The organism is Vibrio sp. Vb1166, from assembly GCF_033338695.1.
GTDB lineage: Bacteria > Pseudomonadota > Gammaproteobacteria > Enterobacterales > Vibrionaceae > Vibrio > Vibrio alginolyticus.
Genome location: NZ_JAWOTE010000025.1, coordinates 1 through 57,103, shown reverse-complemented (window position 1 = coordinate 57,103; position 57,103 = coordinate 1). Strand labels below are relative to the sequence as shown.

The following is a 57,103-nucleotide window of genomic DNA, read 5'->3' as shown; positions in this document are numbered from 1 at the left end:
TTAAAATACAAAACGCCCGATGAAGTACATCGAGCGTTTTAGTTAAAAAGTGTCAACCCATATCAGGACGGGTCATTGATGTATTTACCCTTGTTGGGTGTGCTGGCACTTACGGTTGGCACATTGCAATTTCACACCACTGGCGAGTTTCTTCTCCACCAACAAAGTAAAACCACATTCTTCGCATCGCCCCTTGACCGGAGCAAGGTTCACAGCAAATTTGCATTTAGGGTAGTTATCACACGCGTAGAATGTTTTGCCAAATCGGGTTTTACGCTCAACCAAATGTCCTTTGCCACATTCAGGGCAAGCGTGTTGCTCTTGTGACTGCGCCTCTGGCTCTGGTTGATTAATCGACTCAATATGATGACAAGCCGGGTAATGGCTACAACCAACGAACATACCGTAGCGCCCTTGGCGGAGAACCAACTCATTGCCACACTCAGGACAAGGCACACCCAACTCTTTCACGATGTGACCATCATTGCTGTGTAGCGGTTTAATGTAATCACAGCTTGGGTAATGGTTACAGCCGAGAAATGGGCCATGTTTTCCGTGCTTGAGAGTCAGCTCACCACCACATTTTGGACACGGCTCGTGCTCCAAAGCGTGTTCATGGGCAGAGAAAAGGGTGTTGTCGATTTTACTACTCATACTTACCGTTTCGTGAAAAACACACAAAAAGACAAGCTCGCGTTTATTCTGGCTAAACTCGAACTTGCCCAGATGGTTAGTGAAGAATCCCTTGTTCCTTGGTGTACAACAGCTCTTCCATTAGCGTGTAAGCGTTTTCGTTGCCAGGCACATTAAACAGCACCATCAGAATGATCCATTTGAGGTCTTCAAGCTCAAACTCACTCGTTTCTAATCCCATCACTCGGTCAATCACCATTTCGCGAGTTTCTGTGGTTAACACATTGATTTGCTCGAGAAACAATAGAAATCCTCGGCATTCCAAATCTAAACGCTGCATCTCTTTCGCTGTGTAGATACGAGTTGATGACGAAGCCATGCAAGTCGAGATTGCAGAAGAGGTGTCACTTTGCTGCAATGCGGCAAGCTCTTCTAACCAGACAAGGGCTTTGTAGATATCTTTTTGTTGGAAGCCTGCACGGAGCAATTCTTCTTCCAACTCGTCTTGTTCGACCTGTAACTCTGCATCGCTATGGATGTAGGTTTCGAATAGATACATCAGTATATCCATCATCATAGCTAGCCCCTCCCCTTTCGAATATAGCCACCTGAAACCGCAACGACATGCCCAGAGAGTTCTAACTCTAAGAGCTGCATCATGACTTCTTGGACAGGTATATTGGTCCTGTTTGCAAGAATATCAACCGGTGTAGCTTCACTTCCTACGTTAGCTAACAGCTGAGGAAATGGCAATTCTTCTTCATCATTTAACGTAGAAAATAAATCGGTACTCTGATTAATAGACCAATCAAGCAAGGACTGTATTTCATCTAAGACATCTTTCGTCTTTTCTACGAGGCAAGCGCCATGACGTATCAACTGGTTTCCACCGCAGGCATTGGGGGCATTGATTGACGCTGGCAGCGCAAATACTTCTCGACCTTGCTCAAGCGCGTAACGAGCTGTAATTAACGAGCCGCTCTTTTTCGCCGCCTCGACGACCAGTACACCAAGCGATAATCCACTAATAATACGATTACGACGCGGGAAGTTTTCTGGGCGCGGCTTGGCATTAGGCCGAAACTCAGACACCAAAGCCCCGTGTTCAATAACACGTTGCGCTAAACTACGATGACGTGCTGGATAAATATTTGCTAAACCAGATCCTAGCACCGCAATCGTCTTACCACCCGCTTGCAACGCACCATCATGCGCATGACCATCAATGCCTAAAGCGAGACCACTGGTGACAATAAAATCGTGCTGAACAAACTCTGCAGCAAACTGACGTGCATGCTGTAATCCATCAATACTCGCATTTCGACTGCCAACCATCGCGATTTGTGGCTGAGAGAGACAAGTAGGGTTTCCTTGAACAAAAAGTAGAGGTGGCGGTGCAACGATTTGTTTGAGTTGAGGTGGATAACGCGGGTCAGTCAGTGTCAGGATATGATGATTTGTAGAAGCCTCAAGCCAGCTTAAACAAGCATCGACTTCTTTATCTGTTGAAGCCCAAGCTTGAATTTGCTTAGTTGTTAACCCAAGTTGTTGTAGCTGTTCAGGAGAGAAGTTTACGATGTTACGTGGCGTGTCTCTTGCCAGTAGCTTGTTCATTTTGACGCCGCCAATGCCTGGTAAACAACTCAGTTTTAACCAGGCAGCGAGATCATCGTTATTTCGTCGATTCATCGATGGTTAATTCGTCCGCCAACGGTGACACCACCGAAATATCTTGGTTAATGGGTTTCGTACTGTTAGTGATCAGTGCCAAGCTAAAGTACTCATAAGGACGAATGACCAGCAACTCACCAACTTTGCTTTGAGGCAAAGTGATTTTCTTATCAAGCACGCCAAACTCTTTCTTGAACTCATCGCCGTCTTTGTAAACTGGGTGCGCGTCTTCTTTTAAATCAAACACACTGCCTTGCTTCAGATTGTCTGACGTGCCTTTATCAATCACCACGACTTGGTTAGTTGAACTAAAGCGAATACCTTCGATATTACCTAGCAACTTTGCAGAACTGCCTTGTGGCGACGGCAGCGGATAGAACGTAGTCGTGAAGTCAGTATTCTCAACCGATTGATTTGGCAACGCGATATCGTTACGTAGGATTTCTTGCATTTGCGATGTAAGCTTCAAACCTGAATAATCACTCGAAGCTTCAACGAGCTCGCCTTTGGCAATCAAACGCAGCGCGGTAATCTCTTCGGACACATCGTCACGCGAAAAGGTAGCTACTGGTCGGTAAATAGCCCAACCTGTCGCGGTCTGATTGCCATTGATATACAGCACATCTTCTGCAGTCAGATACTTACTGCCTTTGCTGCTACCCATCACTTTTGCTGCTCTGTTCAACGAATCTTTATCTAGCAACCGATCCGATTTAAGGTAAGGCATCACCAAACCTTCCGCGACCGTTGGTACGGCTTTCTTTTCTGTGATGCGAGCTTTCGGGCTCAGCTTCTTAACCGGTTTTAGGCTCAACACGGGCTGACCGTTAATCCACACCAAAGACAGCTTGTCACCGGGATAAATTAAATGAGGGTTATCGATTTCCGGGTTTACTTGCCATAAACGAGGCCACAACCACGGGCTATCTAAGTACATGGCCGAAATATCCCATAGCGTATCGCCCTTCACAACTACATATGTTTGTGGCGCATCATCTTTAACAGTCAGTGGGTTCGCATCCACATTTGCTACAGCGTTGAAAGAGAAAAGTAACGGCAACGTAACACTGGCAACGTTGCGGAAAATTCGATTCATGACCCTCGTCCTTGGTCTATTAAGCAGGAACCAGAATGGAAATTGGTGCAAGGATGCTGTCATTTAGGCTATAAAATGTCTAGAATTGAGCCAACAAGGTTTGTGCTGTTTCGGCACAGTTCAATATTTCGAGTGAATATGTCTGTATTACAAGTATTAACATTCCCGGATGATCGCCTGCGCACAGTCGCAAAGCCTGTTGAAGCGGTGACACCTGAGATTCAAAAAATCGTCGATGACATGATTGAAACCATGTACGACGAAGAAGGTATTGGCCTTGCTGCAACGCAGGTTGATATCCACAAACGTATCGTAGTGATTGATATTTCAGAAACTCGCGATGAGCCGATGGTGCTAATCAACCCTGAGATTCTGGAAAAGCGTGGCGAAGATGGCATCGAAGAAGGCTGTCTGTCGGTACCAGGTGCACGCGCACTTGTGCCTCGCGCTGCAGAAGTTACCGTTAAAGCACTGGATCGTGATGGCAAAGAGTTCACCTTTGAAGCCGACGACCTGCTAGCGATTTGTGTTCAACACGAGCTTGATCACCTACAAGGTAAGCTGTTCGTGGATTACCTATCGCCACTGAAACGCAAACGCATTCAGGACAAGCTAGCAAAAATCAAACGCTTTAACGAGAAGCAGCAAAACGCTTAATCTCGAACCATACCAATTAGAAGGAAGTCTACCTTGAGTCAGTCTTTACGAATTGTCTTTGCAGGTACTCCGGATTTCGCCGCCCGTCACTTGGCGGCGTTGTTGTCTTCGGAGCATGAAGTCATCGCGGTTTACACAAACCCAGATCGTCCAGCGGGTCGTGGCAAAAAAATGGCTGCGCCACCGGTAAAACAACTGGCGCTAGAACACAATATCCCGGTTTACCAACCTGAAAGCTTTAAGTCCGACGAAGCCAAACAAGAACTTGCCGATCTGAACGCCGACCTCATGGTTGTCGTGGCGTACGGTATGCTGCTGCCACAAGCGGTTCTTGATACCCCTAAACTGGGTTGTATCAACGTACATGGTTCTATCCTACCTCGTTGGCGTGGTGCGGCTCCAATCCAACGCTCTATTTGGGCGGGCGATGCAGAAACTGGCGTGACCATCATGCAGATGGACATCGGTCTCGACACTGGTGATATGCTGAAGATTGCAACTCTGCCAATCGAAGCGACAGATACCAGCGCTTCAATGTACGAAAAATTGGCTGAGCTTGGCCCAGAAGCCCTGATTGACTGCCTAGCAGACATTGCTGCGGGTAAAGCAGTGCCAGTGAAGCAAGACGATGAGCTCGCGAACTACGCGAAAAAGCTCAGCAAAGAAGAAGCACGCATCAACTGGAACGACGATGCGGCGCACATTGAGCGCTGCGTTCGTGCATTTAACCCATGGCCAATGAGCCACTTTGAGGCGGCAGAAAACAGCATCAAAGTATGGCAAAGCCGTGTGGCAGAGCAAACCAGTGACAAGCCAGCCGGCACCATCGTACAAGCAGATAAAACCGGTATTTATGTTGCGACAGGCAACGGCGTACTGGTGCTAGAGCAACTGCAAGTTCCTGGCAAAAAAGCCATGTCAGTTCAGGATATTCTGAATTCGCGTGCGGCTTGGTTTGAAGTTGGCACTCTGCTGGTTTAAGCCATACTAGGGGTTATTATCCCCAATTATACGAACTTTTAGAGGGCAGAGATGCCCTCCTTTACTTTAAGGTACTCATCATGAATGTTCGCGCTGCGGCTGCTAACGTCCTGTATCTTGTCGTCGACAAGGGCCACTCACTTTCAAGCGCTCTTCCAGCGGCTCAACAAACGGTACGACCTCGTGACCACGCTCTGTTACAAGAGATCTGTTACGGTGCGCTACGTTACCTACCTCGCCTAGAAATGATCGCAAACCAATTGATGGATAAGCCGCTAAAAGGCAAACAACGTGTATTCCATCACCTAATTCTGGTTGGTATTTACCAACTGAGCTTCATGCGCATTCCTGCGCACGCAGCTGTCGGTGAAACGGTTGAAGGCACTAAAGAGCTGAAAGGTCCTCGTCTGCGTGGTTTGATTAACGCTGTATTGCGTAACTACCAGCGCAACCAAGAAGAACTCGACCAAATGGCCGTCAGCAACAACGCTGGCAAGTACGGTCACCCAAGCTGGTTACTAAAACTGCTGCAAGAGGCCTACCCACAGCAATGGGAAAGCATAGTTGAAGCGAACAACCAAAAAGCACCAATGTGGCTCCGTGTAAATCACCAACACCACACTCGAAATGAATACCTTGCGCTGCTCAAAAATGAAAACATTGATAGCACGCCACACACAGAAGCAATGGACGCCATAAAATTGGCCGCGCCATGTGACGTGATGAAGCTACCTGGTTTTGAAAAAGGTTGGGTTTCGGTCCAAGATGCGGCGGCGCAGCTCTCGATCAACTACCTAAAACCACAAGACGGCGAACTGATTTTAGATTGCTGTGCAGCGCCAGGTGGCAAGACGGCGCACATTCTAGAGCGCACGTCAGGCAGTGAAGTGGTCGCGATTGACTGCGACGACACACGCTTGAAACGTGTGCATGAAAACCTGAAGCGTCTCAACCTTCAGGCAAAAGTGGTTTGCGGTGATGCGCGTAATCCACAAGAATGGTGGCAAGGCGAGCAATTTGATCGCATTTTGCTGGATGCCCCATGTTCTGCGACTGGCGTGATTCGTCGTCACCCAGACATCAAATGGCTACGTCGTGCAGACGACATCGCCGCATTAGCAGAGCTGCAAAGTGAAATTTTTGATGCCATGTGGACGCAACTGAAGCCCGGCGGCACAATGGTTTACGCGACTTGTTCAATCACACCGCAAGAAAACGTGGAGCAAGTAAAAGCGTTTTTAGCACGTACCGCGGATGCGCAACTGCTGGATTCTGATCCCGACCAGCCTGGTCGTCAAATTCTACCAGGCGAAGAAGATATGGATGGTTTCTACTACGCAGTGCTAACTAAAACACACGCGTAACAGCATGCTAAATAGGGCGATTGAAGCGATTTCAATCGCCTTTTTCAGATACGAGAAAAGAGTATGAAGATCATTATTCTTGGTGCAGGTCAGGTTGGCGGCACACTGGCAGAAAACCTAGTGGGTGAAAACAACGACATCACCATCGTCGACAATAATGCCGACCGACTGCGTGAATTGCAGGACAAATACGACCTACGTGTGGTCAATGGCCATGCGAGCCATCCAGACGTGCTACACGAAGCTGGCGCGCAAGACGCCGATATGCTCGTCGCAGTAACCAACACTGATGAAACCAACATGGCCGCCTGTCAGGTCGCGTTCACTCTATTCAATACCCCAAACCGCGTTGCGCGTATTCGCTCTCCAGAATACTTGGCAGAAAAAGAAGCCCTGTTTAAATCTGGCGCCATTCCTGTTGATCACCTTATCGCACCAGAAGAACTCGTCACGAGCTACATCGAACGTCTGATCCAATACCCAGGCGCGCTGCAAGTGGTGAGCTTTGCTGAACAGAAAGTCAGCCTAGTGGCGGTGAAAGCCTACTATGGTGGCCCGCTGGTGGGTAATGCGTTGTCTGCTTTGCGTGAGCACATGCCGCACATTGATACCCGTGTGGCGGCGATTTTCCGTCAAGGCCGTCCGATTCGCCCACAAGGTACCACCATCATTGAAGCCGACGATGAAGTGTTCTTCGTCGCCGCAAGCAACCACATTCGCTCAGTGATGAGTGAGCTTCAGCGCCTAGAAAAACCGTACCGCCGCATCATGATTGTTGGCGGGGGTAACATCGGCGCAAGCTTGGCAAAACGCCTAGAGCAAACTTACAGCGTGAAGCTGATTGAGCGTAACTACCAGCGTGCAGAAAAGCTCTCTGAGCAACTAGAAAACACCATCGTGTTCTGCGGTGATGCGGCAGACCAAGAGCTTCTCTCGGAAGAGAACATCGACCAAGTCGACGTCTTCATCGCGCTGACCAACGAAGATGAAACCAACATCATGTCTGCAATGTTGGCAAAACGCATGGGCGCCAAAAAAGTGATGGTGCTGATCCAACGTGGCGCTTATGTAGACCTGGTACAAGGCGGCGTAATTGATGTAGCAATCTCACCTCAGCAAGCCACTATTTCAGCCTTGCTAACGCACGTTCGTCGCGCTGATATCGTAAACGTGTCCTCACTTCGCCGCGGTGCTGCGGAAGCGATTGAAGCCGTCGCTCACGGTGATGAAAGTACATCTAAAGTGGTTGGACGTGCAATTGGAGATATAAAACTTCCACCTGGGACCACCATTGGTGCTATCGTTCGTGGCGAAGAAGTTCTTATTGCCCACGACCGTACGGTCATCGAGCAGGATGACCATGTGGTGATGTTCCTGGTCAACAAAAAATACGTATCAGACGTCGAAGCGCTATTCCAGCCGAGTCCATTCTTCCTCTAGGATTTTCCTATGGTCAACTTACGTCCCGTACTGTTTGTTATCGGGCTAGTTTTATCCAAACTGGCCCTGTTTATGTACGTGCCGACTTTGGTCGCTTTCTTTACCGGTACGGGGGGATTCCTCGATTTCGCCCAAGCCGTTGTGATCACGCACCTTGCCGCCTTCATCTGCCTAACGATAGGTCGAACCGCCAAGTTCAAACTCAGCGTACGCGATATGTTCCTCATCACCAGTTTGGTTTGGACCATCGCGAGTGCGTTTGCCGCCTTGCCATTTGTGTTTATCAACCACATCAGCTTCACCGACGCCTACTTCGAAACGATGTCGGGTATCACCACGACGGGCTCAACGGTGCTCAGTGGCCTAGACAACATGGCGCCGAGCATCTTGCTATGGCGCTCTATTTTACAGTGGCTTGGTGGCATTGGTTTTATCGTGATGGCGGTAGCAGTGTTACCTATGCTGAATGTCGGTGGTATGAAGCTATTCCAAACCGAATCATCAGATTGGTCGGATAAAAGTAGTCCAAGAGCGAAAACGGTCGCCAAAAACATCGTAGCGGTTTATTTAATGCTAACGGGCTTATGTATTTTGGGCTACTTGGTCACTGGCATGAACCTGTTCGAAGCAATCAACCATGCCTTTACTACGCTATCGACGGGTGGATACTCTACATCTGATGGGTCAATGAACCACTTCTCTAATGGCGCACACTGGGTGGCCACTACCTTTATGTTCTTAGGTGGTTTGCCGTTTTTGCTCTTTATCGCCGCGTTACGTAAACGCCGTATTGATGTGTTGGTTAACGACGCTCAAGTTAGAGGATTTGCGTACCTGTTCGTATTCTCAAGCTTAGTGATTTCAGCTTGGTTAGTGATTCGAGATGGGTACACCATTTTGGATGCCCTGCGAGTGTCGATGTTTAATATTGTCTCTGTCGTCACCACAACTGGCTTTGGCTTAGAAGACTTCACCGCATGGGGCGCATTACCCACCACTCTTTTCGCATTCTTAATGATGGCGGGGGCATGCTCAGGATCAACGTCTGGCGGGATCAAAATCTTCCGCTTCCAAATTGCAATGACGCTGCTAAACAAACAAATGATGAAGTTGATTCACCCTTCAGGGGTGTTTGTACAGCGTTATAACCAGCGACCGGTGAATGATGATATTGTTCGCTCAGTGGTGGCATTTGGCTTGATGTTTTTTATCACTATTATCTTTATCGCGGGTTGTTTAAGTGCACTAGGCCTCGACCCTGTGACCAGTATTTCTGGCTCAATCACCGCCGTTGCCAATGTTGGCCCTGGTATGGGCAGTGTGATTGGCCCAACAGGCAACTTCGCGCCTCTGCCCGATACTGCCAAATGGCTCTTAAGCTTTGGGATGTTAATGGGCCGCTTGGAAATTCTGACTATTCTTGTACTGTTCTTTCCTGCGTTTTGGCGCCGCTAAGCAGACTCTAATTAAAAGGTATAACAATGAAAACATGGATTACTCTGGCGACCCTACTTGCCGCCTCATCCACATACGCCGCCGAGGTCATCACTTTAGCTGATGGTCGAGAAGTGAAGTTGAACGATGACTTTACCTGGGAATACGTCATGAAAAAACCGGCGCAGCAAGCGACGGAGACACAAACAACAGCAAGCGTAGTTGAAACAATCGCAGCTCCTGCGATTGCGACAATTCCAGTGGTAACGAAAACCGTTGGCACGACCGTGGTGGTAAACGCCAAAAAGCCAACCATGCAGCTATCAGATTCAGGTGTGGATGTATTGATTGGTTCAGCAAGCTATCAAAGCGGTGAGCTTATTTTACCTACATCAATCACTAACCAAAGCTCTCAATCTGTCATTCAAGTGGAAGTTGAGGTGCAAGTGTTTGATATGTCTGGTCAGCAACTGGCAAAAGAAAACGTGACGGTTTGGCAATCCATCAAGCGCATGGCGGATACCTACCTGCGACCACAGCAAGCGGAACAAGGTAAGAGCATTAAATTGGCTGTACCGCAATCACAGCAATACCAGTTTTCTGCCAAAGTGCTAGAGGTAAAAACTCGCTAATACGTGTTTAATATTCTTTGTTGAGCCTATCGGCTAGATAGGCTCAACAAAGTAATAAATCGCAAAGAAATGGCACACGCAGCCAGCCAAAACAAAGCCGTGCCAAATCGCATGGTTAAAGGGAATGCGCTTCGCGACGTAGAAAATTACCCCTAGTGAATACACAATTCCACCAGCAGCAAGCAGTGTAAGTCCGCCGACATCCAAGTTAATAGCTAATTGATAAATCACAATCAACGATAACCATCCCATCACCAAGTACGTCATCAAAGAAAGCTTTTTAAATCGATAGACGAACGCAACTTTCATGATGATGCCGATCAACGCAATGCTCCAAATAACGATCATCAACCCAAATGCTAGAGGTGTTCTTAAGCTGACTAACAAGAAAGGGGTATAGCTGCCTGCTATCAAAAGATAAATAGCACAGTGGTCGAAGGTTTTTAGCCAACGTTTCGCTTTGGGATAAGGGATCGCATGATAGAGCGTCGAGGCCAAAAATAGCACGATAATACTCGCACCATAAATCGCCATACTGGTAAGCGTTAAAGTGTCAGCTTGATGGTCTATGGCTTTAACTAACAGCAGTATCAAGCCAACAATACCAAAAATCATCCCTATACCGTGGGTGATGGTATTGGCCAGTTCTTCACGTTGACTGTATTGAGGTTTCTGCAGCTCGGACATCAATGCGCCTATACTAGAGTTTGAAATTTGCTCTAGTATGGCACATTAGGCTTACACGTGTAAGCTTAAATTAAGACTCATGAACGGCAGTAGTTTGATCGAGATAATTGAGTACCAGTTCGCCAACTTGATCTGGCTTAGTCGTGGCAGGGATGGTCAGCTCTCGCTTGAGTTTGCCACTACCCAGTAAGCTCGCGAGCATGCCACCTTGCCCCTTGCGTGTGCGGTCAACTTCAAACCATAACTTGAGTTCTTGCTCACTTCGGTGGGCAACAAATTCTAATTCGCGCCACACGCCGTGGTAAGGTCCGTCGGTTGGCACCAGTTCAAACTCTTGCACAAATGGTAGATCGAATCCTTTCACTTCCTCGCATTCCACCTGGCGAATTCGTAAACCTTGCGCTTCAAATGCAGATAGTACCGCATCCATCAGTGGATCAGGTCGAACGGTGAGGATGTCTTTATCAGTCGGATCCAAAGCAGCAGCAACGTCTAAGCCGGTTTCTAACCATACTTTGGCATCACCAATGGTGACAGGCGTGTTCCAAGGCACATCGAGCTTAACATCGAAGGTACGCTCTTCGCCGGAATGGATGGTAAATGCGTAAGGGAGACTCCACTTAGCAAGCACATGAGTTTGAGGTACTCGGCGCATGCTGTGTCCTTCTCGCGCACCACGGTCATCAGGGGCTTCGGCGATGTAGCGGCAACAGAGTTTTAAATCAATGTTGTCGATCGCTTGTTCAGTCGCACCACCATATACATGGATTGACACATCCACACTTTGACCTGGGTATAGCACGTCTTGGTTTAAGATTGAGTCGACCTTCGCGCTCCCAATCCCAAAACTGGCAAGTGTCTTCTTCAAAAATGACATAGGCACCTCCTTCATCGAGATCTCATACTACTACTGCTGATCGTGGGATCAAACAAAAATTGCCTCGAACATCGCGACAAAATGACAAAATCTAAACAATTCAATTGCTCAACTATCGACCAATTATTACAAGGATGCTAATCTTACACTTGATATGCATGCATATCGGTATTCCTGACTCATTAACTGGATTGGCGAGAGCCAGAAGAGTGATTCTTCAATCTTGTTGGAGCCTAGCTCATAATGATTCAGGCCATTACATCGGCAATGGATATGCCTGACAGTTAGGTAAATTAATGCGCCCAACAACAGTCAGGTTCGCACACACTAATACTAGTGCAATGCGCCGCCGCAGTGGCTTTACTACTGCACCAAAGGCAAAGCAAGTTGCGCCAGCAATGACATTGGTTGAGAAGACAGCAATGATGTCGAGTGTTCCGGCCAAAGTTATCAAAGCAGCTTAATCAAAAGCGCGGCGCCAGCTGCGCTTTTTTCTTTGCACGCGACTCATAAAGCTTCAAAGACTTAGAACGAACTACAGTGAAAGAGATAGTTTTTCCTATTTGGTCTTCGCAAAGCAATTTGGTACCTTTACTGCTAATTACACCTATAAATTCTGTGGAGAAAGAAATGAAGTGTCATCGCATTGAAGAGCTGCTTGAGCTACTAGAGCCTGAATGGCATAAAGATCAAGAGCTGAATCTATTGCAGTTCATCGTTAAGCTAGCAAAAGAAGCAGGCTATGAAGGAAAGCTAGAAGATCTGACCGACGATGTACTGATCTACCACCTTAAAATGCGTAATAGCAGCAAAGATGAAATGATCCCTGGACTCAAAAAAGACCAAGAGGACGATTTTAAAACGGCGATCCTACGCGCTCGTGGCATCATCAAATAACCAGCTCAACAGCCAGTATTCTTTAAGCGACTCTCTCTGTGAGTCGCTTTTTTATAACCAAAGTTTTTAGTCCCACAATTGGTTATAACTGTTCAGCCAATTATCAGGTTAACTGTACTGATTTTTGTTGTTAAACATTGACTGCGTTAAAGAAACGGAATTGTTATTGATTGTATAATCGCCGTTCATCAGTATTTACTAAAATAATTATGTTCGGTCATCTTTATGACGGAACGAGCAGCAATGTCATCGAGCGACATCAATAGAAATGACGCCGTACATTATAAAAGCCTAAGAAGGATGAGTGCATGAGTCAGGACAAGATCGATATCAAAGATGTGACTCCTAAAACCTATAATCCCAAAACCCATAAAGGAAACGGGGATCGGTTCAACCCAAGTAATCGCATCTATGTACGCGAAAGCAAAGGGACTTACCAGAAACTGCGTCGTTACGGTGGTTGGTTTTTACTGCTTCTCTTCGCTTTGATACCGTGGATCCCTTACGGTGAACGTCAAGCGATCTTGCTTGATATTGGCAACCAGCAGTTCAACTTTTTCGGTACCACGTTGTACCCACAAGATCTTACCCTACTCGCCTTGCTGTTTGTGATCGCGGCGTTTGGGTTGTTCTTTATTACCACCTTCTTAGGTCGAGTTTGGTGTGGCTACCTCTGCCCACAAACCGTCTGGACCTTCATGTATATCTGGTTTGAAGAGAAGCTCGAAGGTAGTGCCAATAAACGCCGTAAACAAGACTCCAATAAGCTGACGGCGAATTTAGCGATGCGTAAAACCGTCAAACATATAGCTTGGTTTGCCATTGCACTCGCCACTGGTTTTACTTTTGTTGGCTACTTCGTGCCAATGAAGCAATTGGTTATCGACTTTTTCACCTTTAACGCCAACTTCTGGCCCGTCTTTTGGGTAATGTTCTTTGCCATTTGTACCTATGGTAATGCTGGTTGGATGCGTTCCATCATGTGTATTCACATGTGTCCTTACGCGCGCTTCCAGTCTGCCATGTTTGATAAAGACACCTTCATCGTTGGCTACGATGCAAAACGTGGGGAAAAACGTGGCCCACGTCCGCGTAAAGCCGATCCAAAGCAACTTGGTTTGGGTGATTGTATTGATTGTGATTTGTGTGTGCAGGTGTGCCCAACAGGTATCGATATTCGTGACGGCTTGCAGTATGAATGTATCAACTGTGGCGCCTGTATTGATGCGTGTGATAACACCATGGATCGCATGGGCTACGAGAAAGGCTTAATTAGTTACACCACCGAGCATCGCTTATCGGGTAAGAGTACCAAAGTCATGCGTCCGAAGCTGTTAGGCTATGGTGCCGTACTACTCGTCATGGTCGGTCTTTTCTTTGCCCAAATTGCAGCGGTAGACCCAGCCGGCATGAGTGTTATTCGCGACCGTAACCAACTGTTCCGCGTTAATGGCTCGGGAGAAGTAGAAAACACCTACACCCTCAAGGTGATCAACAAAACTCAGCAAGTGCAAGAGTACTCGTTGGATGTTGAAGGGCTATCCGATGTAAGCTGGTATGGTAAGCAGACAATTCAGGTCCAGCCAGGTGAGGTATTGAACCTGCCAATGAGTCTTGGTGCCGATCCTGACAAGCTAAACTCTGCGATTACGACAATTCAGTTTATACTCACCGATAAGAGCAACGAATTCACTATTGAAGTAGAAAGCCGTTTTATTAAAAAACTATAGCGCTACTTCAGTGACTAACGGAAAAAGGCTCAGTAATGAGCCTTTTTGTTTATATGTCCCAAAGTATGTTTAACTTTGACGCCCTTACCCCAGACTTTATGTGGTACGCGTTAGAAAGCATCGGCGTTCGCGCAGAATCAGGCTTTCTTCCCCTCAATAGCTACGAAAACCGTGTTTATCAATTCACTGACGAAGAGCGTCGTCGTTATGTCGTCAAGTTTTACCGTCCTGAACGTTGGAGCAATGAACAGATCCAAGAGGAGCACGACTTTACTTTAGAGCTGATTGGCAATGAGATCCCCGTCGCACCACCTGTGCGCATCAACGGTGAAACCCTGCATCACTATCAAGGCTATGCTTTTGCGCTGTTTGATAGCGTGGGTGGTCGCCAATACGAGGTTGACAATTTAGATCAGCTCGAAGGTGTAGGGCGTTTCCTTGGCCGCATCCATAAAGTCGGCAGCCGCCAAGCCTTCCAACATCGCCCTACGATCGGCTTACAAGAATACCTGTATCAACCAAGAGAGATTCTGCAAAACGCCAATATGATTCCAATGCACTTGGAGAACAGCTTCTTCAATGACTTGGATATGCTGATCAAATCAATTGAAAGCCACTGGCAAGAAGGCTTCAATATCATTCGTTTGCATGGCGATTGCCACCCAGGCAATATTTTGTGGCGAGATGGCCCTATGTTTGTTGATTTGGATGACGCTCGTAACGGCCCTGCAGTACAAGACTTATGGATGCTATTGAACGGTGAACGCCAAGACAAACTGATGCAGTTGGATATTGTTTTAGAGGCTTACCAAGAGTTTTGCGACTTTAATCCTGCAGAATTGAAACTAATCGAGCCACTTCGCGGTCTACGAATGGTGCACTATATGGCATGGCTAGCAAAACGTTGGCATGACCCTGCATTTCCTCTCGCTTTTCCATGGTTTAATGAGCCAAAATACTGGGAAGGTCAGGTCCTTGCATTTAAAGAGCAGATCGCCGCTTTAGAAGAAGCACCGCTGTCTTTAATGCCTCAATGGTAAGTCAGGCCAAAAATTCAAAAATGGAGATATTTCGATGAAAAAACTGTTCGCACTGTTTTCTATGCTGATGTTAAGCCTGTCGGCACATGCAGCGCAATTCAAAGAAGGTGAACATTACAAAGTATTGGATCTTGAGGCATCAAAAAAACCTCTTGTGACGGAGTTTTTCTCTTTCTACTGCCCGCACTGCAATAGCTTTGAACCAGTTATCCAGCAACTGAAAAAGCAGTTGCCAGAAGGTACTAAGCTATTAAAAAACCACGTTTCTTTCATGGGTGGCAACATGGGCCCATCAATGAGCAAAGCCTACGCAACGATGGTTGCACTAAAAGTGGAAGACAAAATGGTGCCAGTGATGTTTAACCGCATCCACAATCTAAAGAAGGCGCCACGTAATGATGAAGAACTTCGTCAAATCTTCCTTGATGAAGGTGTAGACGCGAAGAAATTCGACTCTGCATTCAAAGGCTTTGCGGTTGATTCCATGGTTCGCCGTATGGACAAGCAATTTGAAAACAGCGGTCTAACCGGCGTTCCTGCGGTTATCGTTAACAACAAATACCTAGTTCAAGCACAAAGCATCAAAACGATGGATGAGTACTTCTCTCTGGTGAACTACTTGCTGACACTAAAATAAGCACATCGATATCAATCAAAAGGGGAGCACATCGCTCCCCTTTTGTTTACTTGTAAATCTCTTGTAGTAACCGATCTTTTTCTTGCCACACATCACTCAGCCATTGCTGAAATTGCCGCTTATAGGGCTTATCGTTGAAGTAATCACCAAGCACTCTTTCATCAACGGGTAACACATTTACACGCACAACCACCTTGCTCATGCGGCCCATCAATAAATCCTTGAACGGTTTATGCGTATTTTCTGGGTACGCCAACGTCACGTCGATAATGCTCTCGAACTGTTCCCCCATCGCCGCTAACGTGTACGCAATCCCGCCCGATTTTGGTTGCAGCAAATATTGATAGTTTGCTTTACTCTTACGCTGCTTTTCTTCGGTAAATCGGGTTCCTTCGACATAGTTAACCACTGTGGTTGGAGTGTGTTTGAACTTAGCGCACGAGCGACGTGTCGTCTCTAAATCTTGACCTCGCTTATGAGGATTGCGGATCAGATACTCTCGCGAATAGCGACGCATAAATGGCATGTCGAGCGCCCAACACGCCATCCCGATGAAAGGCACATACAGCAGTTGTTGCTTGAGGAAAAACTTCGGCATGGGAATACGGTCTTTAAACACGCAGCAAAGCACAACAATATCGGTCCAACTGAGATGGTTACTGATCAGCAGATACCACCCGTCTTTTTTAAGCGCTTCACCGCCCTGAACATCCCACTCAACACGGTTAGATACCGCCAGAATGCACGCATTAACGGTAGCCCATAACCACATCACCTTATTGGCACAAACGGTCGCTATCGCTTTTAGCTTTACGCCAGGAAGCAATATTTTAAATACAGCGATAACACAAATTGCGAGTGAACAAACCGCAGAATTGAGAATCACAAAAGAAGCGTTAAAAAAAAATAACAAATATGCCAACATGATAGTCAAACAACAGTGATAATGTGTGAAGAATAAAACAGCGTGTAATTATACTGCGCCTTTGCCACATTGGAACATGCGTGGAAATGGTCAGATTTGTTACCGCAACCAATATGTGCACCACTCATTCGACAACAAGGAGATAACGAATGAAACCAAGGCTACTTCTCTTGCCTTTGGCCTTTGTCGTCAGTTCTGCTCAGGCTCAACTCGCTGAAACCGCGGGTTTTGGCGGTGAAATTTCGCTGAATGCCGGATTCATATCATCAGAATCCAATTTCAATACAGAAAATAGTAACACCATCGATTCTCTCGATAAGCGTGCCGATAGTGACAGTTCCGTTATCGCTGCACCGCTAGGGAGTGTGACATACACCTTTGGTAGCCGACTCAACCACCAAGTTTACGCCGGTACCACACGCTCAGATGTCGCGGTAGGTACACTCGCTTTTCAGTTGGGCTATCAACACGAGCTACAATCTGGCACCGTGCTCGATGTTTCCTATCTGCCGACGGTACTCAAAGGCGAAACTTGGCGCAACCCTTATCAAGTAGGAACCGCACGTAAAGAGACGGATGTTGACGGCAATGCGTATCGCTTTCAGATCAAAGGGTTAATTGATAAGAACTTCAACCTTGATCTTGCTTATGCTGATAAAGACATCGAGCAGGAGGAAGTGACAGACCGCTCACTTGCTCGCGATGCTAACCTTTACTATGTCAAAGGCGACTATCGCATTCCACTCAACCAAACGTCTATGTTGCAACCCGCTTTCACCTACATCAATCAAGATGCCGACGGTAAGGCGGAGTCATTTGATTCGTACGGATTTGACATTAGCTGGTTTAAATTTATCAATCGCCATCGATTGGCCCTCACCGCGGGTTATGCATGGAAAGACTATCAAGCCGCTAGCCAAACTTTTGCTAAAACACGAAATGACGACACCATTAGCCTATTTGCGGCCTACGAATATCAAAACGTATTTGACTGGCAAGACTGGTCGTTCATTTCTTTAGCCGGCTATAGCCAAACTGACTCGAATATCACGTTTTATGAGGAGAAAGAGTACCTATTGTCGCTTGGTCTCAACTACACCTTCTAACGTCCTTCATCGCAACAAGGCGCTCACAACACTTGTTGCGATGACATTTTGCATGTCTCTATACCGCTTGCGCCGTAAGCTGTTTCAGCAAACGGTCCATCGCTCGATACCCAAGTGCTTCAGCCAAGTGCGTTCGTTCAATTTGCTCCGCCCCATCCAGATCGGCGATTGTTCGCGCCACTTTGATAATACGATGATACGCACGAATCGAGAGTCCTAAACGGTGCAAAGCGGTTTCAAGAAACTCAGCATCACTCTTGTGCAAGGGACAAAACGCCTCAATTTCTCGACTACCTAGCAGTGCATTGACCTTACCACTGCGGTTTAGCATATTGTTACGCGCATGGCTCACACGCGCTTTTACGATAGCAGTCGGCTCACCGCGATCACCACCTTCTGCTAATGTCCCTTTGGGCAAAGCTGGGATTTCTAAAGACATATCAAAGCGATCTAACAGTGGTCCAGATAATCGACCAAGGTAGCGCAAAATAGCTTGTGGATTGGTGCGCGCTTGATTGCCTTCGTAATATCCTGTCGGGCTTGGGTTCAAGGCTCCAACTAATTGGAAGCGAGCCGGAAAGCGTGTTTTACCTTGCGCTCGAGAGATAATGATCTCGCCAGATTCGAGCGGTTCGCGTAACGAGTCTAGAACTTTACGATCAAATTCGGGCATTTCATCGAGAAACAATAACCCGTTGTGGGCTAAAGAGATCTCCCCTGGTCTGGGTACCGAACCACCGCCGACTAATGCCGCCATTGAACTTGAATGGTGCGGAGAACGAAACGGACGCGACTTCCAGTTATGCTCATTAATTTCACTCTGAGTCAACGATGCCACCGAAGCGGTTTCCATTGCTTCTTCGTCACTCATTTCCGGTAATAAGTCACACAAACGCGAAGCCAACATCGTTTTTCCAGTACCTGGCGGGCCAAGGAAAAGTAAGTTGTGGTTTCCAGCGGCAGCAATCTCCAGTGCTCGCTTACCTTGTTGTTGGCCAATAATATCTTGTAAGTCTCGACCATGTTTTTCGATCGTTTTTCGCTTAGGCGTTTGAAAAAGATTCAGTCGATGTTGACCACAAAGCTCGGCACATACTTCCAGTAATGATTGGGCCGATTTATGTTGTTCCTTCCCCACCAGCGCCGCCTGATCGCCATTCACATGTGGGACGACCAAATGACGTTGAATCTTACTGGCTTCCAGCGCAGCAGGCAGCACACCTTTTACAGGTCTTAGACCACCAGATAGCGCTAACTCACCAACAAATTCGTAGTTTTTGAGCTTATCTGTCGCGATTTGCTCCGAAGCGGCCAAAATCCCCAATGCTATAGGAAGATCAAAACGTCCTCCCTCCTTGGGTAGATCTGCCGGAGCCAAGTTCACGGTGATCCGCTTAGCAGGAAATTGAAAGTTAGAATTAATGATCGCACTGCGTACGCGATCTTTGGACTCTTTTACCGTTGTCTCTGGCAAGCCTACTAAGGTAAACCCTGGCATGCCGTTGCTGATATGAACTTCTACACTAACCGATGGCGCTTGCACCCCGACGCTTGCTCGACTATGAATGATTGCCAGCCCCATACGTTCCTCAATTTTTTTGAACACTCTGTAAACAAATGTTTTATCTAGTTGGTTATGTTATATACCGCGTCCCAATTGAGAGTTAATGTGAAAAAAGAATGACTTTTTGCTTGTCATGCAGCGGAATTGTGTGATACCACTAATGACGCAAACAATTTCGTAGAACATTACACAACATTTTTTAACGAAAAAAGAACGACAGACAGATGAACCTTTTCGCTCATATCAACGCACTGCTAGCCCTGATTATCGTGGTCATTATTGGCACCGCGCGGGGTATTGTGGGCGAAAGGTAACCACAAATTACAAAAAACCCCCGCACTGAAAAGTCCGGGGGTTTTTTTACAACTACAAGTTGTCATCTGTCTAACCCTCGGACAGTTTAACGGGAAGAATGGGAGTGCACATGAAGTGCAATAAATATGGCAATCGCTACGAGCCACAACGTAGCAAAGGAGGTTTACGATGACTGGTGCACAACTTGTCGTAGCCGCTTTAAGACAGCAAGGCATCGAAACCGTTTTTGGCTACCCCGGCGGGGCCATCATGCCAATCTATGATGCTTTGTATGACGGTGGGGTGGAACACATCCTATGCCGTCACGAGCAAGGGGCCGCTATGGCAGCTATCGGGATGGCTCGTTCCACTCAAAACGTTGCTGTGTGCATGGCAACTTCCGGCCCAGGAGCCACTAACCTTGTTACCGGCCTTGCCGACGCTTTCCTTGACTCCGTACCTCTAGTTGCCATCACAGGCCAGGTTGCTAGCTCTCATATCGGTACCGATGCATTCCAAGAAATGGATGTGATCGGAATGTCCCTAGCCTGTACTAAGCACAGCTATCTCGTGACCGAAATTGAAGATCTAGCTCCGACACTTGCCGAAGCCTTTGAGGTCGCAAAAACCGGTCGTCCGGGTCCAGTCATTGTCGATATCGCCAAAGACGTTCAACTCGCTCAAGCACCCACAGACCTTCTTCCTCCATACATAGCACCAGCAATCGAAGATGTCAGCGCTGAAGATATCAAACGTGCGCAAGATGTCCTGGCAGCATCTACTCGCCCAGTGTTGTATGTTGGTGGTGGCGTGCAACTTGCGAAAGCAACCGATGCAGTACGCGAATTTCTTCGCTTAAACCCAATGCCTGCAGTTAGCACATTAAAAGGTCTCGGTACCATTGAACGCCATGATCCTCACTATCTTGGTATGTTGGGTATGCACGGTACCAAAGCCGCCAACCTAGTGGTTCAAGAAGCCGATCTATTGATTGTGGTTGGCGCGCGTTTTGATGACCGTGTGACGGGTAAGCTCGACACGTTTGCACCAAATGCGAAAGTGATTCACATCGACATTGATGCTGCGGAGATTCATAAACTTCGCCACGCCAACGCACCATTGCGTGGCGACATCAACACCATTCTTCCTCAGCTAGAGCTGACTCAAGATATATCACCGTGGGTTCATCACAGTGAAAGTCTGCGCAGCGGCTTTAAGTGGCGTTACGACCACCCAGGCGAGTTAATCTACGCACCGCTATTGCTTAAACAACTGTCTGACATGATGCCAGATAGCTCAATTGTCTCGACCGACGTCGGTCAGCATCAGATGTGGGCAGCGCAACATATCCAGCCACGCGAACCACAAAATTTTATCACTTCTGCTGGCCTTGGCACCATGGGCTTTGGCTTGCCAGCAGCGATGGGTGCTGCAGTCGCACGTCCTGATGATCAGTCTATCCTTATTACAGGTGACGGTTCATTTATGATGAACGTTCAGGAATTGGGCACGCTGAAGCGTCGTCAGATTCCAGTGAAGATTGTCCTTCTTAATAACCAACGTCTTGGCATGGTTCGCCAATGGCAGTCATTATTCTTTGACGGTCGCCACAGTGAAACCATTCTTGATGACAACCCAGATTTCGTGATGTTAGCAAAAGCGTTCGATATCCCGGGCAAAACCATCACCAAGAAAGAAGAAGTCGAACCTGCTCTCAAAGAGATGCTAGCGAGTGAAACTTCTTACATGCTTCACGTTTTGATTGATGAAGAAGAAAACGTGTGGCCATTGGTGCCACCTGGCGCATCAAACAGTGATATGTTGGAAAATACATAGGAGACAATCGCATGGACAGATATTTACTCGACATCAAAGCCGATGACAAACCGGTACTGTTGGAGCGCGTTCTACGTGTGATTCGTCACCGAGGCTTCGTGATCAAACAAGTCGCTGCTACGCAAAACCACGAAAGCAAAGTAGCCAGCGTCGAGATCATCGTCGACAGCGATCGACCAATCTCGTTTTTGATCAATCAAATAGAGAAGTTGTGGGACGTTCGTAAGGTTGAGGTGCTAAAAATCCGCAACGATGAACTGCCAAATCACAACTTACAACAACACGTAAGTGCATAAGGAAGGCAACAAATGGCAACGAAAACTGCAGATTTCATTTGGTTTAATGGTGAGATGGTTCCATGGGCAGAGGCGAACGTTCACGTTCTGACTCACGCAATGCACTATGGCACATCCGTGTTTGAAGGCGTGCGCTGTTACAACACACCAAAAGGCCCAATAGTCTTCCGTCACCGTGAGCATGCACAACGTTTAAAAGATTCCGCCAAGATTTACCGCTTTCCGATCCCTTTCTCTGTAGAGGAAATCATGGAAGCGACCCGCGAAACACTGCGCCAAAACAAACTCGACAGCGCTTACATTCGTCCATTGGGTTTTGTCGGTAATGTTGGCTTAGGCGTATGTCCACCAGTTGGCACTGAGATGGATCTAATCATTGCAGCATTCCCTTGGGGCTCTTACTTAGGCGAAGAAGCGCTAGAAAAAGGTGTCGATGCGATGATTTCAAGCTGGAACCGCGCTGCGCCAAACACCATCCCAACTGCGGCTAAAGCAGGCGGTAACTACCTATCTTCACTACTGGTTGGTGGTGAAGCGCGTCGTCACGGTTACGACGAAGGTATTGCGCTCAGCGTAGATGGTTACCTATCGGAAGGGGCTGGTGAAAACATCTTTGTTATCAAAGATGGCGTAATCACCACACCACCAGCAACTAGCGCGATTCTACCGGGCATCACTCGTGACTCGATCATGACCATTGCTCGCGATAAAGGCTACGAAGTACGTGAAGCGAACATTGCTCGTGAAGCCCTTTACCTTGCGGATGAAGTATTCATGACCGGTACCGCAGCAGAAGTTGTGCCTGTGGCAACCATCGACAAGATTGAAGTGGGCACTGGTAAGCGCGGCCCTATCACTAAAGAACTACAAGCAGCCTACTTTGGCCTATTTGACGGCACCACGGAAGATAAGTGGGGCTGGTTAGACTATGTGTACCCAGAACAGAAGTAAGAAGGATTAGGAAATGCCAAAATATAGATCAGCTACCACCACACATGGTCGTAACATGGCGGGTGCACGAGCACTGTGGCGTGCAACGGGTGTGAAAGAAGAAGACTTCGGTAAACCAATCATCGCCGTTGTAAACTCGTTTACTCAATTTGTTCCGGGTCACGTACACCTGAAAGACATGGGCCAGCTTGTAGCGCGTGAAATCGAAAAAGCCGGCGGCATCGCAAAAGAATTCAACACCATCGCGGTTGATGATGGTATCGCAATGGGTCACGGCGGCATGCTGTACTCACTGCCTTCACGCGAACTGATCGCAGACTCTGTGGAGTACATGGTCAACGCGCACTGTGCCGATGCCATGGTATGTATCTCTAACTGTGACAAAATCACTCCGGGAATGTTGATGGCATCTATGCGCCTCAACATCCCGGTTATCTTTGTTTCTGGTGGTCCAATGGAAGCGGGTAAAACCAAGCTTTCTGATCAGATCATCAAACTAGACCTTGTAGATGCGATGATCCAAGGCGCGGATCCAAAAGTGTCTGATGAGCAAAGCGAGCAGATCGAACGCAGCGCATGTCCAACGTGTGGATCGTGTTCAGGCATGTTCACTGCAAACTCAATGAACTGTCTAACGGAAGCACTGGGTCTTTCTCAACCAGGTAACGGTTCTATGCTGGCAACGCACGCTGACCGTGAACAACTGTTCCTTAATGCAGGTCGTCGCATCGTTGAACTGACTCGTCGTTACTACGAGCAAGATGACGAATCAGCACTGCCACGCAACATCGCTACGTTTGATGCGTTCGAAAATGCGATGGCACTGGATATTGCAATGGGTGGCTCAACCAACACCATTTTGCACCTGTTGGCTGCAGCGCAAGAAGGTGAAGTGGATTTCGATATGGAAGATATCGATCGCCTATCACGCCAAGTACCACACCTATGTAAAGTGGCACCATCTACCCAGAAATATCACATGGAAGACGTACACCGCGCTGGTGGCGTCATGGCAATTCTTGGTGAGTTAGATCGTGCAGGTCTTCTACACAATGATGCGCGCACCGTGCTTGGCCTTTCGATGAAAGAGCAGCTGGCGAAATACGACATCATCCAAACTGAAGACGAAGAAGTACTTAAGTTCTACCGCGCAGGTCCCGCGGGTATTCGTACTACTCAAGCGTTCTCACAAGATTGCCGCTGGGATCGCCTTGATGACGACCGTGCGGAAGGTTGTATTCGTACTATCGATCATGCCTTTAGCCAAGAAGGTGGTCTAGCCGTTCTATCAGGCAACATCGCATTAGATGGTTGTATCGTTAAGACTGCTGGTGTTGATGAGAGCATCCATAAGTTCACTGGTCCAGCCGTGGTATTTGAAAGCCAAGAAGACGCCGTAGAAGGCATCTTGGGTGGCAAAGTAAAAGCAGGCGACGTGGTTGTTATCCGTTACGAAGGCCCTAAAGGTGGTCCGGGCATGCAAGAAATGCTTTACCCAACCACTTATCTAAAATCGATGGGCCTTGGCAAAGAGTGTGCACTTCTGACTGACGGCCGTTTCTCTGGCGGCACATCAGGTCTGTCAATCGGTCACGCCTCTCCTGAAGCAGCAAACGGCGGTGCAATTGGCCTGGTAAAAGAAGGCGATATGATCGCAATTGATATTCCAAACCGTTCAATTTCACTCCAAGTGTCTGAACAAGAACTTGCTGAGCGCCGTGCAAAACAAGACGAGTTAGGCTGGAAACCAGTTGACCGCCAACGTGAAGTTTCATTTGCACTCAAAGCGTACGCGAGTATGGCAACCAGTGCTGACAAGGGTGCAGTACGAGACAAGTCGAAGCTAGAGGGCTAGCAATGATGGAAGCTCAACCCGAAAAACAAGTGAACCAAACTGGCGCAGATTATCTGCGCCAAATCCTTCGCGCACCTGTTTATGAAGTAGCAACAGTGACGCCACTGCAAGAAATGCCTCGTTTATCTGCACGTATCGGGAATAACGTGCAGATCAAGCGTGAAGATCGCCAACCCGTACACTCGTTCAAATTGCGCGGTGCATACAACATGGTGGCGAGTTTATCTGAAGCACAAAAAGCCGCTGGTGTCATTGCAGCATCGGCAGGTAACCACGCTCAAGGCATGGCGCTCTCTGGTACTAAGCTAGGCATCAAGACCACCATCGTGATGCCCAAAACCACACCAGATATCAAAGTCGATGCGGTACGTGGCTTCGGTGGCAATGTAGTGCTGCACGGCAGCAACTTTGATGAGGCAAAAGCGGAAGCGGAACGCCTTTCTGATCTGCATGGGTACACATTTGTCCCTCCTTTCGATCACCCACTGGTGATTGCAGGTCAAGGCACCATAGGCATGGAAATGCTGCAGCAAAATGGTCACCTTGATTACATCTTCGTCCCTGTCGGTGGTGGCGGTTTGGCTGCCGGTGTTGCGGTACTTGTGAAGCAACTGATGCCAGAAATCAAAGTGATTGCAGTTGAACCTGAAGACTCATCTTGTCTTAAAGCCGCGCTGGATGCTGGTGAACCAGTGGTACTAGACCAAGTCAGCATGTTTGCCGATGGCGTCGCTGTAAAACGCATTGGCGAAGAGACTTTCCGTCTATGCCAAAAGTACATTGATGGCCATATTGCCGTCTCTAGCGATGAAATCTGCGCAGCCGTAAAAGACATCTTTGAAGACACTCGCGCCATTGCTGAGCCTTCGGGCGCACTTGCTCTGGCAGGTTTGAAGAAGTTTGCTGAGCAAAACAAACTGCAAGGTAAGAATTTAGGTACTGTGCTGTCTGGTGCCAACACTAACTTCCATGGCTTACGTTATGTTTCTGAGCGTTGCGAGCTTGGTGAGAAACGTGAAGGTTTGCTTGCCGTCACCATTCCTGAGCGTCAAGGTGCTTTCTTTGAGTTCTGTAACCTCATTGGCGGCCGTGCCGTGACAGAGTTTAACTACCGCTACAACGATGACGCATTGGCAAATATCTTTGTCGGTGTGCGTTTGCAAGGCGGTCAGGAAGAGCTAGAACATATCATTCACGACTTACGTGATGGTGGCTACCCAGTGGTTGATTTGTCTGATGATGAAATGGCGAAGCTGCACGTGCGCTACATGATTGGTGGTAAGCCGTCTAAGCCGCTTAAAGAGCGCCTATACAGCTTTGAATTCCCAGAATATCCGGGAGCGCTACTCAAGTTCTTAAGCACACTCGGTACTCATTGGAATATCAGCTTGTTCAACTACCGTAACCACGGCGCTGACTACGGACGTGTTTTATGTGGTTTCGAGTTAGATGAAAGCGATTTAGCTCAGTTTTCAGCACATTTACGTGAACTTGGCTATCAATGCAAAGACGAGACAGACAACCCATCGTATAAGTTTTTCTTGTCATAAAACGCCACATTTCAAATATATCAAAGACAACACCTCGCATTAGCGAGGTGTTTTTTATGACTGTAACCAATCTTTATGTAGCTGATTAGGCGACCCAAGATAGTCCACCATCCACTGGATCAATTTATGATTATCATCTTTGCGCCATACTAAGCAGCAGTGACTGAGCGGTTTATCATCCGGCATGACCTTCTCCACCAGCACACCATCATTGATTAAGGGTGTTGCAATATGACGTGGCATGTAACCCACGCCCACCCCATTTTTTAAACATTCAATCGCACTATACCAATTGGGCAATAATAATCGGCGCTGTTGCGGATAATGGCCAGTATGGCGTTTTGGCAGCACGTTCGAAGTATCATCAAGACAGATCGCCGGAAATTGACTCACAAACTCTTCAGTAAGCACTTGTTGTCTAACGCAAGGATGAGCGGGTGACATTACAAATGCCCAATCTAATACGCCCATATCTTTGACTTCAAAATCTCCCCCAACGGGAACCGCAGATGTCGCGCCAACGACAATGTCGGCTCGACCTTGTGCTATGGCTTCCCAAGAACCATTGAAGACCTCCATATTGATCTGCAATTCAGCAAATTCAAACTCGCGATAAAAATCTTCCACCAAAGGTTTGAGTTTTTCTAACTTCACCACGTTATCTAAGGTCAGCTTTAACGTGCTTTTCCATCCTTGAGCCGCTCGCCGCGTTTGTGCTTTCACCTCTTCCATTTGACGCAGCAAAGAGCGCGCCTCGGCCATAAAAAGTTCACCCGCTGGAGTTAGCTCGACTTTCCTTGGTAAACGTCGAAACAGCACCACATCTAAATCTTGCTCGACCTGCCTTACTCCATAGCTGATGGCTGAGGGGACTTTATGCAATACCTCAGCCGCAGCGGTGAAACTGCCTAAACGGGCAACCGTATCCAGCATTTCCAAAGACGCTTTAGAGAACATGATTTAACCTTTCAAAAAATTTGATTGATAACCAACAATTTTAGCGTTTTATTTTCTCAAAATCGAAAAATAGAATAATAAGGTAAATAAATCAGGGTTGGCGCCAACTGATGTTGATTAAAAAATGATTAAATAATTTGACTGGTTGAATCATGAAAATCTCAAAACTACAGCTCATTTATCTGGCAGCATTATCGATGCTTGGCTTCGTTGCTACCGATATGTATCTGCCAGCATTCAAAGCGATGGAAATCGACTTTGCAACAGGCCCTGAGCAAATTGCGCTCTCTTTAACGGTATTCCTCGTTGGTATGGCGATTGGCCAACTAATGTGGGGATTGGCATCCGATAAATTTGGCCATCGTAATACACTCGCAGCCGGGTTGGTGCTATTTACTATCGCGTCATTCGGTTTGGCTTTCTGTGATCAAGTATGGCAACTACTCACACTGCGCTTTATCCAAGCTATCGGTGTGTGTGCACCAGCCGTGATCTGGCAAGCTATGGTCATTAAGCGCTACTCAAGCAGTAGCCAACAAATTTTTGCGACGATCATGCCACTCGTCGCGCTATCACCAGCACTAGCACCTCAATTAGGGGTTGTGTTGGCAGATAACTTCGGCTGGCACAGTATCTTTATTACGCTAACACTAGTTGGCGTCTTTTTGGTCTTTGCGACCATGGCACAAAAAGACGAGAAAGCAGAAATCAAACAAACCAGTATGTCTGCCGACATCAAAGCGCTGCTGAGTTCTAAAAAATACCTTGGCAACGTGTTTATGTTTGCGACGGCTTCAGCTGCATTCTTTGCTTACCTAACTGGGATGCCAGAAATCATGGCGCAACTGGGCTACGAAGCAAAAGATATTGGTTTGAGCTTTATCCCACAAACCATCGCGTTTATGGCTGGTGGCTACTTAGGTAAAGTAGGCGTTCGAAAATTTGGTGATGAAAAGGTTCTGCGCCAACTGATTGGCCTATTTAGTGTCGCGGCATTAATGATTTTCATTGCTTCACAGTGGGAGCTGTCATCGATTTGGCCTATTCTTGCGCCATTCTGTTTGATTGCCGTTGCTAACGGCGCACTGTACCCAATCGTGGTAAACCGTGCACTGGCCAGCGCACAACAGAGCCCTGCAACAGCAGCAGGTCTGCAAAACAGCCTGCAAATCTGTGTAAGTAGCTTCTCAAGTGCATTGGTAGCCGCAATGGCAAGCCAAGCTCAGATGGTTACTGGCATCGCAATCATCATCTGTATGGGTGGGCTGTGGATGGGATACATTCTGTCGAATCGCGAATTATCCAAGCACTTTACGACTCCTGACAACGCTCGAGTCGTGAGTGAAGACGAACTTTAATCGTTCAAATAATAAAAAGAGCCGCGCAATGCGGCTCTTTCTGTTTATAAGCTTTTCAACCCCCACTTCTTGGCGGTCTGCTTAAAAAAGCCTTGAGTCTTTTTCAACTCAACCCAGTGATTGATGTAATTAATCCATACTTGATCGTCTTGCGGCAACAACATAGCAATTGGGGTTGGTTTACGCGGTGCGGTCACTGGCACTATCGCCAACTGTTTAAACTTGTCCACCAACGTCGCAGCTTCCACATTGGACGTCACCGATACATCGGCCCTGCGAGCTAGTAGTTCTTGGAAGTCGCGCGCTGGCGCTTCAATAACAATATGCTGAGCAGACGGGAAGAACTCTTTCACCATTTTTTCTTGTACCGTACCTAACGTCGCCGCGACTTTTACTTCTGGTTTATTAAAATCCGCCCAATCAGAGAATTTGGCGAGATCTTTCTTTTGCACCACAGGTACAAAGGCAAGGTAGAAATATGGCTGGCTATATCCAGCTACTTTCGCGCGCGACATGTTCAGAGATGCGCTGCCAGTAATATCGTATTTGTTGGCGGTAATGCCATTAACTAGCGTCTTCCAATCCGTGGGAACATACTCCACTTTTACACCGAGATCTTTAGCAAGTTCTGTTGTTACATCGATATCGAAGCCACGATAACTGTTTGTCGCGGGGTCTTTCATCGTCATCGGATTCCAATCTCCCGTCGTTCCAACTCGGAGTACGCCATTGTCTAAAATGGATTGAAGACGGCTTTCAGCGTGAGCGACTTGAGTCACAGCAAGCAAACACATTCCTAGCACTAGTAAAATCTTTCTCATTTTTATTCCCTTAAAAATAATGACCTTATACGGTTTAATAATTAACCTTTATTAGAGCTCTACTGATAACATAGCAGCAACAAAGGAAGTTTTTTAGTTAATTCAGGGAGTAAATGTGACGTTTCGAACTCTATGGCTATTTTCATTGCTATTACTCACTGGTTGTTCAGATTATCAATGGGGCTGGTATGTACTTGACCCTTCGACGGATCAAGGGCTCACCAATCTAAAGTTTTTAATCGCTGGGTTTAATGACACCATTCAGGTATCACTCCTCAGTATGTTATTTGCGATGAGCTTGGGCCTGATCGTTGCGTTACCCGCTCTGTCGGACTCTGCCTCTCTGAAGTGGATAAACCGTATTTATGTCGAGGTGATCCGTTCAGTGCCAGTTTTAGTCTTACTACTTTGGGTGTATTACGGCATGCCTACGCTATTGGATGTCTCACTCAATCACTTTTGGGCGGGTGTTATTGCACTGACTATCGCTGAGAGTGCGTTTATGGCGGAAGTGTTTCGCGGTGGGATACAAGCTATCAGCCGTGGCCAGCATGAAGCAGCTGAGTCTTTGGGCTTAAGCTATTGGCAAAAGATGCGCTTGGTAATTCTTCCCCAAGCGTTTCGACAAATCCTCCCTCCACTGGGCAATCAATTTGTCTACATTCTCAAGATGAGTTCTTTAGTCAGCGTGATTGGTTTAAGCGATCTCACTCGCCGTGCTAATGAGCTGGTGGTGAATGAGTACTTACCCCTAGAAATTTATACCTTCCTCGTTTTGGAGTACTTGTTGCTCATCCTATTTGTATCTCAAGCCGTTCGTTGGCTCGAAAAACGTATTGCTATTCCTAGCTACTAACGATGAAGCCTGAGCTAGAAACAACAAAGCCGCTCTTGTTGAGCGGCTTTGACAGTATAGCGATAGAGTGAGTGCAGGTAATGTTTATTTCTGTTTTACAGGACGCTGCCAGCCAGTAATTTTGCGCTCTTTGACGCGAGTAATTACTAACTCACCTTCTTCAACATCTTTTGTTAGTGTCGTGCCTGCACCGATGGTTGCGCCATCAGCGATAGTGACAGGCGCCACCAGCTGGCTATCAGAACCAACAAAAACATCATTACCGATGATGGTTTTAAACTTGTTCGCACCATCGTAGTTACAAGTGATAGTACCTGCACCGATGTTAGTACGTTGACCGATCTCTGCATCACCTAAGTAAGTTAGGTGGTTCGCTTTTGAACCTTCTCCGATGCGCGCATTTTTCACTTCAACGAAGTTACCCACATGGGAATCGTTACGCATTTCAGCACCAGGACGAAGGCGAGTAAATGGACCAACCGTACATTCTTCACCAACCGTTGCACCTTCAATCACACTGTAAGGGCGAACGATGGTGTTGTCGTCGATTTCACAATCTTTCAGTACACAACCCGCACCGATAACCACGTTATCACCCAGTGAAACTTTACCTTCGACGATAACATTCACGTCGATTTCACAGTCCATACCGCACTGTAACTCACCACGCAAATCAAAGCGTGCTGGATCGCGTAGCATGACACCTTGCTCTAGTAGCTTCTGAGCTTGCATTGACTGGAAAGCGCGCTCTAGACGAGCAAGCTGTGCGCGGTCATTGACCCCTTCCACCTCAATGGCATTGACTGGGTGTACAGCCTCAACGGCACGACCTTCATCGTGTGCAGCTGCAATAACGTCAGTTAGGTAGTATTCGCCTTGTGCGTTGTTGTTGTTTAAGCCAGACAACCAACGCTTAAGATCCCCACCAGTCGCAACCATCACGCCAGTATTGATCTCTTTAATTTGTTTTTGTTCTTCTGTTGCATCTTTTTGCTCAACGATCGCCACAACAGGACCATTCTTACGGATAATACGACCGTAGCCTGTCGGGTTATCTAGAATCACTGTTAGTAGTGCAATACCGCCTGTTGGCTGTGCATCTAATAGGTTTTCAATCGTTTCAGCTGAAATCAGTGGAACATCACCGTAAAGCACCAGTACTTTTTCATCGTCTTCAAACTTCGGAGACGCTTGATCAACCGCATGACCTGTACCTAGTTGCTCCGCTTGCAGTACCCAGTTTACAGGCTCTTCTGCTAGCGTTTGCTGCATTTGATCACCACCGTGACCATATACTAAGTGGATGTTTTGTGCGCCAAGACCTGTACATGTATCAATCACATGTTTTGCCATTGGCTTCCCTGCCAAAGTGTGTAGCACTTTAGGCATGTTTGAATACATACGGGTACCTTTACCCGCAGCAAGGATCACAGCACTGAATTTCATTAATAACCTATTGACGTTCTATTTTAATTGGGCGTTATTTTAAACACCTTGGAAGGATTAGTTAATGGTGGGATGTAAATTTCCAACTAAAATTAATCAAAAAGGCGACCAATTGGCCGCCTTTTTTCATGCAACGTTGCTAATTGAGCTTAGCGACGCTTTTTTGTCAGCTCGATAACTCGTAGCTGAGCAATGGCTTTAGCCAGTTCACTGGCCGCTTGTGCGAAGTCCATGTCACCATGCTGATTCTGGATTTGCTCCTCAGCGCGGCGTTTGGCTTCTTCTGCCTTCGCTGCGTCTAGCTCTTCACCACGGATAGCTGTATCAGCTAGTACAGTCGCTGTACCAGGCTGAATCTCTACCATACCACCAGAAACATAAATAATTTCTTCGTGGCCGTGCTGTTTCACAATACGCACCATACCAGGCTTGATAGCGGTCAGCAGCGGTGTGTGACCATGGAAAATACCAAGTTCACCTTCGCTACCGGTCACCTGAAACGTTTCAACACGACCAGAGAAGATTTTCTTCTCAGCGCTTACTACGTCTAGGTGAAAGGTTATTGCTGCCATATCGCCTCCTAGTTAGCCTTATAGCTTCTTCGCATTCTCAATAGCATCGTCGATGCTACCGCAGTACATAAATGCCTGCTCAGGAATGTCGTCGTATTCACCAGCTAGTAGGCCTTTAAAGCCACGTAGAGTCTCTTTTAGAGGTACGTAAATACCAGGGTCACCTGTAAATACTTCTGCTACGTGGTAAGGCTGAGTTAAGAAACGCTCAATCTTACGTGCACGAGATACAACTTGCTTATCTTCTTCAGATAGCTCGTCCATACCTAGGATAGCAATGATATCTTTCAGCTCTTTGTAGCGCTGAAGAGTCTGCTGAACACCACGAGCAACTTCGTAGTGATCTTGACCAACGACTAGTGGATCAAGCATACGAGATGTTGAATCTAGCGGGTCGATCGCAGGGTATAGACCCATTGCAGCGATGTTACGGTTAAGTACAACCGTTGCATCCAAGTGCGCGAACGTTGTTGCTGGAGACGGGTCAGTCAAGTCATCCGCTGGTACGTATACCGCCTGTACAGACGTGATAGAACCTGATTTCGTTGACGTGATACGCTCCTGAAGTACACCCATCTCTTCTGCAAGAGTTGGCTGGTAACCTACCGCAGAAGGCATACGACCTAGTAGTGCTGATACCTCTGTACCTGCAAGTGTGTAACGGTAGATGTTATCAATGAACAGTAGTACGTCACGACCTTCGTCACGGAAACGCTCTGCCATTGTTAGACCAGTCAGTGCAACACGTAGACGGTTACCTGGTGGCTCGTTCATCTGACCGTAAACCATCGCTACTTTTGATTCTTCAGGCTTCTCAACGTTTACAACGCCCGCTTCCTGCATCTCGTAGTAGAAATCGTTACCTTCACGAGTACGCTCACCAACACCAGCAAATACTGATAGACCTGAGTGCTGTAGTGCGATGTTGTTGATAAGTTCCATCATGTTAACGGTCTTACCTACACCTGCACCACCGAATAGACCGATTTTACCACCCTTAGCGAATGGACAAATTAGGTCGATTACTTTAACGCCCGTTTCTAGAAGTGCAATTTCGTTTGATTGCTCTTCGTAGCTTGGTGCACTACGGTGGATAGAGTAAACCTCTTCCGCACCCACTTCACCACGCTCGTCAATCGCGTCACCTAGGACGTTCATGATACGACCTAGAGTTTTAGTACCTACTGGTACTGAAATTGGAGCGCCAGTGTTAACCACTTCTACTCCACGACGTAAACCATCAGAGCTACCCATTACGATACAACGAACTACGCCACCGCCTAGCTGTTGTTGAACTTCAAGAACTAGACGCTCTTTTGAGTCCGTTACGTTTAGAGCGTCATATACACTAGGTACATCGCTCTGTGGGAACTCTACGTCGACTACCGCACCGATGATCTGTACGATCTTACCTGTAGCCATCGTTAATCCTCTAAACTATTTCGTTTTACCTAAGCTTAAACCGCAGCTGCACCACCAACGATTTCTGATAGTTCTTGTGTAATCGCAGCCTGACGGGCTTTGTTGTACACAAGTTCCAAATCGTCAATCAAACTGGTTGCGTTATCCGTTGCAGCCTTCATCGCAATCATTCGAGCCGCTTGCTCACAAGCAAGGTTCTCAACCACACCTTGGTATACCTGAGACTCTACGTAACGCACTAATAGCGTATCCAGTAGAGGTTTTGGTTCAGGCTCATAGATGTAGTCCCATGAATGCTCACGCTGCATCTCTTCGCTGTCCGATTTAGGCAAAGGTAGCAATTGATCGATCGTTGGTTGCTGAACCATAGTATTTACAAACTTGTTGAATACTACATATAGACGGTCCAGTTCACCTTCATCGTATTTCTTCAGCATTACGCCAACAGAGCCGATTAGGTCTTGTAGGCTTGGATTATCTCCAAGACCAGAAACCTGTGCCGCAACTTTTGCGCCACCATGTTTAAAGAAAGCTGTTGCTTTTGAGCCAACAACGGCTAGCTCAATCTCAGCACCTTTCTCTCTCCATGCTTGCATGTCTGTAACGGCTTTTTTGAACACGTTAATATTCAAACCACCACACAGACCACGGTCTGTCGAAACGATGATGTAACCAACACGTTTAGCTTCACGCTCTTCTAGGTACGGATGACGGTACTCTAGGTTTGCGTTAGCCACATGACCGATCACTTTACGCATTGTTTCAGCGTATGGACGAGAAGCTTCCATTGCATCTTGAGAACGACGCATTTTTGAAGCTGCTACCATTTCCATCGCTTTCGTAATTTTCTGAGTGCTTTTAACACTACCGATTTTATTACGTATCTCTTTTGCGCCGGCCATCGTTACTCTCCGTTAGTTGGTGGCAGAAACTGCCACCGACCTAATTACCAAGTTTGGGTTGCTTTGAAGTCGTCAGTCAGTTTCTTCAACTGAGCTTCGATTTCATCGTTGTAAGCGCCAGACTTGTCGATCTCAGCTGCTAGTTCAGCGTATTGACCGCGAGCGTACGATAGTAGAGCCGCCTCGAAATCTAGAACTTTGTTAAGTTCTACATCATCAAGGTAACCGCGCTCTGCCGCGAAGATAGTTAGAGCTTGGTCAAATACAGACATTGGAGCGTACTGCTTCTGCTTCATTAGTTCTGTAACTTTTTGACCATGGTCTAGCTGTTTCTTCGTTGCGTCATCAAGGTCAGAAGAGAACTGAGCAAATGCCGCTAGTTCACGGTATGCAGCTAGTGCTGTACGGATACCACCTGATAGTTTCTTGATGATTTTCGTCTGAGCTGAACCACCTACACGAGATACTGAGATACCTGGGTCAACAGCAGGACGAACACCAGCGTTGAATAGCTCAGTTTGTAGGAAGATCTGACCATCGGTAATCGAGATTACGTTAGTCGGTACGAATGCTGAAACGTCACCTGCTTGAGTTTCGATGATAGGAAGAGCAGTCAAAGAACCAGTCTTACCTTTCACTTCACCGTTAGTGAAACGCTCTACGTACTCTTCGTTTACACGAGCTGCACGCTCTAGTAGACGCGAGTGTAAGTAGAATACGTCACCTGGGAATGCCTCACGGCCTGGTGGACGTTTAAGTAGTAGAGAGATCTGACGGTAAGCTACCGCTTGCTTAGATAGATCATCGTAAACAATCAGTGCGTCTTCACCGCGATCGCGGAAGTATTCACCCATCGCACAACCTGCGTAAGGCGCTAGGTATTGAAGCGCTGCAGATTCAGAAGCTGATGCAACTACAACGATAGTATTTTGTAGTGCGCCGTGCTCTTCTAGTTTGCGAACAACGTTAGCGATAGTCGATGCTTTCTGACCGATTGCTACGTAGATAGAGAAAATACCAGAGTCTTTCTGGTTGATGATCGCGTCGATCGCCAGTGCTGTTTTACCAATCTGACGGTCACCGATGATAAGCTCACGCTGACCACGACCGATTGGGATCATTGAGTCAACTGACTTATAACCAGTTTGCACAGGTTGGTCTACCGATTTACGGTCGATTACACCTGGTGCGATCACTTCTACAGGCGAAGTCATTTTCGCTTCGATTGGACCTTTACCATCGATAGGCTCACCCAGCGTGTTTACTACGCGGCCTAGTAGTTCTGGACCAACTGGCACTTCAAGAATGCGGCCAGTACCTGTAACTTTCATGCCTTCCTTAAGGTCAGCATATGGGCCCATTACAACCGCACCAACCGAGTCACGCTCAAGGTTAAGTGCCAGTGCATAACGGCCACCCGGTAATTCAATCATTTCACCTTGCATCACGTCCGCTAGGCCGTGGATGCGGATGATACCATCGCTTACCGATACGATAGTACCCTCGTTGCGAGCTTCACTAACAACTTCGAAAGATTCGATACGTTGTTTGATCAGATCGCTAATTTCCGTGGAATTAAGTTGCATGCTCCAATCCCCATTAAGACTGCAATGCATCGCTCAGGCGGTTCAAACGACCACGCGCTGAGTCATCGATGACTAGGTCTCCGGCTCGAATAATAACCCCACCAAGTAGGGTCTCATCTACACTGCAATTCAGCTTCACTTTGCGTTCAAGACGCTTTTCAAGTTTGCTGCCAATGTTTGCAAGTTGTTCATCAGAAAGCTCTGTTGCTGAAATTACTTCAACATCAATTTCTTTCTCATGTTCTTTTTTCAGAGTAAAAAACTCTTTACAAACATCAGGAAGGGCCGCTAAACGACCATTCTCAGCCATTACCTTCATAAGGTTTTGGCCGTGCGCATCAACTTGTTCACCGCAAACTGCAACAAAAATTTCTGCCATTTTATCAGCAGAAACCGAACCCGTTAGTAGTTCGTTCATTTGTTCGTTTTTGGCCACTTCAGCAGCAAAAGATAACATTTGGCCCCATTGGTCCAACTGGTCTTTCTCTAAAGCAAAGTCGAAGGCTGCTTTAGCATAGGGGCGTGCGATAGTAGTCAAATCAGACATATGCGCCCCCAGACTTAAAGTTTTGCAGTAATGTTGTCGAGAATATCTTTTTGCGCATCTTTATCGATAGAACGCTCAAGGATTTTCTCAGCACCAGCTACAGCCAGAGTAGCAACTTGTTTGCGCAGCTCATCGCGTGCACGATTGCGTTCAGCTTCAAGTTCTGCTTCTGCTTGCGCTAGGATTTTCTGGCGTTCTGCCTGAGCTTCCTCGCGAGCTTCATCAAGAATTTGAGACTTACGCTTGTTCGCTTGTTCGATGATCTCAGTTGCTGTGCGCTTCGCTTCTTTCAATTGATCAGAAGCGTTGGCTTGTGCTAGATCCAAGTCTTTCGCAGCACGTTCTGCTGCTTGAAGACCATCAGCAATTTTCTTCTGACGCTCTTCGATCGCTTGCATCAATGGTGGCCATACATACTTCATGCAGAACCACACAAATAGTGCGAACGAGATTGCTTGACCTAGCAGAGTTGCGTTTATGTTCACAACAGCTACCCCTCTATTTGGACTTAGTGTTAATCAGTGACAAGCGATAATCGCCCGTCCCGAGTTAAAGGTGATTAACCTAGTTGACCAACGAATGGGTTTGCGAAAGTGAATAGTAGCGCGATTACGATACCGATCATTGGAACCGCATCAAGTAGACCCGCGATGATGAACATCTTAACTTGTAGCATAGGAGCCATTTCTGGTTGACGTGCAGCACCTTCTAGGAATTTACCACCTAGCAGTGCGAAACCAATCGCTGTACCAAGAGAAGCAAGACCGACGATAATACCTACGGCGATTGCAGAAAAGCTCAGTAAAGTTTCCATTACTATCTCCAATTTATAGTTGTTGGCTTAGTGCCCAAATAAAAAGCTTTAAAAAAATTAATGATCAGGATCTTCGTGTGCCATTGACAGGTAAACAATTGTCAACATCATGAATACGAAGGCTTGAATCGTAATAACCAAGATATGGAAGATTGCCCACGGTAGTGAACCCATCCATTGTAAGTACCATGGTAGCATTGCCGCACAAAGAATGAATACAACCTCACCCGCGAACATGTTACCGAATAGACGCATACCAAGTGATAGAGGTTTCGCTAATAGCGATACCACTTCAATTAGTAGGTTAAACGGAATCATCAGTGGGTGATTGAATGGATGTAGTGCAAGTTCTTTTGCGAATCCACCTAGACCTTTTACTTTGATGCTGTAGTAAATCATCAATGCAAAAACGCCTAGAGCCATAGCCATGGTGATATTCACATCAGCAGACGGTACAACCTTAAGGTAAGGAATACCTAGCCAATGCTCTGCTGGGTATGGTAAGAAGTCGATAGGAACTAAGTCCATCACGTTCATCAAAAATACCCAACAAAAGATAGTCAGTGCTAAAGGCGCGATCAGTGGGTTGCGTCCATGGAACGTGTCTTTGACGTTATCGGCGACAAATTCAACGATCATTTCTACAGCACACTGAAGCTTACCCGGTACACCCGCTGTTGTTCTCTTTGCTACTTTGTAAAAAATTCCGAGGAAAATTAAACCAGTAAACCAAGAAAAAAACAGGCTATCGATATGTACGTTCCAGAAACTTGTCTCCGACCCTACTAAACCCAACTTGTATAGCGATAGGTTAGAAAGGTGGTGGGCAATGTAACCGGACGATGTTAGCGCTTCACCTGGCGCAGCCATAACTCATCCTATTTTTTGTTGTTAATGAATAGCACTGGTGCACAGATATTAATACCTAGTACCAGCAAATAGGTTAGTTTGAGGGGAACAAGTTCCACCTGCATATACATGTAGGCAACATAGAACAGTGCAACCGTGATGAGAATTTTCAGTACTTCACCCGTATAGAAGGAAGCAGCGATGCGCTTGGCAGCGCGAGCTCCACTAAACATGAAAGCACACAGCGCGAATACTGCATTGGCAACAACAAAAATGCCTCCGCCAATCAGCGCTGAAAATCCCCAGTCAGGATTTATGGCTACCGCCATTCCTGCTGCCACAAAAATAACCGCGCCAGACTGGATCATTAACAATTGCCTTGCGAGCTCTCGTCCTGGTCTAGCTAACGCAGCTACCATGTATTCGTACCTCTAGTAATATCCACTTCGCACTTAACTCTCTGTGCTGGGAAATTGGCGAAAATTATACGTTCAGTTCAACGTAAAGCAATTCGATTGCATCAAAAACTTACAGTTTTGTTTACAAAACGACAACTTTCGCACAAAATTCGATTAATTAGATTAATTGACCTAAATCAATTATCTCATCTAGGCCTCAAGCTTGGCAATTAGTTGGTCCAATTTGTGAGGCTCATCAAGACTTATCGTCAATTTCGCTTTTCCGTTTGCAGAACGGGTCAGAGAAACTTTTGCATCAAGCAGCTGACTCAATTTATGCGACATTTGCTCGGCTTCGGTATCCTCTTGTTGCCCTTTTTGCTCATTTTGTGGGGCTAAGCACTTTTTTACTAACTGTTCGGTTTGGCGAACAGTCATTTGCTTCTTAGCCACTTGTTGAGCTACTTCGACTTGCTGTTCGCCTTCTAACGCTAACAGAGCTCGAGCATGACCCATTTCCAATTTTTTATCTGCAACCAGACCTTTTACATCAACTTCCAACTGATTCAGACGTAATAGGTTACTCACCGTCGTTCTTGATTTACCAATCACATCGGCCACTTGCTGATGTGTCAGCGTGAATTCATCTTGTAGACGCTCAAGCGCTTGGGCTTCCTCAATCACATTCAAGTCTTCACGTTGAATGTTTTCAATCAACGCCATGGCGATGGCGGCACGATCTTCAACTTTTTTCACCAAACACGGTACGCGTTTTAACCCCGCCTGCCTTGCAGCACGCCAGCGGCGCTCACCTGCGATGATCTCAAACTGACCACTTTCGACCTGGCGAACCACGATTGGTTGAATAATGCCTTGTGATTGAATCGAAGCCGCTAGTTCTTCTAGCGCTTCAGGCGCCATATCTTTACGCGGTTGGTATACGCCCGGTTGCAATTGACCAATCGCTAAATCGGTTAACTCACCGTCTGCCGATAATTCTTGGCTATGCGATGCAATATGCTGTTTTTCACGAGCAAACGAACTGGTCGACAATAACGCATCCAGTCCTTTTCCGAGACCACGCTTAGACATGGGATTGAATTCCTTAGGTTAGAGTTAAACTGGGATTTCTTCGCGGCGGAGCATTTCGCCCGCTAGAGCAAGATACGCTTTGGCACCTGCGGAGTACTTATCGTAGTACATTGCTGGCTTACCGTGACTTGGCGCTTCAGCCAAACGAACATTACGCGGAATGACAGTACGGTAAACTTTATTCCCAAAGTGTTTTTTAAGTTGATCGGATACTTCATTCGATAAGCGGTTGCGTGGGTCGTACATGGTACGCAATAAACCTTCGATTTTTAGGTTTTCATTCACAACAGCCGCTAACTTGCTGATTGTATCCATAAGAGCAGTTAAACCTTCTAACGCAAAGTATTCACATTGCATCGGCACCAGCACAGAGTCTGCTGCCGCCATCGCATTGATTGTAAGAAGGTTTAGAGAAGGAGGACAATCAATAAAGATGAAATCATAGTTATCGCGAACTGACGACAATGCATTTTTTAGACGCACTTCACGAGCGAAAACTTCCATCAATTTGATTTCTGCCGCGGTGACGTCTCCGTTCGCCGCGATCAAATCATACTTCCCTGTTGTTTGGGTACAAACGACTTGATCGAACGGTGTATCTTCGACCAAAAGATCGTATGCGGTGGCGTCGACCATATACTTATCCACGCCACTGGCCATCGTAGCATTGCCTTGCGGGTCGAGATCGATCACCAAAACCTTGCGCTTTGTTGCCGCCATCGAAGCCGCTAAGTTAATGCACGTTGTTGTTTTGCCGACCCCACCTTTCTGGTTGGCGATTGCTACAATTTTACCCACGATTACCTCGCTAATTTTCCTTGCGCGATAAGATTACTAGATGACGATCACCTTCCAACTCAGGAACAGCCAAAGATATGATCTCTGTCACACTGCACCATTCAGGAAGCTGATCCATTTCATCTTTAGGGTGCTGTCCTTTCAGCGCTAGAAACACCCCGTGCTCTTGTTTCGGCAAATGGTGGCACCATTCCACCATGTCTGTCATTGAAGCAAAAGCTCGACTCAAAACGCCATCAAATTTTTCTTCAGGCTGGAATTCTTCGACGCGACTTTGAATTGGTGTCACGTTTTTCAGCCCTAATGTGTGCACAACTTGCTTGATAAAACGGATGCGTTTGCCAAGACTGTCGAGCAAAAAGAAGGTTTTCTCAGGGTTCATGATTGCCAAAGGGATGCCCGGTAACCCCGGACCAGTACCAACATCAATGAAGCGCTCACCGGGCAGGTGTGCGCTTACAACGATACTATCAAGAATATGTTTCACTAACATATCCAGCGGATCACGTACCGATGTTAAATTGTACGCTTTGTTCCATTTATTGAGCAGTTCGACATAACCAACTAACTGCTCTCGTTGCTGTTCTGACACTTCCAAATCGGTTTTCGCGATCAGTGAATCCAGCTTTGTTCGCAATGCGCTCATTATTATTCCTCACCTTTCTTCAGCAAACCATGCTTTTTCAAGTGAACAAGTAGAATAGAAATTGCAGCAGGCGTAATACCTGAAATGCGTGATGCAATACCGATGCTCTCTGGTTTGGCCTCGCTCAGTTTAGCAACGACTTCGTTTGATAAACCTTTTACATCGCGGTAATCCAAATCAGCAGGTAACTTGGTATTTTCGTGACGCAGTGATTTTTCGATCTCTTCCTGCTGACGCTTGATGTAACCATCGTATTTCACTTGAATTTCAACTTGCTCAGCCGCTTGCTGATCTTCAAGAGCAGGAGCAAACGCTTCAAGTTGCGTCAGTTGCGAATAAGTGATCTCTGGACGACGCAGAAGATCCTCACCACTCGCTTCACGGGCCATTGGGGTTTTCAGCAGCTTGTTCAGCTCATCAACACCCTCTGACTTCGGATTCATCCACGTTGCTTTCAAACGCTGACGCTCCGTTTCCATATTGTTGATTTTCTCGTTAAAGCGAGCCCAACGAACATCATCAATCAAGCCTAGCTCGCGCGCTTTTTCCGTTAAACGTAAATCGGCGTTATCTTCACGAAGTAGCAGGCGGTATTCCGCACGAGAAGTGAACATGCGGTACGGCTCTTTGGTACCCATGGTCGATAAGTCATCAATCAACACGCCCATGTAAGCTTGGTCACGACGTGGGCTCCAGCCTTCTTTGTCTTGGCTAAACAAGCTTGCATTTAGACCGGCCATCAAGCCTTGCGCTGCGGCTTCTTCGTAGCCAGTCGTGCCATTAATCTGGCCAGCAAAGAACAAACCATGGATGAACTTCGTCTCGTACGTTTGCTTCAAATCACGTGGATCGAAGAAATCATATTCAATCGCATAACCTGGGCGAACGATGTGTGCATTTTCAAACCCTTTCATTGAGCGCACGATTTGTACTTGCACATCAAATGGCAAGCTGGTCGAGATTCCATTAGGGTATAACTCGTGCGTGGTTAGGCCTTCTGGCTCAATGAATATTTGGTGGCTGTTTTTGTCAGCGAAACGCATCACTTTGTCTTCAATAGACGGACAGTAACGCGGACCAATACCTTCAATCACACCTGCGTACATTGGACTGCGATCCAAGTTACTGCGGATCACATCGTGAGTTTGTTCATTGGTGTGGGTGATGAAACATGGAATCTGACGCGGATGCTGTTCACGTTTGCCCATGAACGAGAATACAGGAGTTGGGTTATCACCGTGCTGAGCTTCTAGCACTGAAAAATCAACAGTACAAGCATCAATGCGCGGTGGAGTACCTGTTTTTAAACGATCCACACGGAACGGCAGTTCACGCAGTCGATCCGCTAATGCGATCGATGGTGGATCCCCGGCACGACCACCAGACGAGCTTTCCATACCTATGTGGATCTTACCACCAAGGAAGGTACCCACGGTTAGCACAACGGCTTTCGCATGGAAGCGAAGTCCCATTTGAGTTACCACACCAACTGCGCGATCTTGTTCAACAATCAGATCATCAACTGATTGCTGGAACAACGTTAAGTTAGGCGCATTTTCTAATGCATTACGAACGTACGCTTTGTACAGAGCGCGATCGGCTTGAGCTCGAGTTGCTCGTACTGCAGGACCTTTGGAGGCATTTAGTGTACGAAACTGAATACCTGCATGGTCGATGGCTTCAGCCATCAAACCGCCCATAGCATCTACTTCTTTTACTAAGTGACCTTTACCAATACCACCGATCGCCGGATTACAAGACATCTGGCCTAATGTATCGATGTTATGGGTAAGGAGAAGCGTTTTTTGTCCTGTGCGTGCAGATGCGAGCGCGGCTTCCGTTCCTGCGTGTCCGCCACCGACAACAATGACGTCAAAGTTTTCGTGATAAAGCATGAACTGACCTCAGGTATTCAAAGGGATTTAATGGACAGATAAAGGAGCCGTATTTTACCTGCTTTATGCCAGAGAGAAAAACGTTTTCTCGTTTTATCCGTTTTAAGCTTCAAGATAAATATATATAAGATCTATATATATGATCTTTTATTAGATCTACTATTAGGATCGACCGTTTCTGTGGATAACCTAAAAATGATCAACAAGATCATGGATCTTCTTTGGATCATATCTTGTGATCATGATTGGATCAGATCGAGGATTACCTGGGATCAAAAGTGGTGGTTATACACAGGGGATAAAATTGATCAAAGTTGTTATTGGGATAACTAAAGGAAAATCACTGGATCTTATTGTAGTTATCCACAGTCTGTTTGGTTGGTTTTTGAGCGGTTAAACAAAATAATTTGGTGGGGGTTATTCACATGGGAGAAAACAGAGCCGAATTTCGACTCTGTTGAAGGGAAAGTCGTGAGTTTAAAAACGTTCGATATTCTCTTTTAACCACATCTCTGCGGCGTCTTCTGGCACATCATGGCTCAGTACATCGATTTTAAAGCAATCTGCGAGAGGGGTTGCACCAATATCCTCTAATAAATCATAAGCGTGTTGACCAGCGGCACAGAACGTATCGTAGCTAGAGTCACCAATCGCAATCACCGCAAATTTTACATCAGTCATTTTTGGCGGTGTATTTTGTAATGCTGCGATAAAAGGTTGGATATTATCAGGATACTCACCAGCTCCATGTGTAGAGGTGATCACCAACCACGTACCTTGATTTTCGATATCACTGAGGGAAGGCTGGTTGTGGATCGTTGTTTCAAATCCATTCTCGTTGAGTAGATCACTCACGTGATCCCCTACGTATTCTGCGCCACCTAACGTGCTGCCTGTAATAATGTGGATCATACTTCTTCCTTATTGAATGCGACGGCTAAAGCTCATGGATGGCTTGCCGTACAAAAAGAAACGCGGTGTGAGTTAAGCTCAGCACCGCGCGTTCGATTATTTACTTCCCGATACAGAATGAAGAGAAGATTCGTCCCAGTAAGTCGTCAGAACTGAACTCACCGGTAATCTCATTGAGATGTTGTTGGGTGATGCGTAGCTCTTCAGCCAATATTTCACCAGCCATATAGCCTTCAAGCTGCTCCTGGCCTATTTGAAGGTGCTGTGCGGCACGTTCTAATGCATCGAGATGACGACGACGAGCCATAAACCCACCTTCACTGTTGCCAGAGAAGCCCATACACTCCTTGAGATGATCGCGCAGAGCTTCAACCCCTGCACCAGTCTTCGCTGACAAACGGATAAGAGTAGGGTTATTGACGTGGCAGATCCCCATATCTTCACCCGTTTGATCCGCTTTATTACGGATCACAGTTATGCCAATGTTGTCTGGTAGGCGATCCACAAAATCTGGCCAGATATCTTTCGGATCGGTGGCATCGGTTGTCGTGCCATCCACCATGAACAACACGCGGTCTGCTTGGGCTATTTCATCCCACGCGCGTTCGATACCGATTTTCTCTACTTCATCGGAAGCATCACGCAAACCTGCTGTATCAATGATGTGTAGTGGCATGCCATCAATATGGATATGCTCACGCAGTACATCACGCGTGGTTCCTGCGATGTCGGTTACGATTGCAGATTCTTTACCCGATAGCGCGTTCAGTAGGCTTGATTTGCCCGCATTTGGACGACCCGCAATCACGACTTTCATCCCTTCACGCATAATAGCGCCTTGGTTAGCTTCTTTGCGCACCGCATCTAGGTTGTCGATGATGGCTTGTAGGTCACCAGCCACTTTACCGTCGGCCAAAAAGTCGATCTCTTCTTCAGGGAAGTCGATGGCTGCTTCAACATAGATACGCAAATGAATCAGCGACTCAACTAAGGTATTAATGCGGCCTGAAAATGCGCCCTGTAAGGATTGCAGTGCCGATTTTGCTGCTTCTTCAGAACTGGCATCAATGAGGTCTGCGATCGCCTCGGCTTGAGCGAGGTCGAGTTTATCGTTCAGAAATGCGCGTTCAGAGAACTCACCAGGGCGAGCAGCTCGAATACCATCTATACCTAGAATGCGTTTTATCAGCATATCCATCACGACAGGGCCGCCATGGCCTTGCAGCTCAAGTACGTCTTCACCTGTAAATGAGTGTGGGTTAGGGAAGTACAGTGCGATGCCCTGATCAAGCACAGTGCCTTCTTCTGACTTAAACGGCAGGTACTCTGCGTAGCGGGGCTTTAGTGTTTTGCCAGTGACTTCTAACGCCACTTGGTTGGCTTTAGGGCCAGAAACTCGAATAATACCGACACCGCCACGACCAGGCGCGGTCGCTTGAGCGACAATCGTATCTGTAGTCATAATTTTGCCTTTTGAGCTGGGCTATAGGGAAGATACCTAGGGAGCCATCACAATTAATTAGCTGAATTGTAATCAGCCAAAAACAAAAAGGCGACCTTTTGGCCGCCTTTCTCAATCATTTCCTAAAAGGTTACTTGCTGTGTAAGCCTTTTTTCTCTAATCCTTTGTAGATCAGAGTTTGCTGGATAAGCGTTACGATGTTCGACACCAACCAGTACAGAACGAGACCTGATGGGAAGAACAAGAAGAAGAAGGTAAACATAACCGGCATAAAGGTCATGATCTTCTGCTGCATTGGATCCGTTACTGTTGTCGGGCTCATCTTCTGGATTAGGAACATAGACGCACCCATCAATAGCGGCAGGATGTAGTAAGGGTCCTGCGCTGAAAGGTCATGAATCCAACCGAAGAATGGAGAGTGACGTAGCTCAACCGATTCCATTAGTGCCCAGTAAAGCGCGATGAAGATAGGCATCTGTAGGATAAGAGGTAAACAACCACCTAGTGGGTTCACTTTCTCTTTCTTGTACAGTTCCATCATTTCTTGGCTCATGCGCTGACGGTCATCACCGATACGCTCACGCATTGCTTGCAGCTTAGGCTGAAGCATACGCATTTTCGCCATAGACGTGTATTGCGCTTTTGTTAGTGGGTACATTGCACCACGAACGATGAAGGTCAGGCAGATGATTGCCACACCCCAGTTACCAACAAAGCTCTGGATGAATGAAAGCAACATATGAAGAGGCTTCGCAATGAACCATAACCAGCCGTAGTCCACTACTAGGTCTAGGTTAGGTGCCACTTCTGCCATTTCATCTTGCAGTTTTGGACCAACCCAAAGTGTTGCTTCAAACTTAGCCTGATCGCCTGTTGCGATAGTTTTGTTCGGCATACGAACGCCGATGTCGCCTAGGTTGCCAATTACACGAGTGTATAGGTTAGTACCTGGTTCGTTACGTGGGATCCAAGCTGCGGCAAAGTAGTGCTGAATCATTGCTGCCCAACCTTGGCCATCGGCTAGGTTAAGAGACAGGTTGCGATCCTGCATATCATCAAAGCTGTACTTCTTGTAACGCGTATCTTCTGTTGAGTATGCGCCACCACGGTAAGTAGGCATTGTGATGCTACCACCATCGTCCATTAGGTTTTGACGTAGGTGAGCGTACATACCAAATGTTGCGTTGTTGCCTGAGTTGTTCACTACATCGTATTCAACATTAAGCGCGTAGCTGCCGCGTTTAAAGATGTAAGTTTTGGTGTATTCGATGCCGTTTGCAGTGAATGTCATCGGAACGCGAAGTTCATCTTGACCGTCAGCCATTGTGAAGCTGTCTGCACTTACGTTGTAGTGAGGGCGATTTGTGCTGCTCAAGTCGATACCTTGAGGGCCCACTAGACCGCTTTGAGCGATAAATTGGTGACCTTGAGCGTCTTTAAGCAGAACAAAGGAATCTGATGAATCTAACTCAGCAGAGTATTCGTTAAGGTTGGCATGTACCACATCGCCACCAACGGTGTCGATCGACAGAGTTAAAACATCAGTCGTTACTGTGATAGTTTTTGCAGAAGCTTGCTGTTGACCAGGAACTGGGTCAAGTTCATCAGCAAAAGATGGTGCAGGTAGAGTGCTGCTTGATTGAGCCTGTTCAACTGCTTGAGGTTCTGGATTCTTTGCAACTTGCCATTGTTGAAACAGCAAAAAAGAAACCAGGGCCAAACCGATGAGCAGGATATTACGTTGAGAATCCATCGTTAGTTATCTCTGTCTTGTTTTTGGACTGGTGGAACGGGGTCATACCCCCCTTCATTCAAAGGGTGGCATTTTAATAGACGTTTGCCTGATAACCAACATCCTTTTACAAAACCGTGAGCTCTCAAAGCTTCTAGCGCGTAAGTGGAACAGGTTGGTGTGAACCGGCAACGAGGACCAATCAAAGGGCTGATAAACCAGCGATACAGATAAACGAGCCCAATGGCTATCCACGTGAAGGGCGAGACAGGCGTTGCCATAGCTTATCAAACAACTTAAAAATTTCCTCATTGCTTAAATCTTGCGCGCTTTTCTTTGCAATCACAACAAAATCTTTGTTTGGAAGCTGATGTTGATTGTTACGAAAGCTTTCACGAGCCAAACGCTTAAATCGGTTACGACCGACAGCCGTTTTGATTTGCTTTTTGGGAACCGCTAAACCTAATCGTGGGTGAGAAAGTTTGTTATTGCGAGCAATGATGGTGAAATGAGGCGAGCCAGCTCGATGAGCTTGCTGGAAGACGTTTTGATAATGCTCGGGAGTTAACAAACGTAACTCCCGATTAAACGCGTACGTGTTCAAAATAAACTAGCGATTATTTTGATAGGCGCGCACGGCCTTTTGCACGACGTGCGTTGATAACTTTACGACCGTTCTTAGTTGCCATGCGAGCACGGAAGCCGTGAGTACGCTTGCGCTTTAGAACTGTAGGTTGAAAAGTGCGTTTCATGATAATTACCTTTACTGATCAGTAGTTTTAGGTTCTTGTTAAACCCGGCGTGGGTATTTGCTTTCTTATATAAAGAAGCTCTTTATATAGAGAAGGACAACCGACGCCTCTCAACAAAGAGGCGGAATTGTAATCACACTCACATAATGTGTCAATGACTCAATGAGTACGAAATTCCGGCCGGGCGATTATACGTAGTGTGAGTAAAATCTCAAGGATCAATCGATCCTGATGCTTGATCGTTACTCTATTCCTACTTGGTTAAGGAATTTTTTCAAACGAGGATCTTGTGGATTATCGAAGATATCCTGTGGAGAACCTTGCTCAACGATATTGCCTTCCGCCATGAAGATCACTCTATCAGCGACTTCTTTCGCGAATTGCATCTCGTGCGTCACCACCAGCATGGTTTGATGCTGATTAGCTAACTTCTTCATTAATGAGAGAACTTCACCGACCCATTCAGGATCCAGCGCAGAAGTTGGTTCGTCAAACAACAGCAGTTCTGGTTGCTGCGCCATCGCTCGGCCGATACCCACGCGTTGTTGTTGGCCGCCAGATAATGCCGCTGGATAACTATCGCCTTTATCCCCAAGGCCGATGTCATCCAGAATTTGTTGCGCTCGTTTGAGAGCATCGGCTTTTTTCCAACCTCGAACGGTCACTAGACCTTCGGCAATGTTCTGGCGCGCATTCATATGGGCAAACAGGGCATAGTTTTGGAACACAAAGCCAGTTCGACGACGCAGCGCTAATACTTCGGCTTTAGTGTGTTTTTGAGTATCAACGGAGATGTCATCTATCGTGATACGACCTTCATCTGCTTGTTCTAGAAAGTTCACCGTACGCAGCAAGGTTGATTTACCCGTACCACTTGAGCCGATAATCACGATGATCTCACCTTGCTTAATATCGAGGTCGATGCCTTTCAGCACTTCAGTCTCACCAAAACGTTTGTGAATATTTTCTAACTTAATCATCGTACGTACGCCTTATTCAGTTTTGCTTCTGCCCAGATTTGTACGCGAGTCAGAATCACCACCACGCCCCAGTAAATAAGAGCAACCGCAAGGAAAGCTTCAAAGAAACGGAAACTTGATGAGGCTTCCATCTGTGCTTTCGCCATGATTTCGGCCACACCAAGCGTGAAAGCGAGAGACGTTGACTTGATCATATCGATGAAATAGTTCATCAATGAAGGCAGTGCGACACGCGTTGCTTGAGGTAAAATCACTCGGCGCATTGCTTGGGATGTCGTCATACCGACCGATAAGCTCGCTTCCATTTGGCTGCGATCAATGCCAATAATGGCGGCACGAATACTTTCCGCCATATAAGCGGCAAAGTGCAGCGTTAAACCGATAACCGCTGCTGAAAAGGCGTCGATACCGACCATCAATGGAAAAATTTGCGGTAAGCCGTAATAAAGCAGGAAAAGCTGAACCAACAGTGGGGTGCCACGGAAGAAGCTGATGTACAGTTGGCTTAATTGATCCAAAACTGGCAGTTTAAATACGCGAATATTGGCTAAAATGACGGATAAAATCAGCGAAAACACCAATCCCCATGTCGCCATTTCCATGGTTGTGCCAAGATATTTCAGCAATATCGGCAACAGTTCCAACATGTAATTAAAGTCAAATCCCATACGGCTTACCTAAAGGCTAGAGAAAAGAAAAGGTGGAAAACAAGTTCCACCTTTACGTAAGTTTATTTTAGTCCGAGAGTGATACCACTTTGCGGCCTAAAGTACAAAGAGTTCTTATTTCGTGATGTCAGCGCCAAACCACTTCACGGAAATTTTCTCTACTGTACCATCTGCGCGCATCTCAGCCAGTGCTTTGTTTACTTCTTCTTGCAGCTTACGACCTTTCTCGTTGTCCACGAAAGGCCATGCGTTTTGAATGGTCTCAAACGGTTCGCCTGCCAATTCCAAAGGAAGACCTGTTTTCTTAATCAGCTCTAACGCAGAAAGACGATCCATTACAAACGCGTCTGCACGACCGAGCGCCACGTCATGTTCGATACCTGTGTCGTACGTTTTAATGTTGATCTTGCCGTCTTTGTCGTATTGACGCAGCAGTTGCTCAAAGTTAGAGCCTAGGTTCACCGCAACGGTTTTGCCCGCAAGATCGTCAACACCTTTGATGCTGTCGTTGCCTTTACGCACGGTAATTTGTGCGCCATCTACAACGTAAGGGTCAGCAAATAGGTATTTAGCTTTACGCTCATCAGTCATGGTGATTTGGTTGGAGATCGTATCGATACGACCAGTTTCTAAAAGACCAAATAAACCAGAGAAGTTGGCTGTTACGTATTCGATTTTGTAATCGTTACGTTTACCGATTTCATCCCACATGTCGACTTCAAAGCCTTGTAGCTTGTCTTGCTTTACAAAAGTAAACGGGAAGTAGCGACCTGACATACCAACTTTGACTTCAGTAGCGGCTTGTACGGTTGCTGCCGACAGTGCAATGGCTGCAACGGCAACCTTAATCCAGTTTTTCATAATACATCTCCATAATTTTATGGTTGGAAATACTACTGTTAGTTAGCTCAATTAAATAAATAACCAAGAGCAATAACCTAGACCTGTGAGTTATTAGATAATAGAAGAAGAATGTTAAATGTGACGAAAATGCGAACTGAACCTAGCGAAATGATCGACAAAATCAGCATTGGGAATAAAATAATACACAGACTTATCACCAATCGCTCGATCTTGTGAATTTTGCCCAATTGTGGATCGTTGTGTGGGCAAATTTGGGGCAAGGTGTGTTGATCTCATCAAGTTTGCAGAAATAATTGTGAATAACTTGGATCTTATTCACTGGATCGTCGATCAATCGCTGGCGATCTTGGTTATCAACAGGTAAAATTGCCAGTCTTTTCCGATAATTCAATTACTCAGTGGGGGCACCGTGTCATCTTCGCTTTGGCTGCAATGTTTGCAGCAGCTTCAAGAAGAGCTACCAGCTACAGAATTCAGCATGTGGGTTCGTCCGCTACAAGCGGAGCTCAATGACAATACTCTCACTCTATTCGCGCCAAACCGCTTCGTGTTGGACTGGGTGCGTGATAAGTATCTGAACAATATTACTCGCTTACTGCAGGAATACTGTGGTGGCGACATTCCTAACTTACGCTTTGAAGTGGGGAGCCGACCTGTCTCTGCTCCAAAACCAGCGCCGACACGTACGCCTGCAGATGTGGCTGCGGAGTCATCTGCACCTGCGCAATTACAGGCGCGTAAGCCAGTACACAAAACCTGGGATGACGACGCTCAAGCGATTGCGGCTATCAATCACCGCTCAAACATGAACCCAAAACACAAGTTCGACAACTTTGTTGAAGGTAAGTCGAACCAACTGGGTTTGGCTGCGGCGCGTCAGGTATCGGATAATCCTGGTGCAGCATACAACCCGCTGTTCCTATACGGCGGCACGGGCTTGGGTAAAACGCACTTGTTGCATGCGGTGGGCAACGCGATTGTGGATAACAACCCGAACGCAAAAGTGGTCTACATGCACTCAGAACGTTTTGTGCAAGACATGGTAAAAGCGTTGCAAAACAATGCGATTGAAGAATTCAAACGCTACTACCGCAGCGTGGATGCGCTCCTTATCGATGACATCCAATTCTTTGCTAATAAAGAACGTTCACAAGAAGAATTCTTCCATACCTTCAACGCACTATTGGAAGGTAATCAGCAGATCATTCTAACGTCTGACCGTTATCCTAAAGAAATTAATGGCGTTGAAGATCGTCTTAAATCTCGCTTTGGTTGGGGTCTTACTGTTGCGATCGAGCCACCTGAGCTTGAAACGCGTGTGGCGATCTTGATGAAAAAAGCTGAAGATCACCAAATCCACCTTGCTGATGAAGTGGCATTCTTCATTGCCAAGCGTCTGCGTTCGAACGTTCGTGAGCTCGAAGGTGCACTGAACCGTGTTATCGCGAACGCGAACTTTACTGGTCGTCCAATTACGATTGATTTTGTTCGTGAAGCGCTGCGCGATCTGCTTGCTCTACAAGAGAAGCTGGTGACGATCGATAACATTCAAAAGACAGTGGCGGAATACTACAAGATTAAAGTAGCGGACTTGCTGTCTAAACGTCGCTCTCGTTCTGTTGCGCGTCCTCGTCAGCTGGCCATGGCGTTAGCAAAAGAACTAACCAACCATAGCTTGCCTGAAATTGGCGATGCGTTTGGGGGCCGCGATCATACGACCGTACTTCATGCTTGTCGCAAGATTGAGCAGCTGCGTGAAGAGAGCCACGACATTAAAGAAGATTACTCTAACTTGATTCGCACCCTGTCTTCGTAATCGGTTAGAATAACGGTATTCTAAGCAAATCATTTATTGAGCTGACAGCGTAAAGAGCCAAGCATGAAATTTACCATTGAACGTAGTCATTTAATCAAACCGCTACAGCAGGTTTCGGGCGCTTTAGGTGGCCGACCAACTCTGCCAATCCTGGGTAACCTACTTCTTAAAGTAGAAGAGAACGTATTGTCGATGACGGCAACCGATCTTGAAGTAGAGTTAGTAAGCAAAGTGACGCTAGAAGGTGATTTTGAAGCGGGCAGCATTACCGTTCCTTCGCGTAAGTTTCTCGATATCTGCCGTGGTTTACCGGACGATGCGATCATCACATTTGTATTAGAAGGTGATCGCGTACAAGTTCGCTCTGGTCGCAGCCGTTTCTCATTGGCAACGCTTCCTGCGAACGATTTCCCTAATATTGAAGACTGGCAAAGTGAAGTGGAAGTATCACTGAGCCAAGCTGATTTACGTACGCTGATCGACAAAACTCAGTTCTCGATGGCGAATCAAGACGTTCGTTACTACCTCAACGGCATGTTGTTTGAAATTGACGGCACCACGCTACGCAGCGTGGCGACGGACGGCCACCGTATGGCGGTATCGCAAACTCAGCTAGGTGCGGACTTTGCGCAGAAGCAAATCATCGTGCCACGCAAAGGTGTGCAAGAATTAGTAAAGTTGATGGATGCGCCAGAGCAGCCTGTAGTACTTCAGATCGGTAGCTCCAATGTTCGTGCTGAGGTGAATAACTTTACTTTTACCTCTAAGTTGGTTGATGGTCGTTTCCCTGACTACCGCCGTGTATTGCCTCAGAGCACCAATAAGACCCTAATAGCAAGTTGTGACGAGTTGCGCCAAGCCTTCTCTCGTGCTGCGATTCTTTCCAACGAAAAATTCCGTGGCGTGCGAGTGAATCTGGCTGATACTGAAATGCGCATAACCGCGAATAACCCAGAACAAGAAGAAGCGGAAGAGATGCTTGATGTAACCTTTGAAGGTGACGCCATCGAAATCGGCTTTAACGTAAGCTATGTGCTTGATGTTCTGAATACGTTGCGTTGTGAAAATGTACGTGTGTCGATGTCGGATGCTAACGCTAGCGCGTTGATTGAAAATGCCGACGATGACAGTGCCATGTACGTGGTGATGCCAATTCGTCTATAAGCCAACTGAATGCCTCTTTCTCGTCTCATCATTCAGCAGTTTCGAAACATTAAAGCCTGTGATATTGAGTTATCAGCAGGCTTTAACTTTCTTATCGGGCCGAACGGCAGCGGTAAAACCAGTGTCTTAGAAGCGGTTTATCTGCTCGGGCATGGCCGCTCATTCAAGAGCTCTCTCACCGGACGAGTGATACAAAATGAGTGTGACGAACTGTTTGTTCATGGTCGTTTTTTGAACTCGGATCAATTTGAGCTACCTATCGGCATTAATAAGCAGCGTGATGGCTCAACAGAGGTTAAAATAGGCGGTCAATCTGGACAAAAATTAGCGCAGTTGGCACAAGTTCTGCCTCTGCAGTTGATACACCCAGAAGGGTTTGATTTACTGACAGATGGCCCTAAACATCGTCGTGCGTTTATTGATTGGGGCGTGTTTCATACCGAGCCCGCTTTTTATCAAGCATGGGGAAGGTTCAAGCGCCTGAACAAGCAGCGCAACGCGTTGTTGAAAACCGCCAATAGTTATCGTGAGCTCAGTTATTGGGATCAGGAAATGGCAGGATTGGCTGAAAACATCAGCCAATGGCGAGCAAGTTACATCGAGCAGATGAAAACCGTCGCAGAAACTATCTGTCAGACATTTTTGCCAGAATTTGAGATCCAATTGAAGTATTATCGTGGCTGGGATAAAGACACTCCATACCACGAGATACTAGAAAAGAATTTTGAGCGTGATCAGGCTTTGGGATACACCTTTAGTGGCCCAAACAAAGCTGATTTGCGCATTAAAGTGAACGGAACGCCCGTTGAAGATGTTCTGTCACGCGGTCAATTAAAACTCATGGTGTGTGCATTGCGTGTAGCGCAAGGGCAACACCTGACAGAGATGGCCGGTAAACAATGCATTTACCTAATTGATGACTTCGCGTCGGAATTAGATAGCCAACGTCGCAAGCGTCTTGCTGACTGCTTAAAAGAGACGGGCGCACAAGTATTTGTAAGCTCTATCACTGAAAGCCAAATCGCCGATATGTTGGACGATAACGGTAAATTGTTTCATGTGGAACATGGCAGGATAGAGTCAAACTAGAAGAGAGAAACTCATGTCTGAAAATTACGATTCATCGAGTATTAAGGTACTGAAGGGTCTGGATGCGGTACGTAAGCGTCCAGGAATGTACATCGGCGATACGGACGACGGCACCGGCCTTCACCACATGGTTTTCGAGGTGGTGGATAACTCAATTGATGAAGCGTTGGCAGGTCACTGTAAAGACATCGTTGTGACAATTCATGAGGATAACTCGGTTTCCGTTAGCGATGATGGTCGTGGCATTCCAACAGAAATCCACTCAGAGGAAAATGTCTCTGCAGCAGAAGTAATCATGACGGTTCTTCACGCGGGTGGTAAGTTCGACGATAACTCATACAAAGTATCGGGTGGTCTTCACGGGGTAGGTGTTTCAGTAGTAAACGCACTATCAGAGAAAGTTGAGCTAACGATTCATCGTGGTGGCCATATCCATACGCAAACCTACCGCCATGGTGAGCCTCAAGCGCCACTAGCCGTTGTGGGTGATACGGATAAAACCGGTACACAAATTCGTTTCTGGCCAAGTGCCGAGACGTTCTCTAACACAGAGTTCCACTATGACATTCTGGCGAAGCGCCTGCGTGAACTGTCATTCCTGAACTCTGGTGTGTCGATCAAATTGGTTGATGAACGTGAAGCAGACAAACATGATCACTTCATGTATGAAGGTGGTATTCAAGCGTTCGTTGATCACCTAAACACCAACAAAACGCCAATCATCGAAAAAATCTTCCACTTTAACTCTGAGCGTGAAGACGGCATTTCAGTTGAAGTGGCGATGCAATGGAACGATGGTTTCCAAGAGAACATCTTCTGCTTTACCAACAATATCCCACAGCGTGATGGTGGTACTCACCTTGCTGGTTTCCGTGCTGCGCTAACACGTACATTGAACAGCTTTATGGATAAAGAAGGTTTCTCGAAGAAAGCGAAAACAGCGACTTCAGGCGACGATGCGCGTGAAGGTCTAACTGCGGTTGTTTCGGTGAAAGTGCCTGATCCTAAGTTCTCAAGCCAAACAAAAGACAAACTAGTTTCTTCTGAAGTGAAATCAGCTGTTGAGTCTGCAATGGGTGAAAAACTGTCTGAGTTCCTGATTGAGAACCCGACAGAAGCGAAGATGGTTTGTTCGAAAATCATCGATGCAGCACGTGCACGTGAAGCTGCGCGTAAAGCTCGTGAAATGACGCGCCGTAAAGGTGCACTAGACCTAGCTGGTCTTCCAGGTAAACTTGCAGACTGTCAGGAAAAAGATCCGGCACTCTCTGAACTATACATAGTGGAGGGTGATTCGGCAGGCGGCTCCGCAAAACAAGGCCGTAACCGCAAGAACCAAGCAATCCTACCGCTAAAAGGCAAGATTCTTAACGTAGAAAAAGCACGTTTCGACAAGATGCTATCTTCTCAAGAAGTAGCAACACTGATCACCGCACTAGGTTGTGGTATCGGTCGTGACGAGTACAACCCGGACAAGCTTCGTTACCACAACATCATCATCATGACCGATGCCGATGTCGATGGTTCGCACATCCGTACGCTACTGTTGACCTTCTTCTACCGTCAAATGCCAGAGCTTATCGAGCGTGGCTATGTGTACATCGCTCAGCCACCACTATACAAAGTGAAAAAAGGCAAACAAGAGCAGTACATCAAAGATGAAGAAGCGATGAACCAATACCAAGTATCATTGGCTCTGGACAATGCATCGCTACACGTAAACGCAGAAGCACCTGCACTGGCAGGTGAAGCACTAGAGAAGCTTGTTCAACAGTACAATGCGGGTATTAAACTGGCGGAACGTATGAGCCGTCGCTACCCAAGTGCTTTGGTAAACGAGTTGATTTACACTCCTCGCCTAACGCCAGAGCAATGCCATGACGCATCAGTTGTGGAAGCTTGGACGAAGCAGCTTATTGAACAGCTGAATGCGAAAGAAGTGGGTGCAAGTCAGTACAGCTACGAAGTTGAGCAGCACGAAGAGCTAGGCTTAAACTTGCCTAAGATTGTGGTTCGTACTCACGGCGTGACGCACGAACATGCAATTAGCATCGACTTCCTAAACTCGAAAGAGTACGGCAAGTTGGCCGATCTATCAGAAGCACTTGATGGACTTCTGGAAGAAGGCGCGTACATCAAACGTGGTGAGCGTACTATGCCAGTGGCAAACTTTGCAGAAGCGCTTGACTGGTTAGTGAAAGAGTCAATGCGTGGATTAAGCCGTCAGCGCTACAAAGGTCTAGGTGAGATGAACCCAGACCAACTTTGGGAAACCACCATGGACCCAGAAACACGTCGTATGATGCAGGTAACGATTGAAGATGCGGTAGGCGCAGATCAACTGTTCACGACGCTAATGGGTGACCAAGTAGAGCCTCGTCGTAACTTCATCGAAGAGAACGCACTGAAAGTAGCGAACCTAGACGTATAACGACACTGTTCGTGATAGTAAAAAGCAGCGAGAAATCGCTGCTTTTTTTGTTTTCAGCCCTAAACCACCTACTTCAGTAGGTGGTTATCATCCGTTTCGGCTTTGCCTGTAAAACTACTCA

The 57,103-nt window shown here is 46.8% G+C and carries 56 protein-coding genes; 23 read left to right on the top strand and 33 right to left on the bottom strand.

What is annotated here, in order from left to right:
- Positions 1–84: 84 nt before the first annotated feature.
- The 4 genes from R7E51_RS19710 to R7E51_RS19695 form a co-directional block, all read right to left on the bottom strand.
- Positions 85–654 (bottom strand): DNA topoisomerase family protein, encoded by a 570-nt coding sequence (locus R7E51_RS19710; RefSeq protein WP_017821580.1) that lies wholly within the window; start codon positions 652–654, stop codon positions 85–87.
- Positions 655–730: 76 nt separating this feature from the next.
- The gene (locus tag R7E51_RS19705) at positions 731–1,210 is read right to left on the bottom strand and encodes a DUF494 family protein (RefSeq protein WP_005379074.1); all 480 of its coding nucleotides are present in this window, start codon (positions 1,208–1,210) and stop codon (positions 731–733) included.
- 2 nt (positions 1,211–1,212) lie between these two features.
- Positions 1,213–2,322, bottom strand: coding sequence for a DNA-processing protein DprA (gene dprA, locus R7E51_RS19700; RefSeq protein ID WP_017821579.1), 1,110 nt, complete (start codon positions 2,320–2,322; stop codon positions 1,213–1,215).
- Positions 2,306–3,400, bottom strand: a complete 1,095-nt coding sequence (locus tag R7E51_RS19695; RefSeq protein WP_017821578.1) for a LysM peptidoglycan-binding domain-containing protein — start codon at positions 3,398–3,400, stop codon at positions 2,306–2,308. Before R7E51_RS19695 ends, dprA begins: the two co-directional genes overlap by 17 nt.
- A gap of 138 nt (positions 3,401–3,538) precedes the next feature.
- Between R7E51_RS19695 and def the strand changes: the two genes are divergently transcribed.
- The 6 genes from def (at position 3,539) to R7E51_RS19665 (ending at position 9,908) form a co-directional block, all read left to right on the top strand.
- Positions 3,539–4,057, top strand: a complete 519-nt coding sequence (gene def / locus R7E51_RS19690; RefSeq protein ID WP_005379068.1) for a peptide deformylase — start codon at positions 3,539–3,541, stop codon at positions 4,055–4,057.
- A gap of 33 nt (positions 4,058–4,090) precedes the next feature.
- On the top strand, positions 4,091–5,038 hold the full coding sequence (gene fmt, locus R7E51_RS19685) for a methionyl-tRNA formyltransferase (protein WP_054579447.1): 948 nt from the start codon (positions 4,091–4,093) through the stop codon (positions 5,036–5,038).
- Positions 5,039–5,118: 80 nt separating this feature from the next.
- Complete coding sequence (rsmB, locus tag R7E51_RS19680; protein ID WP_206949716.1) at positions 5,119–6,402, top strand: 16S rRNA (cytosine(967)-C(5))-methyltransferase RsmB; 1,284 nt, start codon at positions 5,119–5,121, stop codon at positions 6,400–6,402.
- A gap of 63 nt (positions 6,403–6,465) precedes the next feature.
- The gene (trkA, locus tag R7E51_RS19675; RefSeq protein WP_005379062.1) at positions 6,466–7,842 is read left to right on the top strand and encodes a Trk system potassium transporter TrkA; all 1,377 of its coding nucleotides are present in this window, start codon (positions 6,466–6,468) and stop codon (positions 7,840–7,842) included.
- 9 nt (positions 7,843–7,851) lie between these two features.
- Complete coding sequence (locus R7E51_RS19670) at positions 7,852–9,297, top strand: TrkH family potassium uptake protein (RefSeq protein WP_005386656.1); 1,446 nt, start codon at positions 7,852–7,854, stop codon at positions 9,295–9,297.
- 26 nt (positions 9,298–9,323) lie between these two features.
- Complete coding sequence (locus R7E51_RS19665; RefSeq protein WP_005379050.1) at positions 9,324–9,908, top strand: DUF3157 family protein; 585 nt, start codon at positions 9,324–9,326, stop codon at positions 9,906–9,908.
- 33 nt (positions 9,909–9,941) lie between these two features.
- Here R7E51_RS19665 and trhA read toward each other — a convergent pair whose 3' ends face one another.
- Together trhA and R7E51_RS19655 are read right to left on the bottom strand one after the other, a co-directional pair.
- Positions 9,942–10,595: a PAQR family membrane homeostasis protein TrhA gene (gene trhA, locus R7E51_RS19660; RefSeq protein WP_005386658.1), complete on the bottom strand. Its 654-nt coding sequence runs from the start codon at positions 10,593–10,595 to the stop codon at positions 9,942–9,944.
- Positions 10,596–10,665: 70 nt separating this feature from the next.
- Positions 10,666–11,472 (bottom strand): sporulation protein, encoded by an 807-nt coding sequence (locus R7E51_RS19655; protein WP_005379045.1) that lies wholly within the window; start codon positions 11,470–11,472, stop codon positions 10,666–10,668.
- 296 nt (positions 11,473–11,768) lie between these two features.
- Between R7E51_RS19655 and R7E51_RS19650 the strand changes: the two genes are divergently transcribed.
- The 5 genes from R7E51_RS19650 (at position 11,769) to R7E51_RS19630 (ending at position 15,776) form a co-directional block, all read left to right on the top strand.
- The gene (locus R7E51_RS19650; RefSeq protein WP_005379043.1) at positions 11,769–11,936 is read left to right on the top strand and encodes a hypothetical protein; all 168 of its coding nucleotides are present in this window, start codon (positions 11,769–11,771) and stop codon (positions 11,934–11,936) included.
- A gap of 166 nt (positions 11,937–12,102) precedes the next feature.
- Positions 12,103–12,369 carry a YihD family protein gene (locus R7E51_RS19645; protein WP_017821571.1) on the top strand — a complete coding sequence of 89 codons (267 nt, stop codon included), beginning with the start codon at positions 12,103–12,105 and terminating at the stop codon, positions 12,367–12,369.
- A gap of 308 nt (positions 12,370–12,677) precedes the next feature.
- Positions 12,678–14,099, top strand: a complete 1,422-nt coding sequence (ccoG, locus tag R7E51_RS19640) for a cytochrome c oxidase accessory protein CcoG (RefSeq protein ID WP_017821570.1) — start codon at positions 12,678–12,680, stop codon at positions 14,097–14,099.
- A 53-nt stretch (positions 14,100–14,152) separates the two neighbouring features.
- Positions 14,153–15,139, top strand: a complete 987-nt coding sequence (locus R7E51_RS19635; protein ID WP_031777274.1) for a serine/threonine protein kinase — start codon at positions 14,153–14,155, stop codon at positions 15,137–15,139.
- A 34-nt stretch (positions 15,140–15,173) separates the two neighbouring features.
- Complete coding sequence (locus R7E51_RS19630) at positions 15,174–15,776, top strand: thiol:disulfide interchange protein DsbA/DsbL (protein ID WP_005379036.1); 603 nt, start codon at positions 15,174–15,176, stop codon at positions 15,774–15,776.
- Positions 15,777–15,822: 46 nt separating this feature from the next.
- On the opposite strand, the gene R7E51_RS19625 is transcribed toward R7E51_RS19630, so the two are convergent.
- The gene (locus tag R7E51_RS19625) at positions 15,823–16,701 is read right to left on the bottom strand and encodes an acyltransferase (protein ID WP_017821568.1); all 879 of its coding nucleotides are present in this window, start codon (positions 16,699–16,701) and stop codon (positions 15,823–15,825) included.
- A 149-nt stretch (positions 16,702–16,850) separates the two neighbouring features.
- On the opposite strand from R7E51_RS19625, the gene R7E51_RS19620 reads away from it, so the two are divergent.
- Positions 16,851–17,807, top strand: a complete 957-nt coding sequence (locus R7E51_RS19620) for a DUF2860 domain-containing protein (RefSeq protein WP_005379034.1) — start codon at positions 16,851–16,853, stop codon at positions 17,805–17,807.
- Between the two features lie 58 nt (positions 17,808–17,865).
- Here R7E51_RS19620 and R7E51_RS19615 read toward each other — a convergent pair whose 3' ends face one another.
- Positions 17,866–19,389, bottom strand: coding sequence for a YifB family Mg chelatase-like AAA ATPase (locus tag R7E51_RS19615; protein ID WP_005383862.1), 1,524 nt, complete (start codon positions 19,387–19,389; stop codon positions 17,866–17,868).
- Between the two features lie 465 nt (positions 19,390–19,854).
- On the opposite strand from R7E51_RS19615, the gene ilvG reads away from it, so the two are divergent.
- From ilvG to ilvA, 5 genes are read left to right on the top strand one after another with little or no spacing between them, the layout of a single operon-like run.
- On the top strand, positions 19,855–21,501 hold the full coding sequence (gene ilvG / locus R7E51_RS19610; RefSeq protein ID WP_017821567.1) for an acetolactate synthase 2 catalytic subunit: 1,647 nt from the start codon (positions 19,855–19,857) through the stop codon (positions 21,499–21,501).
- Between the two features lie 11 nt (positions 21,502–21,512).
- Entirely contained in the window at positions 21,513–21,797 is a 285-nt protein-coding gene (ilvM, locus tag R7E51_RS19605; RefSeq protein WP_005378958.1) for an acetolactate synthase 2 small subunit, read from the top strand.
- A 12-nt stretch (positions 21,798–21,809) separates the two neighbouring features.
- Positions 21,810–22,748 (top strand): branched-chain-amino-acid transaminase, encoded by a 939-nt coding sequence (gene ilvE, locus R7E51_RS19600; protein ID WP_017821566.1) that lies wholly within the window; start codon positions 21,810–21,812, stop codon positions 22,746–22,748.
- Between the two features lie 13 nt (positions 22,749–22,761).
- Positions 22,762–24,603: a dihydroxy-acid dehydratase gene (gene ilvD / locus R7E51_RS19595; RefSeq protein ID WP_005383859.1), complete on the top strand. Its 1,842-nt coding sequence runs from the start codon at positions 22,762–22,764 to the stop codon at positions 24,601–24,603.
- Between the two features lie 2 nt (positions 24,604–24,605).
- Complete coding sequence (gene ilvA / locus R7E51_RS19590; protein WP_017635600.1) at positions 24,606–26,153, top strand: threonine ammonia-lyase, biosynthetic; 1,548 nt, start codon at positions 24,606–24,608, stop codon at positions 26,151–26,153.
- 54 nt (positions 26,154–26,207) lie between these two features.
- Here ilvA and punR read toward each other — a convergent pair whose 3' ends face one another.
- Complete coding sequence (punR, locus tag R7E51_RS19585) at positions 26,208–27,110, bottom strand: DNA-binding transcriptional activator PunR (RefSeq protein WP_017821565.1); 903 nt, start codon at positions 27,108–27,110, stop codon at positions 26,208–26,210.
- 152 nt (positions 27,111–27,262) lie between these two features.
- Between punR and punC the strand changes: the two genes are divergently transcribed.
- On the top strand, positions 27,263–28,468 hold the full coding sequence (punC, locus tag R7E51_RS19580) for a purine nucleoside transporter PunC (RefSeq protein ID WP_005378946.1): 1,206 nt from the start codon (positions 27,263–27,265) through the stop codon (positions 28,466–28,468).
- Between the two features lie 44 nt (positions 28,469–28,512).
- Here the strand turns inward: punC and R7E51_RS19575 are convergent, their stop codons facing one another.
- Positions 28,513–29,289, bottom strand: a complete 777-nt coding sequence (locus R7E51_RS19575; RefSeq protein WP_017821564.1) for a transporter substrate-binding domain-containing protein — start codon at positions 29,287–29,289, stop codon at positions 28,513–28,515.
- A 115-nt stretch (positions 29,290–29,404) separates the two neighbouring features.
- Between R7E51_RS19575 and R7E51_RS19570 the strand changes: the two genes are divergently transcribed.
- The gene (locus R7E51_RS19570; RefSeq protein WP_005383852.1) at positions 29,405–30,145 is read left to right on the top strand and encodes an amino acid ABC transporter permease; all 741 of its coding nucleotides are present in this window, start codon (positions 29,405–29,407) and stop codon (positions 30,143–30,145) included.
- An 84-nt stretch (positions 30,146–30,229) separates the two neighbouring features.
- Here the strand turns inward: R7E51_RS19570 and glmU are convergent, their stop codons facing one another.
- From glmU to R7E51_RS19455, 23 genes are all read right to left on the bottom strand, one after another.
- The gene (glmU, locus tag R7E51_RS19565) at positions 30,230–31,591 is read right to left on the bottom strand and encodes a bifunctional UDP-N-acetylglucosamine diphosphorylase/glucosamine-1-phosphate N-acetyltransferase GlmU (protein WP_017821563.1); all 1,362 of its coding nucleotides are present in this window, start codon (positions 31,589–31,591) and stop codon (positions 30,230–30,232) included.
- 149 nt (positions 31,592–31,740) lie between these two features.
- Complete coding sequence (locus R7E51_RS19560; protein ID WP_005378937.1) at positions 31,741–32,163, bottom strand: F0F1 ATP synthase subunit epsilon; 423 nt, start codon at positions 32,161–32,163, stop codon at positions 31,741–31,743.
- An 18-nt stretch (positions 32,164–32,181) separates the two neighbouring features.
- A complete protein-coding gene (gene atpD / locus R7E51_RS19555) occupies positions 32,182–33,585 on the bottom strand; it encodes a F0F1 ATP synthase subunit beta (RefSeq protein ID WP_005378933.1) in 1,404 nt (467 codons plus the stop codon).
- 35 nt (positions 33,586–33,620) lie between these two features.
- Complete coding sequence (gene atpG, locus R7E51_RS19550; RefSeq protein WP_005378932.1) at positions 33,621–34,487, bottom strand: F0F1 ATP synthase subunit gamma; 867 nt, start codon at positions 34,485–34,487, stop codon at positions 33,621–33,623.
- 44 nt (positions 34,488–34,531) lie between these two features.
- Positions 34,532–36,073, bottom strand: a complete 1,542-nt coding sequence (gene atpA, locus R7E51_RS19545) for a F0F1 ATP synthase subunit alpha (protein ID WP_005378931.1) — start codon at positions 36,071–36,073, stop codon at positions 34,532–34,534.
- A gap of 13 nt (positions 36,074–36,086) precedes the next feature.
- Entirely contained in the window at positions 36,087–36,620 is a 534-nt protein-coding gene (gene atpH, locus R7E51_RS19540) for a F0F1 ATP synthase subunit delta (protein WP_138939885.1), read from the bottom strand.
- Between the two features lie 14 nt (positions 36,621–36,634).
- Positions 36,635–37,105, bottom strand: a complete 471-nt coding sequence (atpF, locus tag R7E51_RS19535) for a F0F1 ATP synthase subunit B (protein WP_005378929.1) — start codon at positions 37,103–37,105, stop codon at positions 36,635–36,637.
- 74 nt (positions 37,106–37,179) lie between these two features.
- Positions 37,180–37,434, bottom strand: coding sequence for a F0F1 ATP synthase subunit C (atpE, locus tag R7E51_RS19530; RefSeq protein ID WP_002540812.1), 255 nt, complete (start codon positions 37,432–37,434; stop codon positions 37,180–37,182).
- Positions 37,435–37,491: 57 nt separating this feature from the next.
- Positions 37,492–38,304, bottom strand: a complete 813-nt coding sequence (atpB, locus tag R7E51_RS19525) for a F0F1 ATP synthase subunit A (protein WP_005378922.1) — start codon at positions 38,302–38,304, stop codon at positions 37,492–37,494.
- An 8-nt stretch (positions 38,305–38,312) separates the two neighbouring features.
- Positions 38,313–38,702 (bottom strand): F0F1 ATP synthase subunit I, encoded by a 390-nt coding sequence (locus tag R7E51_RS19520; RefSeq protein ID WP_005378921.1) that lies wholly within the window; start codon positions 38,700–38,702, stop codon positions 38,313–38,315.
- A gap of 189 nt (positions 38,703–38,891) precedes the next feature.
- A complete protein-coding gene (locus R7E51_RS19515; RefSeq protein ID WP_017821562.1) occupies positions 38,892–39,773 on the bottom strand; it encodes a ParB/RepB/Spo0J family partition protein in 882 nt (293 codons plus the stop codon).
- Between the two features lie 24 nt (positions 39,774–39,797).
- On the bottom strand, positions 39,798–40,571 hold the full coding sequence (locus R7E51_RS19510; RefSeq protein ID WP_005383838.1) for a ParA family protein: 774 nt from the start codon (positions 40,569–40,571) through the stop codon (positions 39,798–39,800).
- Between the two features lie 10 nt (positions 40,572–40,581).
- Complete coding sequence (rsmG, locus tag R7E51_RS19505) at positions 40,582–41,217, bottom strand: 16S rRNA (guanine(527)-N(7))-methyltransferase RsmG (RefSeq protein WP_206958417.1); 636 nt, start codon at positions 41,215–41,217, stop codon at positions 40,582–40,584.
- 2 nt (positions 41,218–41,219) lie between these two features.
- Entirely contained in the window at positions 41,220–43,112 is a 1,893-nt protein-coding gene (mnmG, locus tag R7E51_RS19500) for a tRNA uridine-5-carboxymethylaminomethyl(34) synthesis enzyme MnmG (protein WP_206958419.1), read from the bottom strand.
- 477 nt (positions 43,113–43,589) lie between these two features.
- Positions 43,590–44,024, bottom strand: coding sequence for an FMN-binding protein MioC (gene mioC, locus R7E51_RS19495; RefSeq protein ID WP_206958420.1), 435 nt, complete (start codon positions 44,022–44,024; stop codon positions 43,590–43,592).
- Positions 44,025–44,124: 100 nt separating this feature from the next.
- The gene (gene mnmE / locus R7E51_RS19490; RefSeq protein ID WP_206958423.1) at positions 44,125–45,486 is read right to left on the bottom strand and encodes a tRNA uridine-5-carboxymethylaminomethyl(34) synthesis GTPase MnmE; all 1,362 of its coding nucleotides are present in this window, start codon (positions 45,484–45,486) and stop codon (positions 44,125–44,127) included.
- Between the two features lie 130 nt (positions 45,487–45,616).
- Positions 45,617–47,239 (bottom strand): membrane protein insertase YidC, encoded by a 1,623-nt coding sequence (gene yidC, locus R7E51_RS19485; RefSeq protein WP_005383834.1) that lies wholly within the window; start codon positions 47,237–47,239, stop codon positions 45,617–45,619.
- A 2-nt stretch (positions 47,240–47,241) separates the two neighbouring features.
- Positions 47,242–47,499 (bottom strand): membrane protein insertion efficiency factor YidD, encoded by a 258-nt coding sequence (yidD, locus tag R7E51_RS19480; RefSeq protein ID WP_005378822.1) that lies wholly within the window; start codon positions 47,497–47,499, stop codon positions 47,242–47,244.
- Positions 47,466–47,789, bottom strand: coding sequence for a ribonuclease P protein component (gene rnpA, locus R7E51_RS19475; protein WP_005394102.1), 324 nt, complete (start codon positions 47,787–47,789; stop codon positions 47,466–47,468). The genes yidD and rnpA overlap by 34 nt, the downstream gene beginning before the upstream one ends.
- 46 nt (positions 47,790–47,835) lie before the next feature.
- The gene (rpmH, locus tag R7E51_RS19470; protein ID WP_005378825.1) at positions 47,836–47,970 is read right to left on the bottom strand and encodes a 50S ribosomal protein L34; all 135 of its coding nucleotides are present in this window, start codon (positions 47,968–47,970) and stop codon (positions 47,836–47,838) included.
- Between the two features lie 242 nt (positions 47,971–48,212).
- Positions 48,213–48,950, bottom strand: coding sequence for an amino acid ABC transporter ATP-binding protein (locus R7E51_RS19465; RefSeq protein WP_206958424.1), 738 nt, complete (start codon positions 48,948–48,950; stop codon positions 48,213–48,215).
- Positions 48,947–49,618 (bottom strand): amino acid ABC transporter permease, encoded by a 672-nt coding sequence (locus R7E51_RS19460; RefSeq protein WP_005378829.1) that lies wholly within the window; start codon positions 49,616–49,618, stop codon positions 48,947–48,949. The genes R7E51_RS19465 and R7E51_RS19460 overlap by 4 nt, the downstream gene beginning before the upstream one ends.
- Before the next feature lie 114 nt (positions 49,619–49,732).
- Positions 49,733–50,479 carry an amino acid ABC transporter substrate-binding protein gene (locus R7E51_RS19455; protein ID WP_005378831.1) on the bottom strand — a complete coding sequence of 249 codons (747 nt, stop codon included), beginning with the start codon at positions 50,477–50,479 and terminating at the stop codon, positions 49,733–49,735.
- Between the two features lie 412 nt (positions 50,480–50,891).
- Between R7E51_RS19455 and dnaA the strand changes: the two genes are divergently transcribed.
- The 4 genes from dnaA (at position 50,892) to gyrB (ending at position 56,982) form a co-directional block, all read left to right on the top strand.
- Positions 50,892–52,298: a chromosomal replication initiator protein DnaA gene (gene dnaA / locus R7E51_RS19450; RefSeq protein ID WP_005378835.1), complete on the top strand. Its 1,407-nt coding sequence runs from the start codon at positions 50,892–50,894 to the stop codon at positions 52,296–52,298.
- A gap of 63 nt (positions 52,299–52,361) precedes the next feature.
- Positions 52,362–53,462: a DNA polymerase III subunit beta gene (gene dnaN, locus R7E51_RS19445; protein ID WP_005394106.1), complete on the top strand. Its 1,101-nt coding sequence runs from the start codon at positions 52,362–52,364 to the stop codon at positions 53,460–53,462.
- Between the two features lie 9 nt (positions 53,463–53,471).
- On the top strand, positions 53,472–54,551 hold the full coding sequence (gene recF / locus R7E51_RS19440; RefSeq protein WP_005378839.1) for a DNA replication/repair protein RecF: 1,080 nt from the start codon (positions 53,472–53,474) through the stop codon (positions 54,549–54,551).
- A 13-nt stretch (positions 54,552–54,564) separates the two neighbouring features.
- The gene (gyrB, locus tag R7E51_RS19435) at positions 54,565–56,982 is read left to right on the top strand and encodes a DNA topoisomerase (ATP-hydrolyzing) subunit B (RefSeq protein WP_005378841.1); all 2,418 of its coding nucleotides are present in this window, start codon (positions 54,565–54,567) and stop codon (positions 56,980–56,982) included.
- Positions 56,983–57,103 lie beyond the last annotated feature (121 nt).

Bases quoted from the DNA above. Each gene is read 5' to 3' on its own strand.
- R7E51_RS19710 (WP_017821580.1), bottom strand. From the start codon at position 654: ATGAGTAGTAAAATCGACAACACCCTTTTCTCTGCCCATGAACACGCT.
- R7E51_RS19705 (WP_005379074.1), bottom strand. From the start codon at position 1,210: ATGATGATGGATATACTGATGTATCTATTCGAAACCTACATCCATAGC.
- dprA (WP_017821579.1), bottom strand. From the start codon at position 2,322: ATGAATCGACGAAATAACGATGATCTCGCTGCCTGGTTAAAACTGAGT.
- R7E51_RS19695 (WP_017821578.1), bottom strand. From the start codon at position 3,400: ATGAATCGAATTTTCCGCAACGTTGCCAGTGTTACGTTGCCGTTACTT.
- def (WP_005379068.1), top strand. From the start codon at position 3,539: ATGTCTGTATTACAAGTATTAACATTCCCGGATGATCGCCTGCGCACA.
- rsmB (WP_206949716.1), top strand. From the start codon at position 5,119: ATGAATGTTCGCGCTGCGGCTGCTAACGTCCTGTATCTTGTCGTCGAC.
- trkA (WP_005379062.1), top strand. From the start codon at position 6,466: ATGAAGATCATTATTCTTGGTGCAGGTCAGGTTGGCGGCACACTGGCA.
- R7E51_RS19670 (WP_005386656.1), top strand. From the start codon at position 7,852: ATGGTCAACTTACGTCCCGTACTGTTTGTTATCGGGCTAGTTTTATCC.
- R7E51_RS19665 (WP_005379050.1), top strand. From the start codon at position 9,324: ATGAAAACATGGATTACTCTGGCGACCCTACTTGCCGCCTCATCCACA.
- trhA (WP_005386658.1), bottom strand. From the start codon at position 10,595: ATGTCCGAGCTGCAGAAACCTCAATACAGTCAACGTGAAGAACTGGCC.
- R7E51_RS19655 (WP_005379045.1), bottom strand. From the start codon at position 11,472: ATGTCATTTTTGAAGAAGACACTTGCCAGTTTTGGGATTGGGAGCGCG.
- R7E51_RS19650 (WP_005379043.1), top strand. From the start codon at position 11,769: ATGCGCCCAACAACAGTCAGGTTCGCACACACTAATACTAGTGCAATG.
- R7E51_RS19645 (WP_017821571.1), top strand. From the start codon at position 12,103: ATGAAGTGTCATCGCATTGAAGAGCTGCTTGAGCTACTAGAGCCTGAA.
- ccoG (WP_017821570.1), top strand. From the start codon at position 12,678: ATGAGTCAGGACAAGATCGATATCAAAGATGTGACTCCTAAAACCTAT.
- R7E51_RS19635 (WP_031777274.1), top strand. From the start codon at position 14,153: ATGTCCCAAAGTATGTTTAACTTTGACGCCCTTACCCCAGACTTTATG.
- R7E51_RS19630 (WP_005379036.1), top strand. From the start codon at position 15,174: ATGAAAAAACTGTTCGCACTGTTTTCTATGCTGATGTTAAGCCTGTCG.
- R7E51_RS19625 (WP_017821568.1), bottom strand. From the start codon at position 16,701: ATGTTGGCATATTTGTTATTTTTTTTTAACGCTTCTTTTGTGATTCTC.
- R7E51_RS19620 (WP_005379034.1), top strand. From the start codon at position 16,851: ATGAAACCAAGGCTACTTCTCTTGCCTTTGGCCTTTGTCGTCAGTTCT.
- R7E51_RS19615 (WP_005383862.1), bottom strand. From the start codon at position 19,389: ATGGGGCTGGCAATCATTCATAGTCGAGCAAGCGTCGGGGTGCAAGCG.
- ilvG (WP_017821567.1), top strand. From the start codon at position 19,855: ATGACTGGTGCACAACTTGTCGTAGCCGCTTTAAGACAGCAAGGCATC.
- ilvM (WP_005378958.1), top strand. From the start codon at position 21,513: ATGGACAGATATTTACTCGACATCAAAGCCGATGACAAACCGGTACTG.
- ilvE (WP_017821566.1), top strand. From the start codon at position 21,810: ATGGCAACGAAAACTGCAGATTTCATTTGGTTTAATGGTGAGATGGTT.
- ilvD (WP_005383859.1), top strand. From the start codon at position 22,762: ATGCCAAAATATAGATCAGCTACCACCACACATGGTCGTAACATGGCG.
- ilvA (WP_017635600.1), top strand. From the start codon at position 24,606: ATGATGGAAGCTCAACCCGAAAAACAAGTGAACCAAACTGGCGCAGAT.
- punR (WP_017821565.1), bottom strand. From the start codon at position 27,110: ATGTTCTCTAAAGCGTCTTTGGAAATGCTGGATACGGTTGCCCGTTTA.
- punC (WP_005378946.1), top strand. From the start codon at position 27,263: ATGAAAATCTCAAAACTACAGCTCATTTATCTGGCAGCATTATCGATG.
- R7E51_RS19575 (WP_017821564.1), bottom strand. From the start codon at position 29,289: ATGAGAAAGATTTTACTAGTGCTAGGAATGTGTTTGCTTGCTGTGACT.
- glmU (WP_017821563.1), bottom strand. From the start codon at position 31,591: ATGAAATTCAGTGCTGTGATCCTTGCTGCGGGTAAAGGTACCCGTATG.
- R7E51_RS19560 (WP_005378937.1), bottom strand. From the start codon at position 32,163: ATGGCAGCAATAACCTTTCACCTAGACGTAGTAAGCGCTGAGAAGAAA.
- atpD (WP_005378933.1), bottom strand. From the start codon at position 33,585: ATGGCTACAGGTAAGATCGTACAGATCATCGGTGCGGTAGTCGACGTA.
- atpG (WP_005378932.1), bottom strand. From the start codon at position 34,487: ATGGCCGGCGCAAAAGAGATACGTAATAAAATCGGTAGTGTTAAAAGC.
- atpA (WP_005378931.1), bottom strand. From the start codon at position 36,073: ATGCAACTTAATTCCACGGAAATTAGCGATCTGATCAAACAACGTATC.
- atpH (WP_138939885.1), bottom strand. From the start codon at position 36,620: ATGTCTGATTTGACTACTATCGCACGCCCCTATGCTAAAGCAGCCTTC.
- atpE (WP_002540812.1), bottom strand. From the start codon at position 37,434: ATGGAAACTTTACTGAGCTTTTCTGCAATCGCCGTAGGTATTATCGTC.
- atpB (WP_005378922.1), bottom strand. From the start codon at position 38,304: ATGGCTGCGCCAGGTGAAGCGCTAACATCGTCCGGTTACATTGCCCAC.
- R7E51_RS19520 (WP_005378921.1), bottom strand. From the start codon at position 38,702: ATGGTAGCTGCGTTAGCTAGACCAGGACGAGAGCTCGCAAGGCAATTG.
- R7E51_RS19515 (WP_017821562.1), bottom strand. From the start codon at position 39,773: ATGTCTAAGCGTGGTCTCGGAAAAGGACTGGATGCGTTATTGTCGACC.
- rsmG (WP_206958417.1), bottom strand. From the start codon at position 41,217: ATGAGCGCATTGCGAACAAAGCTGGATTCACTGATCGCGAAAACCGAT.
- mnmG (WP_206958419.1), bottom strand. From the start codon at position 43,112: ATGCTTTATCACGAAAACTTTGACGTCATTGTTGTCGGTGGCGGACAC.
- mioC (WP_206958420.1), bottom strand. From the start codon at position 44,024: ATGATCCACATTATTACAGGCAGCACGTTAGGTGGCGCAGAATACGTA.
- mnmE (WP_206958423.1), bottom strand. From the start codon at position 45,486: ATGACTACAGATACGATTGTCGCTCAAGCGACCGCGCCTGGTCGTGGC.
- yidC (WP_005383834.1), bottom strand. From the start codon at position 47,239: ATGGATTCTCAACGTAATATCCTGCTCATCGGTTTGGCCCTGGTTTCT.
- yidD (WP_005378822.1), bottom strand. From the start codon at position 47,499: ATGGCAACGCCTGTCTCGCCCTTCACGTGGATAGCCATTGGGCTCGTT.
- rpmH (WP_005378825.1), bottom strand. From the start codon at position 47,970: ATGAAACGCACTTTTCAACCTACAGTTCTAAAGCGCAAGCGTACTCAC.
- R7E51_RS19465 (WP_206958424.1), bottom strand. From the start codon at position 48,950: ATGATTAAGTTAGAAAATATTCACAAACGTTTTGGTGAGACTGAAGTG.
- R7E51_RS19460 (WP_005378829.1), bottom strand. From the start codon at position 49,618: ATGGGATTTGACTTTAATTACATGTTGGAACTGTTGCCGATATTGCTG.
- R7E51_RS19455 (WP_005378831.1), bottom strand. From the start codon at position 50,479: ATGAAAAACTGGATTAAGGTTGCCGTTGCAGCCATTGCACTGTCGGCA.
- dnaN (WP_005394106.1), top strand. From the start codon at position 52,362: ATGAAATTTACCATTGAACGTAGTCATTTAATCAAACCGCTACAGCAG.
- recF (WP_005378839.1), top strand. From the start codon at position 53,472: ATGCCTCTTTCTCGTCTCATCATTCAGCAGTTTCGAAACATTAAAGCC.
- gyrB (WP_005378841.1), top strand. From the start codon at position 54,565: ATGTCTGAAAATTACGATTCATCGAGTATTAAGGTACTGAAGGGTCTG.